Here is a 57,671-nt window from a genome sequence, read left to right as displayed (position 1 = left end):
CCGCACAAGTAGCGGCGACAACAACGGTCCAAGAATAGAGCCGGCGCCAAACGGGAAAATCGCGATGCCCGCGGCAAGCGGCGAAAAACGCAAACCATTCTGCAGATAGATACCGTAAGTCAGGAAAAAAACGCTGTCGCAATAGAAGAAAAAAGCCAGCACCAACCCGATCGAAAATACAGGATTCCTGAATAGATCGAGGTCGACAAGCGGGTCCCCGCCTTTCAGCTTCAACCGGTATTCCACCAACAGAAACGCGGCAAAAACCGGCACACTCGCCGCCAGCGCAAGGAGCGTCCACGCAGGCCATCCTGCCTCCCGGCCCTGCGTCAATGGATAGATCACCAGTGCCATGAACACCGACAAAAGCACCAGGCCCACCGCATCGATACCGGCCCCTCGTGCCGGACGATTTTCCGGCACGAAGCGCCACGCGCCGATCAGCGCCAGACATCCGACGGGCAAGTTGATCAGGAAGATCGATTGCCAACCGAGCCCGAACGGCCGGAGCGTGATCAACGCCCCGCCGCCTATCTGTCCCACGACCGAGGCAAAGCCATAGATGAATCCGTACAGGCTCATGACTTTCGTCTGCTGCTCCTTCGGGAATACGGTCCGGATAGTGGCAAGGATCTGCGGCACCATGACTGAAGCCGACGCGCCCTGAAGCATTCTTCCGATCACCAGCACGGTGCCATTCGGCGCCACTGCACACAACGCCGACGACACGACAAACCCCGCCATGCCGAGCATGAATATCCGCTTGCGTCCAAACATGTCGCCCAGCCGCCCGCCCGTCACCAGAAAGACAGCGAACGCAGCGGTGTACACGGACACGATCAGTTGCAGCTCCGCCGAACTCGCATGCAGCCCCGAGCGAATGGCCGGCAGCGCAAGATTCACGATGAAGTAATCGAGCGGTGACAGGAATGCGCCCGTGAGCAGCACGAGTAAAGCCAACGCGCCCGACCGGGTCGACGCCGAATGCATGCGTACGGACGGGTCCTGCAAAACTCGGTCTGATTTCATGACTACCCAGTCAATAAATAGAGAAAAAAATTCAGCTCAATGCCCGCATGGCGACATCGACAGCCGCGGTCAGCCGCTCCTCTTCATGCACGACCTTACCGAGAACCCTCAAGCCCTGCGTCATGCATAGCAGAAAATCACCCACTGCTTTTTCATTCAACCCCGGATTGAAGACCCCTTCCGCCTGTCCGCGAATAACCGCTGCGGCGAGCAAGGTTGATATGCGCCGCATGATTGACTCTATCCGCAATGCCACGTCCGGGTCGCTGGGCACCATCTCAAGCGCGGTATTCGTAATGAAACAGCCAGGTATGCCGGTCAGCGCGGAAACCACCCGCGTATGGTGAAGCAACGCTTCACGCAACGCTTCGTGTGGAGGAAGACCCGAATTCAGCCGCTCGGATAACTTCGCTACCGCTCCTTCGGCGTAGTGATCCAGCGCGACGAGCAGCATGCCGCGCTTGTCGCCAAAAGCGCCGTAAAGACTACCGCGCAGCAGACCCGTTGCCTCGGTAAGATCGTCCAGCGAGGTCGAGTGATAGCCACGCTCCCAAAACACGCGAGCTGCCGCCTCGGACACGGAGGCCACGTCGAACTCACGCGGTCTGCCGCGCTGCATGGCCGAAGCCGTCTTTTTCGGACTGGAATAGGAACTCATGGATTGAGTTTATGACTACGCAGTCAATAAATCAAGCATCCATTCTTTGCGCTACTCAATGCGGTTGGCACGAAACCGGATAGAACCACATGGTTTTGATAACCTCTGCCGGTCCTTGGCGCCCGATACTGCTTTCATCGTGCAGGGTGTTCGCTGTTACAGCTCTTTCAACCACACAACAATGAACCTCCGACACCTGCAGGCCTTTGTCGTCCTTGCGGAAGAACTCAACTTCAGCCGCGCGGCGGAGCGGCTGCACGTCGCGCAACCGGCGCTAAGCCAGCAGATCCGCGCACTCGAGGCACGCATGGGCACGCAGTTGGTGGACCGCGGCAGCCGGCCGCTGAGACTCACGGAGGCGGGGAGCTATCTGTGTATCGAGGCGCGCCAGATCCTCGCTTCCTTCGATCAGGCTGCGCTGGGTACCCGCGAGATCGGCCTGGGCATGCGTGGCTGGCTCGGCATCGGCTTTACCCGTTCAGCGATGTACAGCGTATTGCCGCCTGCACTGAAGTCGTTTCATCGGGATTACCCCAAGGTCGAGCTGAAGCTCTTCGAAATGCTCACTGAAGAGCAAGCTGATGCACTACATGAGACGCGCATTCACATCGGCATCGGACGGCAGGTTCCTCCCATAGCGGGATGCACCACGTTGCCGCTGCTGCGCGAACGCCTGATGGCCGTGCTCCCGTTGGACCATCCGCTTGCGGCCGAAAAGAAAGTACGGATCACGCAGCTTGGCAACACGCCCCTGGTGCTCTACCCAAAGCACCCAAATGCGCAGTTCTCGCGTTTCGTTGAATCGCTTTATCGCAATGCTGGGATCACGCCGCACATCGCGCATCAGGCTTACGAGATCCAGACCGCTATTGCGCTGGTTGCGGCGGGACTGGGTGTGACTTTCGTGGGCGAATCAGTCGCGCGGCACGGACGCTCCGACGTGGTGTACCGGCGCCTGAGCGGTCCGCTGGCATCACAGACCACGACGCTTTCGGCAAGCTTTCGCAGCGACGACAACTCGCCTCATCTGCGCGCCTTTCTTACCTGCTTATCGCCCATGGGGAAAGACTTGCCGCAAGATCCGGCAGAACTATAAGAAAATTATTATAAAAGGATAAAAACACGGTCTTGGACGTGCGGCACAGCGGTTCGTACCATGACTCGTCGAATCATGGGTTTGCAGGAACGCGGTCATCCCAAACGCACTTGCGCAGACGCTCGCCATTTTTTATAGCATGCGCCATCGCTATGTAATTCAACCGTAAGTACGTGCACCGCGCCAGATCGTCCGGCGTCGGAATAATGGCTTTCGGATAACACCGTCTATCACCCACTTTCGGTTTGCCGCCGTGAAATCGCTCCCTCGTTTCTTTGCTTGCGGGTTCCTGTCACTTTTTGATCGGCATCATCCCGGTCCGTTAGCGATGCTAAACGACCGTCGAATGATGGTATTGGGTGTATCGGCTGCCGTCTGAGAGTGATTCACGGCTGGTCGAACGCGTAAGCACACACCGCTGCTGATCGGCACCCGGATCATCGTGGAATCATCGTAGCAACAGCACACCACAACGACGCCCGACCCTACGGGCGCTCTACTGCAGGAGACATTGATGACCGATCCGATCGAAAGTGCAACCATGCGGCGAGTCTACGGCCGCCTGATGCCGTTGCTCTTCGCCATGATGTTCTTCAACTATCTTGACCGAATAAACATCGGTTTTGCCGCGCTCGACATGAACAAGCAGCTCGGCTTCAGCCCAGCTGTGTTCGGCTTCGCCGGAAGCATTTTCTTCTTCGGCTACATGCTTCTTGAAGTACCCAGCAACCTGCTGCTCCATCGCGTTGGCGCCCGGCGCTGGATCGCCCGCATCCTGCTGACGTGGGGGGCGGTTGCCGCCGCGACTGCCTTCGTGTCCAGCGAGTACAGCTTCTATGTACTGCGCTTCCTGCTGGGCGTAATGGAGGCCGGGTTTCTTCCCGGCGTGGCCGTATACCTGACAAAGTGGTTCCCGCAGCGTTATCGTGCGCGTGCGGTGGGGGGGTACATCATCGCCGGCTCGTTCTCCGCGGTGCTCGGCGGCCCGATCTCAACGGCGCTCATGACCTATGCTAATGGGCCGCTCGGTCTGCAGGGATGGCAATGGATGTTCATCATGGAAGGTGTCCCGGCCATGCTCCTTGGTCTCCTGACGCTGCGCCTGATGACCGAGCGCCCTGCTGACGCCGCGTGGCTTACCGACGCGCAAAAGCAGTGGCTCGAATCCACGCTGGCGAAAGAACGCGAGGCCCTGGGCGCCGACAAGCATTTTCCGATGCTGCGCGTAGCCAGCGACATCCGCGTATGGAGCCTCGCGTGTTTGTTCGGCTGCGCGCTCGTGGGTGTCTACGGCCTGTTCCTGTGGTTGCCGCAGATCGTCAAGAGCCTGGGCAACCTGAGCAACCTCGAGGTGGGTTTCTTGTCCGCCGCCCCGCCGCTTCTCGGTGTCCTCGGCACGCTGGTAATCAGCCGTAGTTCCGACCGGACCGGCGACCGGAAAAAGCATCTCGCGTTCGTGTACGGAATGAGCGCGCTCGCTATTGCGGGCAGCGCCTATGCGCCGAATCCGGTGATCGCCTATGCGCTCCTGTGCGTGACGGGGCTTTTCATCTATGCCGGCAACCCGCTGTTCTGGAGCCTCGCGTCTTCGTTCAGGACCGGCGCTGCCGGCGCCGCGACCATCGCGCTCATCAACACCGTCGCCCAGTTCGGCGGGCTCGTCGGCCCGTGGAGCATCGGGCTCGTGCGCAGCGCCACGGGCAACTTCAAGCTGGCGCTCCTGACCATAGCGGCCTTCCTGGTGGTGGCAACCATTATCGCGCTGGTCATGCGGGTCACACCTTCGGAAGACGAGATCGACGCACTGCCGGCCGGCGACTCCCGTGCCGGCCACCTTCACTGAACCTTGATCTGGAAACCGCAATGATCATCGACTGTCATGGTCACTACACGACCTCCCCGCGCGAGCATGAAGCCTGGCGCGCCGCCCAGATAGCGGCGCTAAAAGACGGTACATCCCCCCCGCCGCGTCCCGTCATTACGGACGAGCAGATTCGCGACAGCATCGAATCAGGGCAGTTGCGCATTCAACGGGAACGCGGCACGGATCTCACGATCTTTTCACCACGGGCTGCCGGCATGGGTCATCACCTGGCCGGCGCCGATGCCAACGCGCACTGGTCGCAGGAAAGCAATGACCTGGTTCATCGCGTTTGCCAGATGTTTCCGCGCAACTTCGTGGGTGTCTGCCAGTTGCCGCAAGCGCCTGGGGTATCGCCCGAGAATTGCATTCCCGAATTGCGCCGCTGTGTCGAGCAGCTTGGCTTCATAGGCTGCAATCTCAACCCGGACCCATCGGGTGGTTACTGGACCGGGCCGCCGCTGACGGATCGCTCGTGGTATCCGCTCTACGAAACCATGGTCGAGCTGAACGTGCCGGCCATGATCCACGTGTCATCGTCGTGCAACCCCAACTTCCATGCGACCGGCGCGCATTACATCAACGGCGACACCTCGGCGTTCATGCAATTGCTCACCGCTGACCTGTTCGCCGATTTCCCCGACTTGCGTTTCATCATTCCCCACGGCGGGGGCGCCGTGCCTTATCACTGGGGGCGTTATCGCGGGCTCGCTCAGGACATGAAGCGGCCTTTGCTCAAGGACTATCTGCTCAAGAACGTGTTCTTCGATACCTGCGTGTACCACCAGCCCGGCACTGACCTGCTGGCGAAAGTAATCCCCGTCGAGAACATCCTGTTTGCATCGGAGACCATAGGCGCGGTCCAGGGCATCGACCCCGAGACCGGTCACTACTACGACGATACCCGTCGTTATATTGACGCGATTCCCTGGCTCACGCCGGCCGATCGCCAGCGCATCTATGAAGACAACGCGCATGCGGTGTATGGACGTTTATCAAAGCAACTTAATAATCAGCTTTCCTAAAGGAGATGATCGTGACGAATCCACCCGGATGGCGCCGTTATGCGTCGGCCACGCAAGCCAGCCCCGACACACTGGAGACACTGCGCGGCCTCGCTGTCTCGCTGCTCAGCGACAACATGGCGCGTGTCAGCGGGACGGTCGGACTCGTGCCGTATCACCGCCCCAGACGCATGGCCGGAACAGCCGTGACCGTGCGCACCCGCCCCGGCGACAACCTCGCCATTCATCGCGCATTCGATTTTTGCAGGCCCGGCGACGTGCTGGTGATAGACGGAGGCGGTGACGTTACGCAGGCGCTGATGGGCGAAATCATGGCGACCTACGCCGAAAGCCTCGGCGTGCAGGGTCTGGTAATCGACGGCGCAATCCGTGACGTGGGCGCCATTCGCGAACACGACTTCCCGGTCTATGCACGTGGCGCCACGCATCGCGGCCCTTATAAGAACGGTCCGGGCGAGGTCAATGTGACGGTCACCGTCGGCGGCATGGTAGTGCAGCCCGGCGACATCGTAGTAGGCGATGAAGATGGCGTCCTCGCAATAGCGCCCGCAGACGTGGCGGCGGTCATCGAAGGGGCGAAGCGGCAAGCGGACAAGGAAGCGGCTGCGTTACGTTCCATTGCCGAGGGGCGCTTTGATCGCGAATGGATCGGTCCGCAGGAAACGAAGATGATGGGAGGCTAGAGTCGATTGGCTTCATTGCGACTGCGGCGGCAAGGTCTGGAGAAACTCCGCGAGATAGTTTTTCCAGACATCGGGATGCGCAATGGTCTCGTTCCCGTAAGAGTGTTCGCTCTCCGGCATCTCGACAAAGCGCCCATGCGGTACACGCGGCACAAGACGCTGCATGATGCCGAGATCGGTCGGGTTCAGCAGGTCGTCGGAGAAATTGAGGGCGAACAGCGGTGCCTTGATTGCCCCAAGCGCCGCTTCCGGGTTGTAGTCCCACGACGATTCGAACCAGTACATCACGTCGTTGGCGTCGTATTGGCGACCGCTGTAGACGGCGGCGTCATAGGACCATCGTGAAGTACCGGGCGTAGGCGATAACGCCTGCATGCGCGCGGGGTTCTTTGTGATCAGCGTAAAAACCGGCATGGCGCGTAACCATTGAATTGGCTGGCGCAAATAGTTGCCGTCGTTCCAGTCCGGGTCCCGCCGGATAGAGTCGATAATCATTTGCCGCCAGAAACCGTTGCGTCCGGTGAGCGCGACCGGCTGGCTCGCGATCGGCATGAGACCATCCATCATGTCCGGATAGCGTTCGCCCCATAGCCACGTCTGCATGCCGCCCATCGACGTACCGAGCACCAGGCGCAAATGGTCGATGCCCAGTCCTTTCGTGACGAGCAGGTACTGCGCCTGAACGATGTCGTTGTATCCGTACTCGGGGAACTTCGCCCGCAGACCGTCGCTGGGTTTGCTTGATCCGCCGCGTCCAAGCCCATCCGGAATGATGATGAAATAACGACTGGCATCGAGCGGCTGGCCGGGACCAAACAGTTCCTGGTGCATGGCCGCCGTGAGGAACGCGCGGCCGGTGTCGGTCGTACCGTGCAGCAGCAAGACAACGTTGGTGAAGTGTCCGTTGCCATCGCAGCGGGGTACGCCGAGCGTGACGTAGTGGAGCTTGACCTGGGGCAGCGAAGAGCCGTCTTCGAAGTGGAAGCCGGTGGCAACGAAGTCGCCGGATTGCTCGTATAACGGCGGCTGTTGCGCGCCGGCATGAGGAGCGAAACACGCCAGTGAGAGGGAGAGCGCGAGCAGGAGGGAGCGCATGGTCTCCTCGCTTGGTTGAGGTTTGACCTTTTAGTTTAGGCCGATCCTCGGCGGCTTATGCGTATTTCGCTGCCCGGACGCCAACCCGGACACGCGCTAAACCACTCAGGCGCGCCCCACCCCGTTACGCAGTCGCCGCAATGTCTCCGACGGTAATTCACCAAACTGCTCGCGATAGTCGTTGGAGAAATGGCCGAAGTGCCAGAAACCCCAACGGGTCGCCGCGTCGGTGACCGAACCGGCATGCAGCAGGTCCTTACGAACGCGATCGAGCCGGACAGCACGCAGGTACGACGCCGGATTGGTACCGAGAATTTCATCGAATGCATACTGAACCGTGCGCCGGCTGACACCCAGCCGCAAGCATAGGTCTGCAACTGACAGCGGGCAATCCGCCGACGCTTCCACCAACTCACGCACGGCGCCCACCAATTTCCAGTTGCGTGACGGTCCGGTACGCGTGTCGGCGTCGCCGACATCGAGCAGCAAGTCAGATAGCCCCACGATCACCGACCGTTCAAAGCTTGCGCACACGCTCGCGTCGGCGAGTGTCGAGGGTGTGGACGTGACCGTGTCCAGCAACCGCGCCAGCATGCTCCTGAACGCCTGCAACCGGGCAGGGTCGGCATTGAGCACCCCGGGCTGATTGCCGAGCGCCTGCTGGACGTTATCCATCGCCAGGCGAAGCAGCGGGTCGGACAGTTCCAGCGGTGCTATCTCCAGATTCACGACCACATGTTTGTCGGGCGATAAAAACTCGAACCCTCCGGGCCCGGAGAAGACATGCAGCCCGTCAAGATGACTCACCTGTCCGCATAACAACGCGTGGCCTTCGAGCTGGAACGGAATGCCGACGGCGATCCGTGATCCATCGACGCAACCGCGCTGGTACACCGTCCGGTTCATGCGCTCGACCAGGATGCGCACCGCGCCCGCGCGCACGGAACTGACCGAGCCGTCGAAAGCGCCCCGCGAGATCTGGCAGTAGGTCTGGTTCCAGCTTTCGAGCAGCCGGGCCTGCTCGTCAATGCTCCGGCAGCAATGGATATCGACGGCCGGACGCACCGGTTGGACCGTTTGCATAAAAACTCCTTGGCGGACGGTACGCGTCAAAAAAGTGTAAACGACCAAAAAGCGACCAAAAATCCCTGCCGCTCATTCTGCCCCTTCCGGCCCTCGCCGAGCGCCACGGTAAGCGCCGCGCGTGGCCGCGCCCATCGCTGAAAACCCTGCCCGATGGACCTTTGACCTCTTCATGACGTCATTTGCAATTTTTTTGGGGCCTATCCCGTTGCATTGCCAATTTCGGATAGTGCGTAAATTGTGTCGCGCCTAGCCTAAATAAAGGATAAACAACGAGAGGTCAGGAATGGGCAAATCCGAGTCTGTTGGCGGAAAACTCGCGGGCAAGATTGCGATCGTGTCGGGCGGGGCCACCGGCTGCGGTGGCGCCGCCTCCGTGCTGTTCGCGAGGGAGGGCGCGCAGGTCGCGGTCGTCGATATCAACGCGGATGCCGGCACGCAGGTCGTGGCGCAAATTCGCGAGAACGGCGGCGTGGCGCAGTTCTTCAAGGCGGATGTCGCGAAGACCGATCAGGTAGAAGCCGCCGTGGCACGGATCGCCGAGCGCTTCGGCACGATCGACGTGCTGTTCAATCACGCGGGCAGCATCGTCGTCAAACCGTTCCTCGATACCACCGACGAAGACTACCAGTGGCTCATGGATGTGAACGTCAAGAGCATGTTCACGATGACCCGCGCCGTGCTGCCGCATATGCTTGGGGCCGGCGGCGGATCGATTGTCTGCACGGCGTCGATCTCGTCGACGGCGGCCACGCCGCTCGAGGTGCTGTATTGCACGACCAAGGGCGCTTGCGCGATGTTCGCGCGGGCGATTGCCGTGGAGTATCGCGAACGTGGAATTCGCTGCAATGCGGTGTGCCCGGGGTTCATCGATACCCCGCACGGGCAGCGTGAAATCGCCGCGCTGGCGCAATACGGTTTCGACGCGAGCGAGGCGGCGCTCTCGCTTCAGCAGGGCCGTCTTTGTGCGCCCGAGGAAGTAGCCAAGGCGGCGCTTTTCCTCGCCAGCGACGACGCCAGTTTCATCAACGGCGCGCATCTCTATGTAGATAACTGCTTTACCGCTGCGTGATTACCGCCGCGTGAGTTCGTGGCTCCGACCAACGCCTACCCAGCAGCTTCAGCCATAAGGATCGACCATCATGGACATCAATACGGCAGTTCCGCCGCCAGAGAGCGCGGATAGCGACGTTTCATTGCTGCACAAAATGGGGTATGCGCAAGAGCTCTCCCGCCGCATGGGTGCGTTCTCCAACTTCGCCGTATCGTTCTCGCTCATCTGCATCCTGTCCGGCGGAATCACCTCGTTCCAGCTCGGACTCAGCGCGGCCGGCGGTGCATCGATCGGACTGGGCTGGCCGCTCGGCTCCGTCTTCGCGCTGGTGGTCGCGGCCGCGATGGCGCAGATCGCCTCGTCTTATCCGACGGCCGGTGGCCTGTATCACTGGAGCTCGATCCTGGGCGGCAAGACCTGGGGCTGGCTCACCGCGTGGTTCAATCTGCTGGGACTCGTGTTCGTGGTTGCCGCCATCAACTTCGGTACATGGGACCCGTTCTTTCGCACCCTCATCGCACCGTTGTTCGGCGTCAAGCCCGAGTCGCTCGGCTGGTGGGATCAGACCATATTTCTGACGTTGATCACCGCGTCACAGGCTTTCCTGAATCACCGTGGTATCCGCATAGCAAGCAAGATCACCGATGTGTCGGGCTATCTGATCTTTGTCGTGACGGTGATCCTGGTTGCTTCGCTAGTGATCTATTCCCCAGTCAAGGTGGATTTTTCGCGGCTCGTCACCTTCAAGAATTTCACCGGCGTGGACGGCGGACAATGGCCCGCGCAAACCATGGCGATGGCGTTCCTCTCGGGGCTGCTGCTGACCGCCTATACGATCACCGGTTTCGATGCTTCCGCGCACACGTCCGAGGAAACGCACGATGCAGCGCGCAACGTGCCGCGTGGGATCGTCAAGTCCGTGCTGTGGTCGACCTTGTTCGGGTATGTGCTGGTCTGCTCGTTCGTGCTCGTAATGCCGGACATTGGCGCGGCGATCAAGCAGGGCACCGGATTCTTTGAAGCAATCCTCGCGCCGATTCCAGGACCGCTGCGGATTGTGATCGAGTTGCTGCTGTTTTTTATCAACTACGTGTGCGGACTCGCCGCGGTGACATCGACATCGCGAATGATGTTTGCGTTCGCACGTGACGGTGGCCTGCCTGGGTCGAAGTTCCTGCGCAAGGTCAATGCGCACCGGACGCCGGGCATTGCGATCTGGGTATCGGCGGTGCTGGCCATTGTCATCACGTTATATGGCGATGCCTTCTCGGTGTTGAGCGCAGGCAGCGCGGTGTTTCTGTTCATCTCGTACGCCATGCCGGTAGCCGCCGGAATCTTCGCCGAAGGCAAGACGTGGACCGAGAAAGGACCCTTCCAGTTGGGAATGTGGTCGAAGCCTTTTGCTGTCGCGGCGGTTATCGGTGCGTTGATTCTGGCTTACGTCGGCATCCAGCCGCCGAATGAAAAAGTGATTTATGTGATTGTCGGTTTGCTCGCGGTGCTGATGCTGATCTGGTACGGCGCAGGCGTGCGCAAGAGTTTTGCCGGGCCGCCAGTAGGCAATCTGTCAAAGGAACGGCGGGAGAAAATTGTCGGGCTAGAAGCGCGGTTGGAGGAGAACGTGGAGTAGGTTGTCGCTTGGCGCCGGTGAACGGAGTGAGGTTCTACCGGTGCCAAGCGAATCACTTGCTCCGCCGCCGCTCGAACGAGTCGATAAACAAAGCGTTATCCGTGGTGCTGCCAACGCTCACTCGCATGCAGGTTTCATAACCTGGCTCGCGCCACGGCTTCACAATCACCCCATCCTCCAGCATCTTCCCAGCGAGTTTGGCCGCGTCCTCTCCGCAATCAAAGAACAGGAAATTCGCGCGCGAACGCGCCGGATTCACACCCAGCCCGATCAACGCAGCGCTCATCCATTCACGACCGGAGCGAGCATCCGCAACACTAGCCGCAACATGCGCCTGATCGCCAAACGCCACCGTCGCAGCCTGCTGCGCGATCTGGTTGATATTGAATGGCGTACGCACGCGGTTCATCAGCCCGGCGAGTTCCGGCGCCGACGCCACGCCGTATCCCACCCGCAACGCCGCCAATCCATAAGCCTTCGAAAAAGTGCGCAGCAAGAGCCACGGCAAACCTGATTCACACAGCACAGCAAGACTGTCCGGGTAACCGTCTTCATTGGACGCGTATTCGAAATAGGCCTCGTCCCACAGCACCAGCGTCTCCGGCGACACCGCGCTCAATAGCCGACGCATTTCAGCGGCGTCCATCGCGCATCCAACCGGATTACTAGGATTACTAATAATCAACATACGCGTACGCGGCGAAATGGCGGCAATCAGCGCATCGACATCGAATTCGAAGTCCGCACGCATCGGCACGGTGAACACCTTCGCGCCAACACTCTGGGGATAGATGATGTGCAAGCCGAACGACGGGATCACGGTAATCACTTCGTCACCGGGCGCAAGGAACGTGTGGGCTGCAATGGCAAGCAAGTCCTCGGATCCATTACCGAACAGCAATTGCTCCTGATCAACTGCGAGCCGTTCAGTAATCAGCGCGCGCAACGCGCTGCATGAAGGATCGGGATAAAGCGCGAGCGTGCCGGCCGTGGTGGACTGGGCAAGATGCGCAAGCACGGCCGCGCTTGCGCCACGTGGATTTTCATTGCTGCCGAGCTTCGCGACATGCGAGACGCCATAACGTGCCCGCACAAATTCCCCCGATAACCCCGCGTTGTATGCAGGCAGGCCGCGCACTTCTGCACGGAGGCTTTCTATAAAAGCAGTCACGCTCATTGAGTTCCTTGTTGGTTTCGAGCGTCTTGATCGCCCGCGGCAGGCAGCACCTTGCCGGGATTGAGAATGCCGTGCGGATCGAGGGCGTGCTTGATCGCCTGCATGCAAGCAAGCTCGGCGGGACTGCGCGAGTAGCCCAGGAATGGCCGCTTGAGCACACCAATGCCGTGTTCCGCCGATATAGACCCGCTATAGTCGCGAACCATGCCATATAGCGCATGGTCGACCTCTTCTACCGTCACGCCGGGAATCGAACGTGCATCAAGCGTGACATGCAGGTTCGAGTCACCGATATGGCCGAAGTACAAGCCGTAGTGCGTCGGCCAGCGTGCAGCGAAGTCCTTGCGGCAGGCATCGACGAAATGACCGATCTCGCCAATGGGCAAGCTCACATCGAAATTGATCGGCTCGATCTTCACCGGCAACTCAGCCGTCGCCTCGCGAATCGCCCACAACGCCTGAGTCTCCGCTTGCGACTGTGCGACAACCGCATCAATCACGACGCCCGCTTCAAGCTGTGCGTTAAGCGCCGCGGCAAAACGTTCGCCGTGATCGTCGGAGAAGCCAGCCTGTTCGATCAATGCATAGAGTGGATACGGCTGGCCAAGCGGCGATTGCCGCGAGCTTGTCAGCGCGACACCAAAGTCGTAGAACTCCGGCCACATGATTTCGAACGCGCCGATTTCATCGCCGAAAGTCGCTTGCAACGAGCGCAGCAACGCGACCGCACCGTCGTAATCATTCAGCGCACACAACGCTGTATTGCGCGCGGCGCGGCGTGGTTTCAAACGCAATACCGCGCGCGTGATCACCCCGAGCGTTCCCTCCGAACCGATGAACAGGTTGCGCAGGTCGTACCCCGTATTGTTCTTGACCATCTTGTTCATCGAACTGAGCACGCTGCCGTCGGCGAGCACGGCTTCGAGTCCGAGCACCTGGTCGCGGGCCGTGCCGGACTGCAGTACGCGCACGCCGCCCGCGTTCGTAGCAAGGTTGCCGCCGATCTGACACGAGCCCCGCGCACCAAGATCCAGCGCAAATTCAAAACCCGCTTCCTGCGCGGCGTCCTGCACGGTTTGCAATGTCGTGCCGGCCAGCACCGTCATGGTCGCGGCCGCACGATCAACCTCTTCGATGCCCACCAGCCGTTCGAGCGACAGGCAGATATCGGCGCCGGAAGGAATGGCACCGCCCGCGAGTCCAGTCATGCCACCCTGCGGGACAACGCTCTGACGTGCCTCGTTGCACAAGCGCAGAACGGTTGCGACTTCGTCGGTTGAACGCGGCAGGACGACCGCTAACGGTGGCACCGGCGAGCGGCCACTCCAGTCGCCGAGATAACGCGGTTCGATGGCATCACCGAACCGCACGGACCCTGCGCCAAGCGCATCAATCAACGTTTGTACTATTACTTTCATTGTTTGCTCAGCCATTCGCGCGCTTCTTTCTATAACCCATGGAATCGTTGATCCTCCCCAGGATGTAGTCGCCCGCAGCCACCGGTTCATACAATGGCTGCACGCCCTCAAGACCCAGATCGCGCGGGTCCACGCTTGCGCCATAAGTCGGATCGTAGAAGGTCGCGATCGAATACCGTTCTTGGCCGGAGCGATTGATCACGCGATGCAGCGTCGAACGAAAACGATCATTCGACCAGCGTGCCAGCAGGTCACCCACGTTCACCACCAGCGTTCCCGGAATGGGCGGCGCGTCAATCCAGCTATCGGTTGCAAGCTCCTTCACCTGCAAACCGCCCACGTTATCCTGCCATAGCAACGTGATGCACCCGTAGTCCGTATGCGGCGCCACACCGAACTGATCTGCGTCCGACTTGGGCGCTTGCGGCGGGTAATAGACCATCTGTGTGCGCTGCATGCGCTTCGTGTATTTGCTGACGAAAAACATTTCGTCGATATCCAGGCTCACCGCCACCGCGCGCAACAAATCCGCGCCGCATGCGCCGATCGCTTCGTAATACGTATAAAGTGCCGGTTGCAGCGACGGCATGAAGTCGGGCCAATTGTTCGGGCCGCGCAGTGCTTCGCCAGCAAGCACGCTCGGATCGTCTTCCGGCAACTCCAGGCCGATGCTGAAAAATTCCTTGTAGTCGGGCTTGGTGGCCTGATACATGACGGCATCGCCTAGCGCATTAAAGCCGCGATGCCGATGATTCACCGCAACACGCCGCTTCACCTCTACCGGATAAGCGAAGAATTCGCGCGCCGCTTTCACCGCGCCTTCGAGCACATCGGTCGGCACACCATGATTGCTGATGTAGAAGAACCCTATGCTCGTGCAGGCGTCGCGGATCGCGGCGGCAGCTTCGCGCAAGCCGGCGGGATCCAACACACGAACGGCCGCCAGATCGACGACGGGGATGTGAGAAGTCGAGGTCATCCAGGTTGCTCCGAAGTTTCATCGCCGTCTATACCGTGCGGCCCGAACGAGCCTCTGCACGTTTCCGACGGGCATCATGCCGGACCGGCACTAGACGCCCGGTCGACCCAAAAATGGTTTCACTGCGCGCCACCATGCAATGCCTGCATGGGACTCGTCATGACTGACGTTCCGTTGCCTCGACCCAGCCGCAAGCATCTGCGGATAAGCCATGAACACCTGCGGGAATCCAGATCAAGTGTCTGTATATACCGCCAATTAGCCGAGCGCAACCCTGCGTTTTCGCGAAGTCCGTCAGCCTTTAAATCTCGTGGTGCGAAGTATTTTTGACACGCTTGGCAACGTAAATTGACGGTATATACTGAATCGCACCATACGCAGGTCGGCGCACCGGTTCGCACCTTTGCCCAAGCCGGGTGCACTTTTAACCAGGGGAGTTCAACAATGAATTTTTTCTCGAAGTGGAAGGGTCGTCTGCTCGTGGCCGCGCTGGTCGCGACAGCGGTTTCGGCCCACGCGGAAGACCAGTTGGCGAAGGTCAAGAAGGCTGGCGAACTGGTGGTCGGAACCGAGATGCAGTTCGCACCGTTCGACTTCCTGGAAAACGGTCAGCAACAAGGCTTTAATAAAGACTTTTTCGCCGAGCTGTCGAAAGATCTGGGTGTGAAGGTGCGCTCCATTGACCTGCCTTGGCCGAGCGTGCTGCCGGGCCTGGAAGCCGGCAAGTTCGATATTGTCAGCGGTCCAGTGACCATCACCAAGGCTCGCATGGAACGCTATGAGTTCACCCTTCCTATTGCCGACGGCACGGTTGCGTTGCTCAAACGTGCCAACGACACCAGCATCAAGACGAACGCCGACGTCGCCGGCAAAGCAGTTGGCGGCGGCAAGGGTTCGGCGCAGCTCGATCAGTTGAAGCAGTACGTTGCCACGCTGCCGGGCAAGACGAGCGTGCGTGAATACATTGACAACAACCAGGCCTATGCGGACCTTGCCGCCGGGCGGATTGTTGCTGTGGGCAACTCGCTGCCGAACATCGCGTATGTAGCACGCCAGCGTCCAGATACCTTCGCGGTCGTTCAACCGCCGTTCGGCACGAAGGTGTACTTCGGTTATCTCGGCCGCAAGGACGCGGACAGCAAGCCGCTTATTGACGCGATCGATCAGGCAATCGTCAAGATGCACAACGATGGCCGTCTCGCGGCGCTGCAGAAAAAGTGGTTCGGCGTAACCATGGACACGCCCACCACCATGCCGTCGCCCAACTATTGAACCATTGATGCCCCGCAAGGCGCTTTAGCGCCTTGCTCCTTGCCGGACAGCCCATGTTCAGCCTTCACGCGTTGCTCGATGCCCTTCCCTATCTGATCAAGGCCGCGCAAGCCACGGTCCTGATTTCGCTCGTGGGCCTGGTGGTCGGCTTCATTGTTGCGATCGCCGTCTGCAGCGCCCGGCTCTCGAAGAACCCCTTCGTTTCGAAGCTGGGCGGCGCATATGTCGGCTTCTTTCGCGGTGTGCCGTTGCTTGTGCAGCTTCTGCTGACCTACTATTTCCTGCCCTTCATCGGCATCAACGTGCCGCCGCTCGTGGCCGCCGCTGCCGCTGTTTCGCTGTGTGAAGCCGCCTATCTCGCCGAGATCCTGCGGGGCGGATTTATTGGCATTCCGCATGGACAGCTCGAAGCGGCACAGTTGCTTGGTCTATCGCGGCTGCATGCCGTGTTGCGCATCCAGGTGCCTCAGGCGCTGCGCACAACAATGCCCTCGCTAGTCAATGAGATGGTGATGCTGGTGAAAGCGTCGTCGCTGATCTCAGTGGTTGGTGTTGCCGATATCACACGCACGGCGCAGAACATTGCCGCCAGCACGTATCGGCCGTTGGAGGCGTATGTTGCCGCCGGGCTGGTGTACCTGGTCATCAACGGGGCGTTGTCGCTGGCCGGGCATCGCGCAGAACGCCGCATGGAACGGGCATAAGCAGGCAACCTCATGGCCATTCAATTCGACCCCACGGTTCTTACCGACTCCCTGCCCGCCCTCGCCGAAGGGTTTGCGACGACCATTGGTGTGTGGATGGGCGGCGTGTTGATCGGCATGGCGATCGGTTTCGCCATCGCCCTGCTGCAAATTTTCTGCGGCAAATGGGTACGCGGATTCTTGCGCGCTTACATAGAGGTGTTCCGGGGAACGCCGTTTCTCGTGCAGCTTTTCGTGCTGTATTACGGTGGCCCTTCGCTTGGGCTTTCGCTTGAACCGCTGACGGCCGGCATTGTCGGACTGGGGCTTTATGGCAGCGCGTATTTTGCCGAGGCATTCCGCTCTGGTTTTACATCAGTGCCACGCGGCCACATAGAAGCCGCGGAATGCCTTGGCTTCACGCGGCTGCAAGTCATCATGCGAGTACAGTTGCCGCAGATGCTCGTCATCATCGTGCCGGCGCTGACCAACCTGATCATTGTGCTGAGCAAGGAAACCGCGGTGCTGTCGGTCGTCACCGTGCCGGAGCTGACGTTCGTGCTGACCGGTATCGGCTCGGAGCGGTTTGCGTTCGTCGAAACCTTGCTCGCGCTGTGCGTGTGTTATCTCGTGCTCGTGGAAGTGGCGTCGCGAGCCGGACAGTGGGTCGAGATCCGCGTAGGCCGCTTCCTCACGCGGTGAACGCGCGTTGGTTCCAATCAACCTGAGCGCTGGATAATGAGGAAAGCGTCATGAAGAAACCGAATGCTGGCAACACGCTTTCACCCACCGAATATCTTGTCGATGCCCGGCATGTCGGCAAGCATTTCGGCGCGCTGAAAGTGCTCGATGACGTCTCGCTAGCCGTGCGAAAGTCGGAGGTGACCTGCATCATCGGACCGTCGGGTTCGGGGAAAAGCACCTTGCTGCGCTCGCTTGCGTTCCTCGAGGAATACAGCGAAGGCGAGATCTATATCGAAGGCGAATTGATCGGGTATGTCACCGATCGCAACGGCCGGCGCGTACGGGCGCCGCAAGCCGAGATCAACCGCGTGCGGCGCAACGTGGGCATGGTGTTCCAGCAGTTCAACCTGTGGCCGCACATGACGGCCGTTGAAAACGTGGCCGAGGCGCTGGTGCGCGTGCGCAAGCTTCCCAAGGCCGAGGCTCGCAAGCGGGCGCTCGCCATGCTCGACAAGGTCGGCCTCGCCGACCGCGCGGAGAATCATCCGGCGCGGCTCTCTGGGGGCCAACAGCAACGCGTGGCCATTGCGCGCGCTCTAGCCATGGAGCCGCACATCATGCTGTTCGACGAACCCACTTCCGCACTCGATCCCGAGCTGGTTGGTGAAGTGCTACAAGTGATGAAGAACCTCGCGAACGACGGCATGACGATGGTGATCGTCACGCATGAAATGGGCTTCGCCGCGCAGGTCGCGGATACAGTCGTCTTCATCGATCATGGCAAAATTGAGGCGCGAGGATCGCCCGAGGACGTGTTTCACGACGCTCAGCAGCCAAGACTTAAACAGTTTCTGCAGAACTATCTCGACCGGAATGCGTTCTGGGCGCGACGTGAGGAACCCAAAGCCAGCGCGGTCCCGGTGGCGACCGAACCAGCGGGATATCACGGAACATGAGCGAAAACTGAGCCATACCTAAGCTATACCTGAGCGAGACATGAATACAACCAGCCTTTCGAACACGGCATCCACCACCGCGCCGCTCGCACGCTACGAGCGTGTGAAGGAACATATCCGCACACGCATTCTCTCCGGCGAATGGCGGCCAGGCGACCGGATTCCATCGGAGATGACTCTCGTCGGCGAGCTTGGCGTGTCGCGCATGACGATCAACCGCGCGCTGCGCGAACTCACGGAGCAAGGCGTGCTGACGCGCTTCTCGGGCGTGGGGACATTTATCGCGGAAGAAAAACCGCAGTCAACGCTGCTGATGATCGCGCATATAGGCGATGAAATTCGCGCGCGCGGGCACGAGTACGGTTATGCAATCGTGCACGCCGCACGCGAGGCGGCGGCCAGTGATGTATCAGCAGCACTTGGACTCGCGCCGGGCGCGTCGGTATTCCATGTGGTGTGCGTGCACCGCGAGAACGGCGTGCCGGTTCAACTTGAAGATCGTTATGTGAATCCCGATGTCGCGCCGCATTTTCTAGAGCAGGATTTCGCGACGGTGCGGCCCTCGGAGTATCTGTTCAATACGGTGCCGGCGCACGAGGTCGAGCACGTGGTTGACGCGGTGCTGCCCTCACGTGCGGATGCAAAACTGCTTGAGATCGGCCCGGATCAGCCGTGCCTCACGCTCGTACGGCGGACCTGGGCGAACAACGTGGCGGTGACGTTCGCGCGCTTCGTGCATCCGGGCACGCGGTATCGGCTGGGATGCAGGTTCAGCGCAGACAACATGCAGCGGCAAAGTTGATCGCCGCTGCTGTCGCACGCGTTTAAGCGTTTAAGGTTAAGCCACCCCCTCCGATGCGAAATGCAGCGGACAAAATGCAGCAATCGCTCCGCTCGTTACCTGCTTCGCCACTGCCACTATGTCCGGTGCGAAGTAATGATCGAGCGCGTAATGTTCAACATCCGCGCGAATCGATTGCATGACCGGCTGCAGGCGCGGACTGGTTTGATGCGGCGCGCGCAGGTCCACGCCTTGCGCCGCCGCCAGCAATTCGATAGCGAGAATATGCGCTACGTTCTCCGCAATATGCCCAAGCTTACGGGCGGCGAACGTCGCCATGGAGACGTGATCTTCCTGATTCGCCGATGTCGGCAATGAGTCAACCGATGCCGGATGCGCATAGGTCTTGTTCTCCGATGCCAGCGCCGCTGCAGTCACATGAGCGATCATGAAGCCCGAATTTACACCGCCATCGCGAACGAGAAACGGTGGCAAACCGGAGAGCGTTGCGTCGATCAGCAACGCGATCCGGCGCTCCGCCAACGCACCAATCTCCGCAGCGGCAATAGCGAGGTTATCGGCGGCGAACGCAACGGGTTCTGCGTGGAAATTGCCGCCTGATAGCACTTCGCCCGTGTCCGGGAAGATCAGCGGATTATCCGATACAGCATTCGCTTCGATCAGCAAGACCTCGGCTGCATGGCGCATCTGGTCCAGGCACGCGCCCATGACTTGCGGCTGGCAACGCAGGCTGTACGGGTCCTGAACCTTGTCGCAACCTGCGTGCGAAATGTTGATGCCGGAGCCTTCCAGCAAGGTGCGATACGCGGCAGCCGCATCGCTCTGTCCGGCGTGACCGCGCAGCGCGTGGATGCGGGCATCGAAGGGCTTCACGGACCCTTCAGCGGCATCCACCGAGAGCGCGCCCGACACCAGCCCCGTGCGGAACAGGTCTTCGATCGCGAACATGTTGTACAACGCGAGCGCCGTGGAAGCCTGCGTGCCGTTAAGCAGCGCGAGTCCTTCTTTAGCCTGCAGAGTGAGTGGCTCCAGACCGGCTGCTTTCAGTCCATGAAGTGCAGGAGCCTGCTTGCCTTCGATAAACACCTCCCCAATACCCAGCAACACGCCCGACATATGCGCGAGCGGCGCGAGGTCGCCCGATGCACCAACAGAACCCTTCACCGGAATGACCGGCAGGATATCCGCGTTGAACAACGTGATCATGGCGTCCATCACAACGCGCCTGATTCCCGAGTGGCCACGCCCAAGGCTAGATAGTTTTAGGGCCATTAGCAGGCGAACGACAGGCGGCGACATGGGCTCACCGACTCCCACCGCATGGGACAACACGAGATTGCGTTGCAGGAGTTCAAGCTGGTCGGCGGGAATGTGCGTGTTCGCCAGCCGCCCAAAACCCGTGTTAATGCCGTATGCCGGCAGACCTTTCGCAGCGATGTCTTCCACCGCTTTAGCGCAGGCGTCGATGGCTGCATGGCTTGCCGGATCCAGTGTCAGCTGGACGCGTTCCCGCGCAATGCGGCGCAGTTGGGGCAGTGTAAGTTTGCCGGGGGTGAGCTTGATCATCGGTCGTCCTTTTGTCTTTGGCTTTCGTCTTGTCTATACAAGAGAATAGCCTTGAGTCTAGGACAACAAAATCGGTATATACAAGAGGTTTTTTTGGGTCCGGATGAGAGAAGACATTTCGAGCGGCGGGCAGTGGCACGCCCAGAGGGAGACGAGAGGTATTGCGATAATCCAGCCGACAAGTCGGCTATATTTTGGTTAACCCTGAATTTTGAGGGCTATCGGTAGAAGCGGGTGCTTGGAAAAATGAGTCGCCGGCTCCTGTCTATACCGCATCAAGGTCTTGGCCCTTGCTCAACGCGATCACCGCTCGCCGCCTACAGCCGCGGACCGGCCAGTGGATGATCAGCCACTGGCCTCACTCGATTAAGACAGGGCCGCCAGCGGCTGTTGCATCGCCGTCAGATACCGGCTTTATGTGCGGTGAGGATCAACCGAAGGCCCAGCGCTGTAATGGCGCCTGCTGCAACACGATCGATCCATTTCTTGGCGCGCAGGTAAAGCTCGCGCGGACGGCGACTGGAGAAACACAAGGCAACGACGGTGTACCACCCTGCTTCGATCGTGAAGATCATGGGCGGCAGGATGAGGTAACACCAGAGCGGCGGATGTTGCGGCAACAAGGCGGCGAAGATACTGCCGTACCAGATGGCCGTCTTCGGGTTGCTGAGTTGCGTCGTGAGACCGATCCAGAACGATTTGCGCAGGTTATGGTTTTGCGCGTCGTGCCCGTCGTCCACGACCAGCGGACTGGACGCTCCACGCCAGATCTTCGAGGCGATGTAGATCAGGTAAAGCCCACCAGCCACTTTCAAGGCGACATAGAGCCATTCAACAGCAGACAGCACCGTATAAAGCCCCGCAAGCGCGACGCCGCTAAAGAAAACGCCGCCCACCCCCATGCCAAGTGCGGTCACCAATCCATCCGCACGAGACAAGCCGATCGCGTTGCGCGCGACCAGCACAAAGCTGGGACCCGGGCTCATCGCCCCCATTAATAACGCGGCCAGAATGGCGGCAACGGCGGCGAAGGCGGTCATTGGCATTCTCCTTGAGTCGACAATGGAATATAGACAGGAAAATACCACGAACTCCCGGCTGTCCGCCTGTGCTTTCTAATGTTCGGCCTCGCGCATTCTTAAGTAACCCTAAGCAGTTCGTCCTGGTTTTTTCCCGTGTGGACAAAGGAGCCCGCGCCGTCGCGTCAATAAGCGGTGAGGCACGGAAATACTATAGAACCACGGTTCTGTCAGTGAGACACTATGCGAAACTGAAGCCCAAAACGTCAAAAATGGATAACCCGCAACCATTCGTCTGGCTTTTTTTGCCTGAATCGGTTTGCTTATTGATGACTCAAAATGCCGTCTCGACCGTCACTTTCAGTGAGCCCCTTAATAGCATACTGTTCGAACGGGTATCGTTCACAGCAAGATACAGCGCTCCGACCTTCGGCATCTCGGGTGCCTGAATGACGCAGTAGCGTCCGACCGAAAACAAGAAGGTTCGATCCTGGTCTCCCGCACCATCGGCCGTGCTGCCACCAATGCGTCCAATAAGAGCGCCGACCGCGAGATCGGCCATGGGCAGAACGCCGACCCTGGTTAATTCGGGATCGCCATCCGCGGTACAACCCTCTGGGGGGCCTCCATCCGGAGCCCATAACTGCTCCTTTTGGTCCTTTGGCAATACCTGGATCCGATATAAACGGCCTATTGTCAGATAATCGACCGCCGGCACCCAGATGATTCCGGGCCGACTCGGCACGATCAGCTCGCAAACGGCTCTCCAACGTTGGGTCTGCATATCGACCTCACTTGTCGATCTCACTTGTCGATCTCACTAAAAGCGCGACGACAGTACTCTCAGATTTTCATGCTTCAAGACGGCGAGATCCTGTGCGTTGCACGCGGCATCGATTGCGGCATAGCATTTCGCCGATGTGCCGGAGGTGCAAAGTACTGCTTCCACCGGATGTACGGACGTACAAGCCCCTGACGAATCGCAAACCACAATATCCGAACCCGCGTTCAGGATGTCCTGGAGTTCACTTTGCTTCTCCAGCGAAATAAGCAGCGTCTCTTTGCTTGACAACTCCGGTCGTGAAGCAAGCATGGCCGGATCGATTTCTCCATGCGCAGGTATTGTCCGGGTTGTATATAAGTCCTTCATCTGCCTGTCGAAATCAGGAATTCGCCAGAACTGTCCGGGCAAGCTTGTATGAGGACGTTCCACATCCGGCGCGCGAATGCGAGTGTTCGGAGGTAATTCTCTTGTCGACCGATAAAATAACGCTCCCCGATTGGTGTCCGACGCCTCGCCGGATACCCCGCCGGATACCCCATCAGGCACACCAAACGCGGCCACCAAAACGACTACAACCAGGTAGGCAACAATAAGCGATGGTACAAATTCGCGTCGCAAGAATTGCGGCGAAGAGGCGACATGATCCTGCCATAACCAATCAAAGAAGGCGCGTATGGTACCGAGCCGCCGGCCGGTCGTCATGTTTTCGAATGCTCAAAACGGAAGTTATGCCGCTCGCCACCTTCTGTATCGGCCAGCCGATCCAATTGCCCCCAGACCAGTCGCTCTTCCTCTACGTCCGACGGCATGGGCATGTGAAGCGCTTTCAACAGATCAAAACGATAAATATCAAGTGAGGTTGAAAGCACGTCATTGAAAGCCCGATACTGCTCAGCGGCGGCGATATACCAGCCGTATGAAATCACGGGTCCAGCAAGCGCCACCAGCAAGAACCAACCGGCCGATGGAAATAAAATACCCAATATAAACAGCCAGATAAGAGTCCAGACGAGGGTAAGCCAAGAACATATGATCAGGAAATCAAGCTGCATCTTCGCATCCTGCAAGACGCTGTAACCTTTCGGGCTCTGCTGAATACACCATTGCAGGTTGGACACGACTGAATCGAGATTGCACCGGTAACGCCTTTCTGCATAAGCTTGAATACTATTTGCGATATTCCCCATTCGGGTCGGCGCCAAAAAGGTGCCGAAATTCGAATTGCGGACATTCTGCAAGCGGACGTACTCCAGCTCGGCCTGTTCTAACCCGAACGCCATTAGATCGTGAATCTGCATATGGCAAAGAGACAGAGATCGCTTGGCGGGCGGCAATGCGGACACATTATTCTCTTGCAGAAAGTACTCAAGCCTGCTGACAGCCTGAAACAGAGTCTGCGTGTCCAGCAGACGATTCTGCGAGCGCATTCGCTGGAGCTCGTCGATCATTTGCTCCAGCTTAGGATCGCCTTGATAGCAAGTCGACTTTTTTTCTCCCTCTTTTCTTGCCTTGATCAACCTGTCTTTCACCGTTTCGAAACGGCTTTCGATCTCTTCGTGAACGACTACCGCCTCAGCGATCCTGCCTTCGATGACGGAAAGGCGGCGTTCCTGCGCGGGGCTAAACAAATGCGCGATCCACTCGGGCCAGTTACCCTCCATGATCCGTCTGAGCGAGTTAGTAATACTCGAAACAAGATATGAAAGCACGATCAATGCAATGGCCAGAACGCCCGTGAGAAAGGCCACATCTCCAACGCCTTTAACCTGAATCACATGTTGATCACCCCATTGGTGCCACGGTTCGAATAGAACATAAAGCGCGGCACCATTCATGAAGGTAAAAGCAAGCACGGGCAAAAAACTGGCAATCAGAAAATTTTTTGAAAAGACCGAAACGATATTATTCAGAAGGGAACCAAACACCGTCGACTCCTAATTCATCGTTACACAATAAGATAACCGCAATAACATAGGTCGGGGTTTTTCGGGTCCCGATCGCGTGGTGGATAAAAATGAGGCTCACGCGGGTTCTGACAGCGGGAAAATTCGACGTTATGAAAATAGCGATCAAATTGACCATTGGCGACAATCCTTGTCGCTGCAATGGCGTCGGCGCCGAGCATCGCTACTCCGCTTGCATTGGATCGACCGACCAACATCCGGACACCGTCGGGGCCCGTGACCTGAACGCTTACCGCCTCGAACCTGTCGATGTCACCCACTCGCGGGAATTCTGCCTTCAGGCTGTCGGCAATATCTCTCGCATGGAGGAGCCGCGCGTTTTCGCCTTCGAGCATTAGCACTCCCGAGACGTCCGCGTCGAAAATCCGGTTAAGCGCATCGTGCGGCGAGGTCTCTGCTGACACGACGGGAAGTTTCGGCTCGTGCATGATGTGGCCTCCACAAGGCAGTTACCCGCGACGCTTCTTTGAACACCGGCAGGATTCAAAGGACCTAATCTATTAAAGTCGCTGTGTGCCTGTTACGCAAGCCTGTTGATCCTTGAGCAAAATCAAGCAGGAAGCAGTGCGGTTCCGCAGCACCTTGTCCGCGCGTCGGGGCTCCTCGGTTGTGACTTCAGGATAGGGAAATACGATAGGTATCCTTCATTATTTGCGCGTCTTCTCTTCTTCTGTGCGGCAGCGCACGGAGCGCGCGAGAACACAGGCGTCGTGAAACAGACGCAATGAACCACAGTGCTCCCCTGACGAGCCGGTGGCGATCACCCGCGCTCCGCGCCATGTGGCCGTTCGCGTAGTGCGCCGGCTTACCGTGATGTTTGCATCTAACCCGGTTTTCGCGCCGCAATGCCGTACATCAGCGGCATCCGCACGATCTCTTGCGGAGGCACCATGCGCCGACCACCGCTGTCGCGCATGCCGTCAAAGCCCTTCCACCCGTTTGCGTACGGGTACTCTCGAAGTTGCTCGATGACCAGACCGTTTTTGGCCAATGCCGAGACAATGTCCCCGATTCCCCAAAAGAACTCGACGCTCGGATGCGGATTCACGAAGGTCTCAAAGCCGGCCTCGTATCCATCGGGCACGAGTCCTTCGCCTGACAGCGCGACGTAATCGTTGACGCCGTCACTCGTGAGCGGCGATTTATCGAAATAGTCGTAGCGCATTTTCCATTGCTCGTCGAACATCATCGCGAAGGGATGGAATTCGACGAGGACAAAACGTCCACCGGGCTTCAGCGAGTGCGCGACGCCTTGCGCCCACGCGTCGATATCGGAGAGCCAGCAAAGGGTTCCATAGGAAGCAAACACGCAGTCAAACCGGCCCGGTGTGCTCGCCTGTTCGGCGAAATAGGTCAGCAAGTCGGCTCGGTGGAATGTCGCCGAAATGTTTGATTGCGCTGACAAGTCTCGCGCGAAGCGAATAGCTTCTTCCGAGATATCGACACCGGTAACGGTGGCTCCAAGACGTGCAAGGCTCAAGGTGTCCTGCCCTGAATTGCATTGCAGATGAAGCAGGTCCAGTCCGTCTATATTGCCAAGCAGCTCGACTTCGTCAGGGAACAGCGTTGAACCGCCATTGCGGAAGAATGCAGGCTGATCGCCCTTGTGACTGTTATGCGCTGCCGTGGCGGCATCCCAGGAAAGACGATTTTTCTCGTGAAACTCGTTTGTCATGATTTTTCCAAAGCCGTTCCCCACCGCGCCCACGACGCGCTAGCGCTACCGCGGTTATTGTGCGTAACCAGGTTCCTCGTCGTCAAGTATGGCCCTCAACTCGCTCAGGTGCTGGTCCGCGAAACCTTCGTAGTCCTCGACCCATTGCCGCATGGTCTTGTGCGCCACGCGATCCGATGCAATTCGCAGCGCCTGCCCGGTCATCAATGCAGTAATGTAGGTCTCACATGAGCGCTCGAAGTAATAGAGATCATCAAACGCCTGAGCCACGGTCGGACCGGCAACCAGCACGCCATGCTGTCCCATCAGCAGCACCGGCTTGCCGCCAAGCGCACGGCTTACGCGTTCGGCCTCATCGCCCAGACCCATGCCGTCGAACCCCGTGTCTATCGCCACACGCTCAAAGAAGCGCATGCAGTTCTGGTCAAGCGGCGGCAGCACCGGGTCTTGCAAGCAGGACAGCACGGTCGCGTATTTCGAGTGAACGTGCAGGATGCAACGCGCTTCGCGGTGACGCCTGTGGATCGCCGAATGCAATGCCCATGCGGTGATATCGGGTGCATCAGGGCGATCGATGGTTCGCGTGTCGTGCGCATCCACCAGCAGCAGGTCGCTCGCCTTGATGCGGGAAAAGTGCCTGCCACGCGGGTTGATCAGGAATTGTGCGCCGTCTTCCGAGACCGCGAAGCTGAAGTGATTGGCAATGGATTCGTGCATACCTAGACGTGCCGCCCAGCGAAAGACACACGCCAGATCCACGCGTTGCTGACGATGTTCCAGCATGAAGCATCTCCTTTCCAGATTGTCAAAACCAACCGATGGCCTTAGGTTCGAAGTTGATATAGGCATGCTTCAGTTCGGTGTATTCATCGAGTCCCGCACGCGAGAGCTCACGGCCAATTCCGCTCGCTTTATAACCGCCCCATGGTGCATGAGGCAGCGTGATATTGAAGTCATTGACCCAGACAGTAGCGGTACGCAAGCGGCGCAACACGCGATTCGCCCGAGCGAAGTCCTGCGTCCACAACGCACTCGCAAGACCGAATTCGGTGTTGTTGGCGAGCGCAACCGCCTCGTCTTCACCGTCGAAACATTCCACTGTTATCACCGGGCCGAAGATCTCTTCGCGGGCGATGCGCATGGAGGCTTGCACGTCAACAAGAAGGGTGGGCTCTACCCAGAAACCTTTATCGAACGGCACGCCGGACGGCGACTCGCCGCCGCACAACACGCGCGCGCCATCCTCGACCGCACCCTCGACCAACGCCAACACCCGGTCGCGTTGCTGAGCGGATATAACCGGGCCCATCTGTGTGCTCTTCAACGACCCATGTCCTAGCCGAATCGCGTTGACGCGTGCGCTCAGTGCTTCAATGAACACGTCATATATCGGCCGCTCCAGCAGCAGGCGCGAACCCGCCGAGCACATTTGCCCGGCGTTGAAAAACGCCGCGTTCAGCGCTTGATCCACGGCCGCCTCGAAGTTCGCATCGGCGAAGACGATGTTCGGATTCTTGCCGCCTAGTTCCAGCGAGATCCGTTTGAAGTTTGACGTGGCCGCCTTCATCACGCTCGCGCCTGCTGAGTTGCTGCCCGTAAGCGAAACCAGGTCGACGCGGGTACTGGAAGCCAATACTTCGCCCACCTCCGCCCCTCCTGTCACCAGGTTGAAAACACCTTTGGGGAAACCACAGGCATGAATCAATTCGGCTATGCAGTGCGTGGAAAGCGGCGTGAGGCTCGATGGTTTGATCACAACGGTATTACCCGCCGCAAGCGCCGGTGAAAGCTTCCATGCGGCCTGCAGGATCGGATAGTTCCATGGCGTAATAAGTCCGCATACGCCCACCGGTTCGCGCAAAGTCATGCTGATGACATTCGGCGCTGCGTCGTTTAGCGCGCCTGAGTCCGTGCCGATTGATCGCGCGAAATAGTCGAATGCGGCAATCGCGTCGCTCACATCGGACTGGCCCTCCGTGATGGTTTTGCCTGTGTTCAGCGCTTCTATCTTCGCGATCTCTTCAGCGTGATCCCTCAGCGCGCTGATCAATGAACGCAGGTGCGCCGCCCGTTCTCTGCTGGTTAGAGTAGGCCACGGACCGTGATCGAACGCGTGGCGTGCCGCGCTTATTGCCTGCTGCGCATCCTCCGCCGATGCATGCGCGACACTTGCTATCGCTTCACCCGTCGCCGGGTCGATGACGTCGCGGCAACGGCCGCCGCTAGCCTCGGTCCACTCGCCGTTTATATAAAGCAACTTGGGGTTCATGAAGTCTCCTTGAAGGGGCGGCGGTGTGGTCAACCGCTGCCAGGAATGCCGGTATTCCTAGCGGACTATAAGGCGGCCATTTTCCGGCTACATGATCTAAAGCGACTTAGCGGCGACGCATTTGATCAGTTTTCTTTAGCTCGATCGTTAAACAAATAAACGATTAAACACGTCATTTGAATGTCGCTTTAAATCAAGTCAATGTGAATTCGCCGCCCTACAGTTTCATCTAACGGCAACACGCAACTCGCCTCATCCCCCATAAACCGACAGGAAACCTGCACATGCAAACCATTCGTGTAGTGAAGAAAGCAGACATGGTCGCGCCGGAAAGCTGGCTGGAGCAAAACCCGGAAGAAGCGCTCACACTCCCCTCACGCTATTTCTTCGACGACACAATCTTTCGCTCGGAGCGCGACAGGATCTTCATGTCGGCATGGCACGTGATCGGTCATAAAAGCGAACTGAGCAAGCCCGGCCAGTTCGTGATGACCGATATCTTCGATCAAAGCGTCATTGCCACATGCGGCACCGACGGCGTTGTCCACGCGTTTCACAACGTGTGCCAGCATCGGGGCAATCGTCTGGTCGAAGAGCGTCGCGGCACGCAAAAAGGCGTGTTCCGTTGCGCGTACCACTCATGGTGCTACGGACTCGACGGCAATCTTCGCCACGCGCCCCGCAGCGACCGGGTGAAGGGTTTCGATGCAGGCAGTTACAACATCCCGACCGTGCGCGTCGAGGAACTGGGTGGCTTCTACTACTTCAACCTCGACCCGAACGCGCCGTCGATGAGCGAGCTGTTTCCCGGCGCCGACGCTGAAATGAAGCGCGTATTCCCGAAGCTCGACGACTACCGTCTGCTCGAAGAGAAGGACGTGATTGTTCCGGCAAACTGGAAGGTCATCATGGACAATTCCATCGAGGGTTATCACTTTTCGCTCTCGGGTCCGTGCCATGTCGACCTCGCCGACCTGATCGATTTCGACGGCTACAAGCTGACCCAACGCGACAAGTGGTGGACGTACGCCGCGCCGGCAAACAAGCAGGCAGCCAGCGCGTACGGCGTACCGCTGAGCGAAGATAAAAACCCGGACGAATGTTTCTTCAACATCGGTATCTGGCCGCACAACACGTTCTACACGTTCCCGTTTTCCGAGTTCCTCGCGACCTTCCTGATCATCCCGCTGGAAGCGGAAAAAACGCTGCTGCGCTTCGGCTACTACACGCCTCACGCGACCGTCCCCGAAGTCACAAAAGCCTGCATGGACTGGATGAATACAGACCTCGGCCCTGAGGACATCGCGTTGAACATATCGGTGCAAAAGGGCCTGCACTCGGTCGGTTATAACCAGGGCCGTTATGTGATCGACGCAGACCGCAGCAATGAAAGCGAGCACCTTGTGCATCACTTTCACACGCTGGTTCATAGCGGCATCCACGGTCAATGAACGCGTTGTCTTCGCCTTATCGAGGAATCAAATGAGCGCAAAGCCATCGATGTCCAAGCAAAGCGTCCTGCGAGGCTACGACTATGTCATTGTCGGCGCGGGCTCGGCCGGCTGTGTTTTGGCTAACCGCCTGAGCGCTGATCCGAAAGTGCGCGTGTTGCTGCTCGAGGCCGGCCCCGTGAACCGCAACTGGTCGATCGACATGCCGTCGGCAATGGGTATTGTGGTTGGCGGAGACCGTTATAACTGGCAGTATCAGTCGGAGCCGGAACCGTTCCTCAACCAGCGTCGTATAGGGACGCCTCGCGGCCGCGTGCTTGGCGGCTCATCGTCGATCAATGGCATGGTGTACATACGCGGTCACGCCCGCGACTACGACGCCTGGGAGGAACAAGGCTGCACGGGCTGGAGTTACCGCGAAGTGCTGCCATACTTCATCCGCTCGGAAAAGCATGAGCTCGGCGCGGATGCGTATCACGGTGACAGCGGCCACCTGCACGTCACAGCCGGCAATACGGACACCGTGCTCACGCGCGCGTTCATCAACGCGGGCATTGAAGCAGGCTACGGCCATACTGACGACGTCAACGGGTATCGCCAGGAAGGCTTCGGACGCGTCGATAGAACCACATGGAAAGGCGAGCGCTGGAGCACCGCGCGGGGTTATCTCGCCGAAGCATTGACACGGGGCAACGTGACCGTTGTAACGGGCGCGCTCGCGTTGCGTGTGCTGATGAGCGGCAACCGCGCGACCGGCATCGAGTATGCGTGCAATGGCGAGGTCGTCACGGTACATGCGGACGTGGAAGTCCTGCTATGCGGCGGCGCGATCAACACGCCGCAGTTATTGCAGCTCTCGGGTATCGGCCCGGCCGATGAACTCAGGCGTGCGGGTGTGCGCCCGATCCACGATCTGCCGGGTGTCGGAGAGCGCTTGTCGGATCACCCGGACACGGTGGTGCAGTACCTGTGCAAGAAGCCGGTATCGATCTTTCCGTGGACCGTCGCTCCCCGCAAATGGTGGGTCGGCGCGCAGTGGTTCATGAACCGCACGGGCTTTGCCGCCAGCAATCACTTCGAAGCGGGCGCGTTCATCCGCTCGCGCGCCGGGGTCGAACATCCCGACTTGCAACTCACCTTCATGCCGCTTGCCGTTCAACCGGGCAGCGTGTCAAGCGTGCCGGCCCATGCGTTCCAGGTTCATATCGATTTGATGCGGCCAACGAGTCTCGGCTCAGTAACCCTGGCGTCGAACGATCCGGGCCTTGCGCCAAGGATTCTTTTCAACTACCTGCAGACCGATCGCGATCGCGCGGACATGCGTGCCGGCGCGAGGCTTGTACGGGAGATCATTGCGCAAAGCGCGATGCGTGAACTCGCAGGCGATGAACTCACGCCGGGGCCGACCGCCTACGACGATGCATCGCTCGACGCCTGGGCGCGGCAAGTCACGGAGACCGGTTATCACGCGGCGGGCACCTGCAAGATGGGTCCGGCAAGCGACGCAGAAGCGGTCGTAGGACCGGATCTGCGCGTGCATGGTCTAGACCGCTTGCGCGTCATCGACGCGTCCATCATGCCAACTATTGTTAGCGGCAACACAAACGCACCGACTGTGATGATCGGCGAGAAAGGCAGCGATCTCGTGATGGGGCGCATGCCGCTGCGGCCTTCCGGCGCTGCGGTCTGGATGCCTGCTGACTGGCGCGCGCAACAGCGTGAGAGTGACAACGCGTTGGAGAAGTATGCATGCCAAAGCTGAACGATCCACCGGGCGGGATCGATGCAATCGTCAATGATGACGCCATGCTCACCTCCAACCTCAAAGGTTTCTGTCTTACCCTGCCCAATGATTCAGCGCGGCCTCTGGCAAAACCGGGCGCGAAGGCATCTTCGAAAACTGCTCGGTGACGCTACTGGCAGGAGATGCCGATCATCGCGATATGGTTCAAACTGATGCCGACAAAAATCAAAGTACGGTAACTTACGTCTGCGTATCCAGAGCATGATCTGCACGGCTCGTGCTCGACCTGCAGGTCTGACCACATACGCGGCAAATTATTGTCAGGCATTGCCCGTGCATTAGATCATCCAGCAAGAGACTCGGGGTTCCCATGAGCACGCTGAGCAAATCCGCTTCGCAAACACATCCCGCACCACGGCGCGTGGGCATCCTCGTGTTGCCGCAGTTTTCGAACCTCGGGCTTGCGCTCGTGATCGAGCCTATGGCTATTGCCAACTGGCTCAGTCAACGCACGCTCTACGAATGGACCGTGCTTTCAATCGATGGCGAACCGGTCCAGGCAACCAACGGCATGATCGCGCCCACACGGCCGGTGTCGAACGAGACAGGCGAGTTCTCGACCATCTTCGTGGTCGCGAGCTTCGAGCCCAAGAAACACGCGAAGAACCGCAAGGTCAAAGCGTGGCTTCGACGCGAAAGCGTCTTCGGCGCGCAAATTGGCGGGATTGAAACCGGCACTGAAATGCTCGCGGCTGCATCGCTTCTCGATGGCCGTCCGGCTGCTGTGCACTGGGACAACCTCGAAGGGTTTCAGGAGGCCTATCCCAACGTCAAGGCAACCACTCAGCTTTACACCATCGAGCCGCGCCTGATCACATGCGCGGGCGGCAGCGGGATCATCGACATGATGCTCGAGTGGATCGGGCAGCATGCGGGTGCGGAATTGTCGGCGGAGATATCGCAGCATCTGCTGCACGCGCGCATTCGCGGAACCAGTGAAGTCCAGCTTGCCCGAACTGACCTCGACGCCGCGCCAATGAACGAACAGGTCAGCGAGGCAATCCGCCTGATGCAGGAATCCGTCGCCACGCCCATCTCATGTGAGGATCTGGCGGCAGCGGTCGGCTTGTCGAAGAGACAACTCGAGCGGCAGTTCAAGCAGTACACCGCCACTGCTCCGCTTCGTTATTACGTCAGCTTACGGCTCGCCACCGCGCATAAGCTGTTGCAGCAGACCGAACTCAGCGTGTCGCAAGTCGCTGCCGCGACGGGCTTCGATTCACTCGAACATTTTTCGCGGGTCTATAAAACGAAGTTCGGCTGCCCGCCTAGCCGCGACCGGTCCCAATCGTGGGAGGCCCCAGTGATGCGGCAACGCGTAGCGGCGTCTTCGGCAGCCGGATGAATCACCGGCTGCGCATTCGGCCGTTACTGTGCGGCGAGGTAAGACTTCATCGCGGGCAGTGCATCCTTGCCATCGTACGTCTTCACGCCTGCTAGCCATTGCGTGAGCACGCCCGGATTTTTCTTCAGCCATTCTTTCGCCGCGACGTTTGGTTCCTTCTTGTCCGTCGTAATCGACTGCATGACCTGGCTCTCGATACCCGGCGTGAACTTCAGGTTCGTCACCACCTGTCCCGCGTTAGGACAGCGCGTGAGATAGTCCGGCGGCACCATTGTGTAGACCTTGGCCTCGCCGTAGTTGGGTCCGAATACATCGTCGCCGCCCGAGAGATAGGTCATCTTCAACTGGATGTTCATCGGGTGCGGATCCCAGCCGAGAAAGACCACCCACTCGTGACTCCTGACCGCGCGGTTCACCTCGACCAGCATGCCCGCTTCACTCGACTCGACCAGTTTGAAATCCTTCAGGTTGAACTGGTTGCTGTCGATCATCTTCTTCACCAGCGCGTTGCCGTCGTTGCCCGGTTCGATGCCGTAGATCTTGTGCTGCAACTTATCGCCGAACTTGGCGATGTCCGCGAAGGTCTTAAGGCCAGCATCGTATTCATAGGTCGGTACAGCCAGGGTGTATTTCGCGCCGGTCAGGTTTGGCGCGCTCAGCACCTTCACGGCACCCGCCTTGACGAACGGATCGGCGACCGCATCCATGGAAGGCTGCCAGTCTCCCAGGAATACATCGATCTGCTTCGACTTGATGCCGGTAAGCGCAATAGGAATGGATGCCACGGTCTTCACCGCCTTATAGCCAAGCCCGTCGAACACGGTCGATGCAAGCGCCGTGGTCGCCGCAATATCGGTCCAGCCGATGTCCGCGAAATGGACGGTCCGGCACACCTCCGGGTCTTGCGCGTGGGCATTCACGCTGCAACAGGCAGTCAATGTCAAACAGGCGAGGCGTGCGGGGACGTTCATCGTGTCTTCTCCAGGAAAATCGATGTTGGGGTGACCAGCGGGCAGGCTTTCAGGGCCGGTTCGTACAAGCGCGGCCAATTCAATTTACTGAGTCATAAATCGCGTACTTGATGTTTCGCGACACCAGCGCGTGGGTCTTGTCAGTAGCGGTGAATTAGCGCTTCGGGATGCGTCGCCGGAACGCAAGCAGGCGTCCCTTCGGCGTTGATGGTTGGGGATTTTCTTATTCACAATGGCATCTCGTTTAATTCCGACCAAGGATTGTTCGGACTTTATTTCGGGGAGGTTCCGCAGAGCGCAGGCGAGATGGTGCAGACGATCAATGCTACGGATAGCTAATCGAACATGCCGCGCCCCGATCACGCTTGAGCGAGTTACAAGGTGACGAGTTACAAGGTGACAAGTTACAACGCAACTACCAAGGAGTCGACTTCGCGAGATGCGTCCGGTACCGGCTCAATAGCACTGCCCTGGCCCCCGGGTACCGCTCGCCGGTTTCATCGGCTGACGTGATCCTGTCCGTGCGAAAACTACGAAAATCCTGGCGCTTTTCGCACCACGCGCCAAGAATTCGGACGTTGTCGAGGAAGCCCAGCACGACCGGCCAGATAACACGATCCGACGGCTCGCCTTGCGCGTCGAGATAAGCAATCCGCAGTTTGCACTGGCCGCGAATAGCCGCGCGCAGGCTAGTGAGCGGCACGGCATTGACGGGAAAGTCCGGCACCGGAGGGCCGGAATGGACGGTCGGGGCTCGCATGGCATCCTTGCCCGACGCGTTCAATACAGCATCAATCTTCGCTAGCGCCTGAGCGGCGGCCTTACGCAAAACATCATCGCCGCGCTGGTCGACGTAACGCAGGCCCAGCACCACGGCGTCGATCTCGTCTTCGCTCAACATCAGCGGTGGCAGAAACAACCCCGGCCTGAGCACGTACCCTATGCCTGCTTCGCCGTGTATCGGTGCGCCCTGTTCAATCAGCGTCGCGATGTCGCGATACAACGTGCGCTCGGACACGGCCAGGTCCAACGCGAGTTCGGACGCAGTCACCGGCACACGCTTCGCGCGAAGCTTCTCCAGCAAGGTCAATAAACGAGCGGTTCGGGACACGCTGACTCCTGACAGTATCTGACAGGAGCTAAACGTACCATGAACTTCACCCGGTCATTCGATGCCGCGCGCGCGTGGTACCAGGATGCGTCGATACACCCTGGTCGAAGGCATGTGATTACCTTGCCGCTAACGCGTTCAGCGTCACCTGCTTGACCGCGCTCGATTGCAGATTCCACTTGGCAACAATCGCCGCATAAGTCCCGTTCGCGATCAATTTATTCAACGCGCCAAGCACCGCATCGCGCAACTTCGGATTTGACTTCGCGAACGCGATCCCTTCAGGCGACGTCGCGAACGGCTCGCCGATCGGCTTGTAGGTATTCGGTTCGAGCTTCATTGCATACGGCAGCGTCTCACTGCCTTGCACGCCCGCCATAATCCGCCCCTGCTTCAATTGCATGCGAGCAGCGGACGTATCTTCGGTTCCCGACACCGTAATGGCGCCCTTGCCAGCCGCCTGGCAATTCTTGGCGCTCCACGCGGCCGTGTCAGCCGGGAAGGACGTGCTGCGGCTCGTACCAACTGACTTGCCGCAGAGATCCGTCGCTTGCTTGATTTCGTTCGCGCGCGACGCGAGGATGTAGAACTGCGCACCTGAATTCAGATAGTCGAGAAAATCGGCAGTATCACGGCGGCCCGGTACATCGCTCATTCCGCTCAGGATCATGTCGACACGGCCCGTTGCCAGCGACGGCAACAACTGCTCGAACGCCGACTCCTGCCAGTCCAGTTTCACGCCCAGTTCCTTGGCAATCGCGTTGCCCAGATCGATATCGAAACCGACCAGGTCGCCGCTTTCCGGGTCCTTGTATTCCATTGGCGGATAGATGGAGTTCACCGCGACCTTGATCACTTTCGACTTGGCGATAGCATCAGGCAAGGCCTGCGCATGCGCCCCGCTCGTGAAGAGAAACGTCGACAGGCAGAGTGCCATCAGGCTGGAAACGGCACGGATCGGGTTCAGCTTGTTCATGGAAGACGTACCTTTATAAAGGTCTTGTTGAAGGTCGGGGTCGAGGGTTGGAATGTCGATTAACGCACTACGGGTCGGGTGTCGGCGTCGCCTTGCAGCCATTGCGCGAGCGTCCGCGCATCGGCGAGATTGTCCAGATCGAGCACGGCGGTTTCAAGCGCATTGACTGACGCTTCCGGGATCGTCATGCCGGCCAGCACGCGATATTTATCGGCGAGGTCTGCATCGGAAACCGGATTGCGCGGATCGCCGAGCGGCACGTTAACCTGCTGCGAACGCGGTTCGGCATCGGACAGTGCGAGCGTGATGACGGGCTCGTCGAGGTCGGACATCGACGGATCAATGTCGAGCGTGACGCGTTTCATTGCGGCTGCGATGCGCGGGTCGTGACGCTGCGCGTCGAGATAGGCCCCGATTCCTGCATGGCCGTTCACCAGCACCGTGGCAATCGCGTAAGGCAAACTCATCTGCGCGGAAGCGAGCGTGCGGAGGTCACGGCCGCCGCACATCTGGTTCACGAAGGCGCTGAGGCTGACGTGCACGCCAACGAGCTTATCCAGGTCCACCGCGCGTCCCTGCAGCAGCTCGAGCGTGGCGTCCACGGCTGCGTGGGTGCTACGGCACGCCGCGTGCGGCTTGATCGAGCAGCGCATGAGTTTCCATACGACGCCCAGATCCGCGAGCAGCGCATCCGGCGTTTGCGTGTCTCGTGCAAACGCGTTGAAGAAACCTCCCCACACGTCTTCGAACACCTTCGTGGGGCCACTAACGCCCTGCTGGGCGAGCAGCGCAGCGAGCAAGCCGCCTTCCGCCGCGCGGCCCGTATGCATGCGCTTGGTCTGCGATGCGTCGTGGATAAAACCCCATAACCCGCCGCTGAAACTTGCTGCGTGGCCGAATGCTGCCGCAGTCTGCGCTGCATCGAGACCGAGCACGCGCGCGCTGGCGGCGGCAGCGCCAAACACGCCGCATGTCATGGTCGAATGCCAGCCATAGTTGTTATGAGGCGAATACCCCCCACACGCCTCCAGAACGCGGCGGCCGACGTCGTAGCCGAGCACGACCGCCATCAGGAACTCGCGGCCCGATACGGGTCTTTGTGTGCACGCGAGCGCTGCGAATGCTGCGGGCAGCACTACCGCACCGGAATGGTCGCAGCCGCCGGCGTCATCGAGTTCAAGCGCATGGGCAGCCACGCCATTCACGAACGCCGCATCGCGGGCGTTGAACGTCTGCGACGTGCCCCACGCGGTTACTTCGCCGCTTCTGGTGCTCATGCCCACACCCATTACCGCGCGAGCACTGCGCGCTTCCACGGCCGTCGCCCCGCCTAACGAAGCGCCGAGGGTATCGAGGATATGGCGCTTCGCCTTGTGCGCGACCGATGCGGGAAGCGTGTCGGCGGGGGTTTCGGCAACGAACGCAGCCAAGCGCTGGGATAGCGATAAAGACGACGCGCTCATGCCTCCTCCCTCCGATGCCGCGCATACACTTCGACCGGATGACCGGGCTCGTTGGCTTCAACGTTCTGACTCCACCATGCGGCCATCTCCGATCCGGTGGCGAACCAGACATCGTCGCGTGAGCGGATATCGGCGAGTAGTTCGCGCAGCACGTCAATACGCCCCGCCGTGCCGATGATCTCCGGATGCAGCCTCAGCACGAAGCACAATCCAAATCGATGAAACGCCGCGAAATCATGCTTCCAGTTTTGCAGCACTTCGCGATAGGAAGGAATGCGCGGCTGCCCGACGGGAACGGCGGGTGACAGGTTGTACGCGAAGTACGGCTCGTCTTCCAGCTCGTAGTGCAGCGGCAACTCAACCAGACGAGGCGCTGCGAGCGCTGCGTTCCTATCCGTATCCGGCAAATGAAAGTACGGCAGATCATCGCCGCGCCACGATGACGACCACGTCACGCCTTCTTCGCGCAGGAAGTCCGCGAAGCCCGGCGCCCAGTTGCCGGTGAATGATCGAAACCCTTGCGTACGGTGTCCGAGCACTTGAGCAAGCGCAGCTTGTCCTTTTCTGAACACATCCTTTTGCGCGTCGAGCGTGAGCGTGTCGAAGTCTTCGCAGACGTACCCGCTGTTGCCAATCTCATGCTTCTGCGCACAGATGCGCTTCACCAGATCCGCGTGCGTTTCAGCCACGCGACCGGGCACGAACCAGCTTGAACGCACATTGAATTCTTCGAGCGCATCCAGCACGCGGTCCACCCCGCGCTTCGCCCCATAGCGCCATACGGAAAGCGATTTCTCACGCCCCGCAATGCGAGGTTCCTGCGTCAGGATGCCATGTTCGTCGTTGAAGTCGACCGTGACAACGACCGCGCAACGCGCGTTCTGCGGCCAGCGTAAAGAGTTCATCAGCAAGCTTCCTACGAAGTCGGTGAGGCGTGTTTGTCGCGCCACCATTGCGCGACGTCGCGACATGTGGCGAACCACACGCCGCCCTGTGCATGCATGTGATCGATCAGGCTTTCCAGCAACGCGATCCTGCCGGGCTTGCCCGACACCTTCGGATGGAACAGCGTCGTCAGACAAAGCCCGTCGCGATGTGAACCGTCGAACTCACGCCGCCAGTTATCGAGCGTCGTGTCGTAGCTTGCGATGCGATCCAGGCTCGCCGGAAAATTCGGATTTCGGTGATACGCAAGCGACGCGTAATCGTCCATTTCCCAGCGGCCGGGAATCTCGACCATGGGTTCAGCGATGCCGGGCGCGTGCAGCAAATAGGGCCGGTCATCGCCACGCATGGAACTCGAATACCGCACGCCCGCTTCCATCAATACGCGGATCGTGTCCGGCCCCCAGTCACCGGAGGGCGTCCGGAAACCGACCGGGCGAATGCCGAGATACTTGTCGAACACTTGCGCCGAGCGCTCCATCACCGCGCGTTGGCCGTCGGCATCGAGCGTCCAGAATGCTTCGTGTTTGTAGCCGTGGTAACCAATCTCGTGACCGCGCTCAACGATAGCCGCGCACTGCTCCGGCCAGTTTTCGACCACCCACGCTGGCACGAAGAATGTGGCCGGCACGTGACGCTCGCCAAGCATGTCGAGCAACCGTCCTAGTGCACGCCAAGGGCCATAGCTGCCCAGCGTAAAGTATGCAGGGTTGCTCCAGATCGAGCCGTCGAGCATGGCGTCGCCGGTTGGACCATCGAGGTCGAAAGCCAGCGCGACGCATGAGCGCTTTCCCTCGGGCCAACACGGGGACGTCTGTTGAATGTCAGTTGCTGGCATCGATCAGCGCCTTTTGAACCGCGTGTTCTTGCAGACCCCACTTCACCAGGATCTTCTGATACGTGCCATCGGCAATAAGCTGGTTGAGGGCTTCCGTCAGTCCCGCATTCAACGCCGCGTTGCCCTTCGCCATGCCAATGCCGTTGTACTGCGACAGGAACGGCTTGCCGATCGGCACGTACGCGTTCTCCTCCACCGAGTTCTGATACGGCAGCGTTTCACCGCCCTGCACTGCGGCGTCAATACGGCCTTGACGCAACTGCACGCGTGCATCCGCCGAGCCGTTCGTGCCGCTCACGTTGATTGGCTTCTTGCCCGCCTTCACGCAATGCTCGTTGCTCCAGGTCGTGATGTCATCAGGCCATGACGTACGGCGGCTCGCGCCCACCGTCTTCCCGCACAACGCGTCCATGCTGGCGAATTCGCCGGCTCGTGCCTTGACGGTGTAGAACTGCGGACCGCCCGTGACATAGTCGAGGAAATTTACTGCATCACGGCGTGACGGCAAGTCGGTCATGCCAGACAAGATCACATCCACACGATGCGTGGTCAGTGCACTCATCATCTGGTCGAAGCCGGTCTCTTCCCACTGCAGCTTGACGCCGAGCTTCGCGGCAATAGCATCGCCCAAGTCAACGTCGAAACCCATCAGCTTGTCGGTGGCCGGGTCCTTGTATTCGAACGGCGGATAGTTCGGCACGATGGCCGCCACCAGCGTGCTCTTGCCGATGGACGGGGGTGTCCCGGCGTGTGCCAGAGGCATGTGCAACGCCATCGCGCCGGTTACGAGCGCGGCAAGCTGGCGAAAGCGAAGGGAAACATTCATGGAAACTCGCTGAAGATAAAAGTCAGACCGGGTTCCAGCTGCGCTGGAACCACGAATAAAAAATCAGGACAGCACGGCGGAAATAAAATCCTGCGTGCGTCGGTGCTGAGGATTCGACAGCACCTGTTCCGGCGTGCCGCTCTCCACCACTTGCCCCTGATCCATGAACACAATGCGATTGGCCACTTCGCGCGCGAATCCAAGCTCATGCGTGACCACGATCATCGTCATGCCGCTCTTGGCGAGATCGCGCATCACGGCCAGCACTTCGCCGACCAGTTCCGGATCTAGCGCGGAGGTGGGTTCATCGAAGAGCATGAGTTGCGGATGCATCGCAAGCGCCCGCGCAATCGCAACACGCTGCTGCTGCCCGCCCGACAGTTCCACCGGGAACGCGTCGCACTTGTGAGCAAGGCCAACGCGTTCGAGCAGCGCACGCGCTTCTTCAATCGCCTCCGACCGACGCCGCTTGAGCACCTGCACCGGCCCTTCAATCACGTTCTCCAGCACGGTCTTGTGCGGAAACAGGTTGAAGCGCTGGAACACCATGCCGGTCGCCAGCCGCTGACGCGCGACCTGCTTCTCCGACAACGCATGCAGCTTGTTGCCCACGCGCCGGTAACCTACTCGCTCGCCGTTGACCCACAACGCGCCGTCGTTGATCTCCTCGAGCTGGTTGATGCAGCGCAGGAACGTACTCTTGCCTGAACCTGAAGGTCCGATCACACACAGCACTTCGCCTTTCGGAATGTCGAGCGTGATGCCTTGCAGCGCCTTGAAATCGCCGTAGGACTTGCGCACGTCGACGGCGCGGACGATTGAACCGCTTGAACCGAGTGAACCGATTGAACTCATGGGAAGGTTTTCCTTTTCATTCGCCGGGTTCATTGCCGGCCGGACGGACGACCCGCGCCGCGTGCGTAAAACCGCTCCACGCGCGACTGCATGAACGACAGCACCGTCACCACCACGAGATACCAGATACCCGCGACCATCAGCAGTTCGATCACCCGGGCGTTGGCGTAGTAGATGTTCTCCGCGTTGTGCAGCATCTCCTCGTACTGGATCACGCTTGCGAGCGAAGTGAGCTTGACCATGCCCACCAGTTCGTTCCCAATAGGCGGCACGATCACACGCATGGCCTGCGGCAGGATCACGCGGCGCAGCGCCTGCAACCTTGGCATGCCGATGGATTTCGCCGCTTCATACTGGCCGGTGTCCACCGAAAGCAACCCGGCGCGCACCACTTCCGATGTATACGCGCCCTGGTTGATACCGAGCCCAAGCAATGCAGCGAGGAACGGCGTCATGATGTCGACGGTGCGCCACTCGAAGAAACCGGGTATGCCTATCGATGGAAACACCAGCGCGAGGTTGAACCACAGCAGCAATTGCAGGATCACCGGTGTGCCGCGAAACAGCCATACATAGGCTTGCGCCACCGTCTGCAGCACCGGATTGGTCGACAGCCGCATGATCGCCGTAATCACGCCCAGCGCGACGCCCAGTGCCATCGCGAGCACGGTCATGACGATGGTGTTGACGAGACCCGTGAGGATCGATTTAGCTGTGAAGAAGCGCGCGACATAACGCCATTCGATCTGTCCATGCGCGAACGCCAGCCCGATATAAACGACTATCGCCAGAATCACGGCTGACGCAATGTATCGCCCCCAATGGCGTCGACGCACGTATTCCAGTTGCATGGAATTGGCTTCCAACGCGTCGCCCGGTGTCATCTCATTGGAAGCGCTCAGCATGTCGGTCCACCGTATGAAGTGGCCCACGCCAGCTGCTTATCGAGCGCCGTCTGCAAACGCGTAATCTGCTCGGCCACACGCACCGGCGCGGTGCCACCGAAACCGCTGCGCGCCGCCACGGCTGCGTCGAGCGTCACGTGATCCAGCACTGCAGGTTCCAGCCGTGCGTCGACCTTTGCCAGCGTCGCGGCCGATACCTCGGAGAGTTCAATGCCCTGCTCCTCGCAGACTTGCACCAACGCGCCCGTGATCTCATGTGCTTCGCTGAACGGCACGCCGCGCAGCGCGAGCCAGTCCGCGACTTCGGTGGCGAGCGTGAACCCGAGGGGCGCCTGACGGCGCATTTCATCCACGTTCACGCGCATCGTGCGGATCATGCCGGCCATCGCGGGCAGCACAAGCTCGAGCGTATCGATGCAATCGAATGCCGCGATCTTGTCTTCCGCGAGATCGCGGTTATAGGCGAGCGGCAGCGACTTGAGCGTGGCAAGCAAGCCGCTCAGGTTGCCGATCAATCGGCCCGCCTTGCCACGCGTCAGCTCGGCAATATCCGAGTTCTTCTTCTGCGGCATGATCGAACTGCCGGTCGCATAACCGTCGTCGAGTACGACCCAGCCGAACTGGCGCGAGGTCCACAGGATCACTTCCTCCGAGAGCCGTGACAAGTTCACCGACAACATGCTCGCGATAAACACGAACTCGGCAACGTGGTCGCGAGACGCGACGGCATCGATGGAGTTTTCGCATGGGCCGTCATAACCGAGTTCCGCCGCCGACAACTCCGGCCGCCTGCATATAGCCGATCCCGCCAGCGCCGCTGCGCCCAGTGGCGAACGCGCGCTGCGGCGATCCCAGTCCCCCAGACGATCGAGATCGCGATAGATCGACTGCGCATGCGCGAGCAAGTGATGCGCGAACACAATCGGTTGCGCCGGCTGCAAATGCGTAAAGCCCGCGCTCACGCTGCGAACGTGTGCGTTTGCTTGCTCGATTAATGCATTCTGCAAATCGATGACCGCTTGGGCCAGCGTACGCGCTTTGTCACGCAGAAAGAGACGCAAGTCGTTCGCCGCCTGATCGTTGCGCGAACGGCCCGCGCGCAATTTGCCGCCGGTTGCGCCCAGGCGTTGCGTCAGTTCGCGTTCGAGGAAGGTATGCACGTCTTCATCGTCTAGCGTCGGGCCGACCTCGCCTGCCAGGAACTGCGCTTCCAGCCGGCCCATTTCGCTAAGCAGTTGCTGCAGTTCGTCGGCTGTCAGGATTTCGGCGCGCCTAAGCTCCTGCGCATGCGCGCGTGAGCCCGCGAGGTCATACGGCGCTAGCCGGAAGAAGCTCGGGTCGGAACGCGACAGCGCGGTCAGTGCGGGTGCCGGGCCGGTCTTGAAGCGTCCACCCCACAGCCGGTCTGAATGTTGTGCCATGCGAAAACTCCCTGGAAGTGGATGGTTTGAATGCGGGCTGGTTGATTCGGTATTGGCTCGGTATGGCGCAGTGAACCTCTAGCGCCAGGCTCCTTGCGCTTTTGGAGCGAACAAGAAGCCTTAACTCTTGAGGCGATTTTATGAACGCCAATTTTTAAGCGACAAACGGTAAAATCTCATGGTTACCATGCACAACTCGCATAAATGAAAATCGAGCGCTACCCGCCGTTCAACGTGCTGCAATCGCTGCTGGTTGTCGCCCGTTGCGGCAATTTCACGGCGGCATCGCAGCAGTTGTTCCTTAGCCAGAGCGCGGTGAGCCGGCATATCCAGCAGATCGAGGAGTATTTCGGCTGCGCATTGTTCGTGCGGCACACGCGGATGGTGGTGCCGACGGCAGAGTGTCAGCGGCTTGTGCCTATCGTGGAAGAGTTGCTTGCAACCGCTCGCCGGTCGATGCATATCATCAGCACGGGAGGCCAGACCGTCACGCTGCGGGTCACGCCTACGCTGGCCGCGCGCTGGCTGCTGCCGCGCCTTCCCGACTTCTACGCCGAGGTGCCGGGCACGCAGTTGAACATCGACACCGCGTGGTTCCTGCCGACCAATTTCGGCGAAGGCACGCTGGACGCGGCCATCCTTTTCGGTAATGGACGATGGGAAGGACTCGAAGCGACCAGTCTGATGCGCGAACGATTGACGCCCGTGTGTTCGCCGCAGACGGCGCATGGCCCGCATCCGTTGATCAAGCCGGCAGATCTGAAACATCACACGCTGCTGCATTCGAGCTTTGGCAGGCGCGGCTGGATGTTATGGCTGCAGCAGGAAAGCGATGAACTGGCGTCGCATACGTATCGCGAGCAGGTGTTCGACACGCTCGACCTCGCGTTTGGCGCGGCGGTGCGAGGTCATGGCGTGGCGCTGGGAGACTTGAATCTGGTGCAGGAGAACCTCGCGAGCGGCGCGCTTGTGGCGCCGTTTGAACGCGTGCTTGAAACGGGTTCGGGGTATTACCTCGTGCATCCGCCGCGCAATGAATATCGCGAGAAATTAAAACCGCTGCTCGCGTGGCTGCTGGGGATTGCGGCGGGTTGAGGCGGGTTGAGGCGGGTTGTTAGTGATGGACGCGACTGAACCCTTGTCACCGGTCGGCGGCTGGCAGGACCCGGCCATCAAGGGACACTGATCGGTTCCCGGCGAACGGCCGAAATCTGGCTCGTAGTCGTCATCGCGACTACTCCATGTTGGGGCCGATACCAGTATTGAATTGCGTTCCCAAGCAGTTACTACAAGACGGTACGGCATCGAACATACGTAAGCGCGCAATTTCGCACACCTAGCTTGCGTTGTTAAGAAGGCTCACGATTGCGTCCGCAACCCAACTTTGCGGACGCAATCCATGACAGAAGATGACCTCAGTTTTTTGCCCTTACGCGTGACGCGTGTTGGTGTCGGCGGCAAACGAAGCTTCGATCCGGCGGACAAACGACGGCTGGTCGAAGCCTGTATGCGGCCCGGTGCCTCGTTATCGGGCCTTGCCCTGAAGGCTGGGGTGAACGCCAACCAGTTGCATAAATGGGTTCGCGCGCGTGAACAGCCCCAGTCCCTAACCTCCCACGACGGACCGGTTGCAGCGTCAGCTTTTATTCCTGTGGTCGCAATCGACGAGCCGACAGCAGTCATGGCATCCGCGCCCGCGTCGCACCGTGCCACCCGAGCGGAATCATCCTGCGTTTCTCCACGCTCAACCCGACTGGCACGGCTGTCTGCCCACCTGCCCAACGGCGTGAAGCTCGAGCTCGAATGTTCAGCAGAGGACGTGGCAATCGTCAATGCGATGGTTACCGCATTGGGAGCGCGTTGATGTTTCGCTTCGAAGCAGACCTGACGGTCTTCCTGCATCGCGAACCGATCGACTTCCGGGCCGGCATCAATAGTCTCGTGACGCTTGTCGAGCAGTCCATGCAACTCGATCCGTTTGCACGCGCCGTGTTCGCCTTCCACAACCGCAAACGCAACCGGGTCAAACTGTTGTTCTACGATCGCAACGGTTTCTGGATGATGTTGAGGCGCCTCGAAGAAGACCACTTCGTCTGGCCACGACGGCAGCAGACCGTAGTCAAGCTGACAAGCGAGCAGTTGCACTGGCTCCTGGATGGCATCGACATTGATGCTGTGCGCCGCCACCCGGTACGGTCGTACCATCACGCCAGTTGAGCATTGCGCGTCACCTGTGAGCATCGGCTGGCCTGTTACAAATTCCCGTAAACCCATCGCGCGCGCGACTTCGTTATCGTGGAGGCATGAACGAGGACGACTTCTCCCGATTGCCGCCGGCCGCCCAGGCCTATATCCGTGAACTCGAGACACGCAACCGGCAATTGGGCGAACGGATCACTCAGCTCGAAGAGCAGTTTCGCCTCGCGCAAAGCAAGCGATTCGCCCCAAGCAGCGAGAAGCTCAAGGATCGCGTCTTCGACGAGGCCGAACAGATCGCCGGCTGCGAGTCCGACGACATGGACGCCGGCGTTACTGACGACGCGTTTGTGCTCCCCGACACGGGCCTGCCGGATCCGCCGGCACCCACGAGAAGCAAACCGGGACGTAAGCCTTTACCGGCGCACCTGCCACGCCAACGCATCGAATATGACCTGCCCGAGAGCGCGAAGGTATGTCCGTGCTGCGCGCACGCACTGCACCGCATGGGTGAAGAGCTTAGCGAACAGTTGCACATCGAAGTAAAGGCGTCGGTGCTCCAGCACGTGCGCTTCAAATATGCGTGTCGCCACTGCGAACGCCACGCCGAGCGCACGCCGGTCATCACGGCACCGATGCCGGCCCAGCCATTGCCGGGCAGCAACGCCAGTGCGGCGATGATCGCCACGGTCACCGCGGGCAAATACGTTGACGGAACACCGTTATACCGGATGGCCCATGCGCTGGCGCGCGCGGACATCGAAGTCGGACGCGCTACGCTGGCGAACTGGATCATCCGGCCTGCTGAGTTGCATTACAGCCGTGTGTACGAGGCGCTGCGCAAGACATTGCTGTCGCAACAGCTGATTCACGGCGACGAAACAACGGTACAGGTGCTCAAGGAACCGGGCAAAACCGCCCAGAGCACCTCGTATATGTGGGTGTACCGTAGCGCTGAAGACTGCTCCGAACCCGTCGTGCTGTTCGACTACCAGCCGGGGCGCGCACAGCAATATCCCCAAGCGTTCCTCGCGGGCTACAAGGGCCTGCTTATGACCGATGGATACGCCGCTTGGCGCACGCTCGAAGGTCCGACCCACTTCGGCTGCCTCGCCCACGCGCGCCGCACATTTGTTGATGCCTTCAAGAGCATGAAGAAACCAGGCGGGCGTGCAGCAGATGCACTGGAATACTTCAAGGCGCTCTACCAGGTCGAAACACTCGCAAAGGGGGATCTGCCCGAAAGCGAGACGCGCGTCGATTACACCTTCCGGCTGCGCCAGCAACACAGCGTGCCGCTGCTCGAATCCTTCAGGAAATGGCTTGACGAACTGGCACCCCAGATCCTTCCTGAGAGCCTGCTGGGCAAGGCGATCTCCTATACACGCAATCAGTGGACGTACCTGAGCCGCTACGTGAACGATGGGCGTGCCCCAATCGATAACAACGTGATCGAGCGCGACATCAGGCCATTCTGTACCGGCAGATCCTCATGGATGTTCAGTGACACGGTTGCTGGTGCGAAGGCCAGTGCCATGATCTACAGCTTGATGCTCACGTGCCGAGCGTGCAACGTCGAACCTTATGCATACCTCGTACGGGTACTCAGCGAATTGCCGCAACGGGCATTAGACGCCGATGTTAGCGACCTGCTGCCGTTTAACTTCTCGAAGCCTACGACTTGACCGCGTAACAACGCTTGGCCCAACCACCGTATTGACGCGACCGTTGCCACGCGGTCACGTTGGTCCCGTGTGCCAGATCGAGCGCTTACGAACATACAGACACGTCTGCTCGCAGAATGATTGCGTGGCGGCCATCACCAATGTCGGTTTTGGTGTTTTTGGCCGGCGTGCCATGGAGGCGGTCTATGAATGCGGTGAGAGTAACGGTACTTTGTTGCCTGCTTGGCATGTCGACCGTTTTGGCCGCCTAGGAGCAGTCTGTAATGACAAGAGAGGAACTGATGAAAGCCGTTCCGGGATCGGCAATGGACGTACGATCGAGAAAGGAAACATACGAAGATGGACCAACAACGAGGACGGGACCGCGACTGTAAGCCGTCTTCCTGGACCAAGTGGTAAGCAATCCGTCCGGAATACCACGGGTAGTTGGTCGATTTCCGAGGACGGGCGATATTGCCTCTCGGAGCGCTGGTCGACTCGGGATGGGGGGCTCTGCGCTGGTGCCGGCACGTCGTTGCCGCATCAGACGGATCAATGAAAATCGTTCTATAAAAATACAGTCGCCGTCCAGCTGGGATCAGGAATGCGACTTGGGTCAGATCCCTCCCGACGCGCGCTACGCAACAGCTAGGAAAGGAAAATGAAGCGAAACGTAAAAATAGGCTCGCTTGCAATCTGCGCGTTGCTCTTTCTGTTTGGCGTAGTTGCACTTTACACCAGCTTAAAGGGCGGGACCGATTCCGTCCAGTTTCCGAAAAATATCTTAAGCGTTGCAGACTGGGGAAACTGGGTCGTTGTCAAAAAGAACCAACTTGCGCTCCTGGGTGGGATTATTGGCGCTGTTGGCGCTGTTGGCGCTTTAGCGCCGATGCTCGCCCCCAAGGTGGCGAGCGAGGAGACCGCGATAAACATTCACACTTCCCTGCAGGGGGTCGAAAAGCGCCTCGGCTTGCACGTTCAAATCACCTCAACGTTCGCGCCACTCACCCCGGAGGTTCTCGGCCGTGCTCCATCAAACCTACTTGTTGCGGAGTACGGTGTCGTTCCATATACAGATGATCTAGGCCGAAAGGCAGACCTCTTAAGTTGGACATTAACTAGCAATGTTCAATGTCAAGGGCGACTCTACGTAGGGCCCGGGGGGGCCGGAAAAACGCGCTTGGCGTTAGAAGTGACATCTGAGTTATCAAGCCGTGGATGGTTTGCAGGAATTGTCAATCGAGCAACCCTTGACTCGCCATTTGACGTTGACCTCTTATTTGAGAATGCTCGCCAACGGCAGGCTGTGGGCGTATTTCTGGCTTTGGACTACACCGACGGGCGATGGGACCAAATCGAACGTATCGCAAATGCCGCGCTGGAAGCATCCAAGACGCTTCCGGTGCGCATCATGCTGCTCACGAGGAGCGCTTCCTTTTGGTGGGAGGAGATGATACGAGACGTCCGAGGTGTGGCGCTCACGTTTGCGCAAGCGCCGGTCGATTTGAGGCACACGTCATTTAGCGTCGAACAAGCTAGAACTCTGTTTCATCGTGCGGCGGAAGCATTCGCAACACGCCTGAATCACCCGGACGCGGCTCCTGAATTGGTATCAAAAAGCTGGCGGACGAAGGCAGCGCCGGTTGGTCGGATGCAAGATCGAGGCGATCGAAGTCCGCTCAATGTGGCGATAGAAGCTTATTTAAGTGTCCTAGGTGCCCGTATCGAAACGACACCCGTCAGTGAATTGGTGCGAGAGGAAAAGCGCCATTGGGCGCGCTGGCTGGGTCTCGCCCCACTTGATATTGTTCGTTTAGGGAACAGAAAGGTACTGATGATTCAAAACTGCGTCGCGGCATTAACGTTGATTCAAGGCACGCCGCAACGCGACAGTCGAGAGAAAATGGCGGCGGACCTTAATCTTATTATTACGTCGGCACGCGAGAAGTTCAGGGAATCTGCGTCTCAGGAAGAATTGGACGAAGAACTACAGGTCGTCCGGCGATGTGTCATTTTCCTCTACATGGAGGCAGTGAACGGACATGAGCGCTTGATTCCTGCGAAGCCCGATCTGATGGGGGAGCGAATATGCGCCGAAGCATTAGCTTACGACCCAAACCTGTTGCAGAAGGTGGCAAAGTTCGGGCCTCGCGAACAGCAAAACGCGTTCACGGTTGCGAACCGGATCGGCTCAAGCCGACATGACCGGCGCAGTCGATATGCTGCAATTCGTTCAATGTTGCTAGCGATAGAGTCCACGGATGAGGCGGATACCGCGAGACTTTTAAGGATCGCTGCCTTGGAGCGCGGTGGCTTAGTTCTTGCGCTCTCAGAGGCCGCCCCAAAAATATCGCTAAAAGTCTTAACTTCTAGCCTCCGAAATTTAGGATCGGCTACTCCGAATTTGATCGAGGTTTCGCGAGCGTGGACACGAGAAATTCTTGCGCGAAAATTAGAATTTCCCGACGACGTACGAGGGCTTCAAGGAATAATATGGACTCAAGACAGGGAATCTGAGCAACTATCGGTTGACTTTGAGCTTAATGAAAGCAATATGGCCCTTTGTAAACTAGCGACCGCGTACGCCGACGCCGCGTTTTTCGTCGAAGATTTAACCACCTCACGGGAGTGGTTTGAATCAGGTTATAACATTCTGCAAACGCTGGTTACGGACGATCCCAACGTCGCGTGGTTAATGAGCGGTAACAGAATTGGTCTGGCGACCCGCGAGGCTAGGGCAGATCGTTACAGAGAATCTCATACATTACTTGTCCAAGCAGAGCGGGATTTATCGATTTTCCAGAAAAAAAATAGTGACGCTTATCTTTACCGCTATACCAGGCTTTTGAGCCAGTGGATATACACGTCAATTAGACTATCTCCCGAAGAATTCGAGAGTGCGTGGATACTCAGTGATTCGCTACTAACTCAAATCCGGCAAGCATCAGCGGTCACGCTGAAAAATATCATCGAGCCATTATTCGAATTTCTTGCAAATGCTACAAATGCTGCCACTCGCCGAGGCGATGCGATGCGAGCCATTCAGATCGCGGAGATTGCTCAATCTGCTACAAGTGTGGTTGACGACTCTGACTTACTTCAATTTCGTCGCATAGTACCTTTCATGCAACAAGTGCTCGTAAATGTATCTGCTGCTTTTAGTGCCGTTGGCCTTCCCGATGACGCGTATGACGCCTCAGTTAAGGCAGTAGACTATGCTCGCGAGTCGTATGATTTTTCCCCTGACGCGAATCGTTTCCCACTGGCAAAAGCGTTGGACAGCCTTGCCTGCGACGAGTGCGGCCGTGGTGATTTCAAAAAGGCGATCATCCTGGAGCGTGAGGCCGACACTCTATTTATTGCCAGTCCACCGGAAAACATTGCCAAAGAGCGTGAGGATCATGCTGCCGCATTGATAAATCAAGCAAACAATTTGGTAAAAATGAGAGAGTTCGCGGAGGCGGATAAGCCTTTGCGTCGAGCGTCACTGCTGTATGTGTTGATCCTGAGAGAAGGCACGTTGCGCTTCCCACATATCTACAAGAATCTTAAGGATCTTGAGATGCAACTTATCGGACACAATTTCGGTGGTTTGCGTAAGTAGCCGATATCGCATAGCGCTCAGACACGCCACGCACGCCGACATCTGCCTCAGGTCTCTACATGCGGCACGCAGTCGGGAGGAGCAACAGCCGCTTTTCGGCGAGGTTGGGACATTTGGAGAAGCTCGCTGAAGGGCCACAACGGGTCGACTTCTGACCGAGGCGGACCGATCATCACACTGCAACTGGATACCTCCGACGCCAGCGCAATTCGATTGCGCCCGATGTCCGTCCGGGCTACTGCTATGCTGTTTTTCTATACGGTGTTTTGGCGCGTGCCACGAATTGCCACCGGACAAAGGTCATGATCTGCAAACTTGTACGGACTTTGTGGGCAGCTGTAGGGGTGACGGCGGCTTTGTCGGCTTGCGTGCAGACGGGTCCAACGTACACCGGGCCGGCGCCGCCGCATTTGATCAGCGGCGATGCGGAGGCGCAGTCCGACAGCGGTCTGTCGAGGGCAGTCCGGCAAGCGCTGGCTCAGGCGCCTGGTTTCAACGTAGCAGGCGTGTTTGTCCGTGCGCGCGACGGCGCGGTGTTCCTGAGCGGGACAGTGCATAGCGGCGATGAGATTCGCCAGGCTGAGCAGATTGCGCGGACTGTCCCGGGGGTACTTGTCATCTCGAACAAACTGACGCTGTGGCACGGCGGGAATGGATAGGCGCCAGGTCGCGTTGCGCAGTTGTCGCGCGGCGGGTAGCGCGTCGTCCGAGAGCGCAAGGTTCAAGTCCGACCGTTCTGGCATGTGTGCTGCTCGCCTTCGTGACATTGCGGCCCAGCTCGGTCAGGCCGCCTTTGTGCGTTGAGGCGGCCTGCTTCTCGCATGACGTACTGCTTCTCGGACTGGACGCAGTTGTGGTCGTTTGCAAGGACCGGTGAGAGTGCCGTATCCACATCGTCTCGGCCGATTTATGCCTCAGCTTTTGGGCAGCCGACAATGAGCGCCGTGGAGGCTCGGGAACGGCCGCTTTGGAGTGAACTGAAAGGCTGCTTCGGGTCGATCAGCGACAGTCGCGAACGGCCGAATCCTCGCAGAAAAGCGTTGGCCGCCCAGCTTATCTTGGTGGGGAACGCACAATATCGCTGGTATGAACTCAAGCCGTAGCGGGAAATTCCGTCACCGTCCCTGCGTAGTGACTGGGACAGTGCGACGTGCGGCCAGATTCTGCTGACGCAGCGCTTCGGTTGTTTGGCCGCAACCGTCCACGCGCCAGCCCGGCGGCAGCATCACGTAGCTGATCGCAGTCCACACGCTCCCCGCCGACACGACATCACGGGCGAGGCTGACCCAGTGTTCGAATTCGACGACTAGCGGATTGTGAGAGCACGTTGGTGTAGTGAGACCATAGCGGCACGGCTCATCAGCGCGTTCTTCGACATACGTACCGAACAAGCGGTCGAATATGACGAGTACGCCGCCAAAGTTCGCATCGAGATAGTCGGCATTCGATGCGTGGTGTACGCGATGCGCGGATGGCGTATTGAACACATATTCAAGCCAGCCGAGTTTCGGGGTCCATGTGTTATGCAGCCAAAATTGATAAAGCAGATTAAAACTTAGCGTCGCCAGCACGATTTCCGGACGCACGCCAAGCCACGCGAGGGGTGCGAAAAACATCGCTGAGCCAGTCAGCTTGCCGGTCAGGCCAAGCCGGTAAGCAGACGAAAGCGTCAGTTGATTCGGCGAGTGGTGAACCGCATGCGTTGCCCAGAAAAAGCGAATGCGGTGCGACGCGCGGTGGTACCAGTAGTAGCAGAACTCCTGGCCGATAAAGAGCAGGAACACCATCAGCGCGCTGTTGAGCGTGACGGTGAAGATTCGGTGATCCCAGGCAAGCGCGAAAATCGGGGTCGCGAGCGAAAGCGGCAGCAGTGCGAGCAGCTTGCGACCGGCCACATCGGCCAGTGAAATCCACACTTCATGCCAGTCAAAAGGCGTTGCGCTATTGCGCTGTCTGCGGGTGAGCACGCATGCCTCGATCAGCGAGACGGCGATGACGAACAACGTAGCGCAAAGAGCGATTTTTCCAGTGGTAACCATGATGGGCAGATAACCGGTTGAGATTGGACGCGTCGTTTGCGGGAAAAGGCTGCTATCACGTCGGATGAAGCTAATGTAGTGTTCGGTCTGGTTAAAAACCATGCGCAAACTATGTCGCCAGATGTCGCGGAATTCCGCCCGTGAGGGCAAGCCGCAGTGCAGAGTCGGCGCTGGCGGCAAACTGCGGCGATGGACTGCGACAGACTCACGTTTAGTGAGCGGTTTCCAATTGCTTGCTCCACTGACCGGCAAGGTCCGGCCATCAAGAGGCATTCGCGCAACGCAACGCAACGACCGAAGTTCGGCACATGGCCGCCATACACAGCTCGGCTGTTCTTATGCGGACATCGATGCGATTTATTCGCGCGGGCCTGCTTTTGACAATGGATGTTGTATTACCGCTCGGAGGGGATCGACGACCAGTCCTCAGCTATCGCGAGAGCCGTCCTTAGCGTGTCGCGGTTTTCCGGCTAGGCGCACGCTTCGTTCACCTGTAGCGAAGGCTGGAGTGAAATATGCTTACATTGCGTATGAGCATGGTCTAAGCAGGAGGAAGAATGCAAACCGCAACTCAAACCTTGGTCCAAATTCCGCCGCAACCCCTGCGCGAACCAATCCGCCTGAAGGTAGACGCCTTGTTCGAGCGGTGCCTGTCCTCGCTGGAGTGCGACACCCGAACAGTTTTGCCAATTCGCGTAACGGTGCAATATTACGATGGTCGCCCAGTTGTTGGCTTGGCGTCAGAGAATTTCAGCATGGTTAATGCGGAAGACTCTTCCGATTTGACGCATTTATTCTGCGTTTCCGGATTTGTGTCGCTACCCGAGGCGGGAGTGTATGAAATAACGATGCACGGTGCGACATGGAGCGGCTGCGAAATTAAGAACCACTGTTGCCTTGTCCACGTAACACGAATTGCGCGGCTTAGTCATGCAGTCGAAATCGGACGGACGCACTGTTGCATGTCCTGAACCGCCGCGCCGGATTGAAGAGCAGCCACACCTCAATGGTAGTCCAAACTGGTTTGTCCCTTGTCCGCAAGCTAGCCAGCCTGCGATCAGGCCGCCGGCATCGAATAACGGGGTAGGCTGACCGTGAAGACGCAGCCGATACCAGGGACGTCCGAGACGCTCAACGTTCCACCGTAAGATTCCACGCTCTTTCTCGCGATTGACAAACCGAGGCCAAGGCCGCTCTTGTCGGCAGAGTGCTGCGTGAAGGGTCGAAACATGTGTTCCACGCTGCCAACCGGCAGTCCGCCGCAATGATCTTTCACATCTATCAAGACGCGGTCGGCCATGGCGTACACGTTCAACGTCACTTCGGTGTGCGCGCGCGTAAATTTGAAGGCGTTTTGCAGGAGGTTTCCGACCGCGGCATATAAAAGGTCTCGATCGCCGACCACTGCGAGATGTGGGTCCACGAAGGAAACCGAGAGCTTGCAGTCTCTCACACGAGCCGCGAGTTCCGCTGCGTGTTTGACCTCAGCGATGAAATCGGCAAGCGAAAACAGCAGTGCCAATTCACTCCTGTCGGTTGATTCCCTAACGTCATCCAGCGATCGATCAATTAGGGTGCGCAACCCCATCAAGCCGCGCTGCAGCACAGCCCCGGTGGCACCAGACAAGGTCAAATTCCCGGCCTTTGCCGCTTCAAACGCGAGCGTTGCAACCGAGAGAGCATTACGCAATTCATGTGCGAAAAAACCCGCTTGCTCGTGAGCCTCGTGCGTCCGTTGTTTATCGGCAAGATGGTCCCGTTGATAGCTGAATTCCGTGACTGCATCAGCAATCGCGTTATCAAGACAACGGTTCAGTGTCCTGAACTCGTCAATCTGAAACGGAGCATCGCGGTCGTGAGCCAGATCTGTAATCGCCTGGCAGAGATCACCGTAGTCGTGCACCACTTGATCGACCGTGAATCCTAGCCGAAGAAGTTCATGTCCGTGTTGGGCAGCCGACGTTCCTATTTCCGACATAGCGGCAATGCCGCTGGCCGGTCCTGAGACTTCTCGGCTCTCGAACGGGCTGCCCGTCTGCTCGATCCGGAGCGTTTTTATAAGCTGGTCCAAGAAGAGCGGCACACCATTCTTAAGCTGCTCCACAGAAGCCGCCCGGGCCGGCCTGCTGCCAACCTTTAGGCGACACCTTTGAATAAGCTCGGCGCGATTGTTCGACAGGAAATCGTGCATCATCGGAACCTCCTTCCGGTATCAGAGTGGCCGCTCAGTGGCGAGATACTCGCCCGTGAGCCCGACAACCGGTGGCGGCGTCGCATGAAGCGTGTCAGACCACGCCAAGAAGACGTGTGTTAAGTATGAGCCTTTTGCCTGCTAAACGCCGCCGACAAAAAATATGTCAGGCGCTCGAAGTCGGCCGCTTCGGGCGAATGGTTGGACATTCAGTGGAGCAACCTGAACGACAACAACGGGTCGACAGGCGACGCGACGGGCGGTCGGAGATCGACGGGGGTCGTCCACACCTCCGACCGCGTCTCGGCTTATCGTGATACTTTTCACTTTCCGTTCGATCGTAAATGCCTGCGCACTAGCGGTTTTGACCGCCGCGCGTAGTAGTCGAAACCAAAAACATACAAAGGCGATTCTTTACTGTTTTTATTTTTACGATCAGCGCCGCACCGCGACCGCGTTGCCAAGGGCGACGCCCCCGTGCGCGCCACCCTCCGAGACTGTTTTCTTCAGGCTTCTGTCCGCTTGGCTCCTTGTGCCGACGTCTCGCCGAGGGCCGACGCGCTCGCCTGTTCGGTCTTCTCGGCCTGCCAGCGGCGACGCGAGCGGTACATCGTCTTGAGCGCGAGCCGCGCCATCTTGACCCAGCCGAGCGGCCTCGGATCGGCGAGCATGCTGAGCGCGCGAGCATAGTCGAGGGTCAGGCCGGGCGTCCATGCCATCGTTGCCGCGCGTTTGCGCACCTGAGCGGCGACCCACAATTCGGGCGTCGACATCACCCGCACCAGCGGTTTCCAGCCGCCGGACTTTGCCCACACCCGCGCCGACGCACCTTCGATCGCCGCTTCGAGCGCGCGCGCCACTGTGCTCGAGCAATTGCGATACGTCAGGTTATAGGTCGTGTCCTGTCGATACGCGTCCCAAAACCGTTGCAAGCGTTGCGGATCATAGTTGCGGATACGCACCTTGACGGTCGACTCGCACCACGCATTGGCCTCGGTCCCGTAGTCTGGTTGGAAGACGCCCGGAATGTCGTTTTCCCGCGTCGCACGCAGGATGCGCCCGAATTCCTCAGGCGAACGATCGATTTCCGTGCCCGGATACAGGCTGATATATATGCCTTCAGGCGACTCCAGCGCCGCGTGGCCGGTGGATATCGCGCCGTTCCGGTCGACGGCCGCGATATAGCGGTTCACGATCACACGTGGCTGCGCCTCGGCCTTGGCGGTGGCGGCCGGCGTCCAGACGTGAATGGTGAGGGCGCGTTCGTCGTCGGATGGCGGGCCGTCCCATTCCGTTACGCTCGAACTGGCCCGTTCCGTTTCGGGCGCAACAGCAGGCGGCGGCACGGAATCCGCCACCGCGGGGTTGTGCTCCATCCGGCGCACGCGCATGGCGAGCAGGATCATGTTCCAGCCGCCGAACAGCAGGCCGAGCGACACGCAGTATGGAATCGTCCCCGCATACGGCACGGGATAGGGCAAGTAGAAGATGAACGCCACCACCATCTCGAACACGCCACCCGCAATGGCAAGACGCCAGCGCCGGAACCGCACGATTCGGGCGGAAATGATCTGCAGTACGCCGTCGGCGAAGAAAAGCGTGCCGAAGATCATCGCGAGAATAAAGTTGGCGTGCAGCGTGCCGATCAGGATCAATGTGGCCGCCAGCGTGGAGGCCGAGCCCTTCACGTAGCGCAATTTGCGCTGGCCGCCCATGCCGGTCCACGCGACGGCCAGCGTCGAGAGACCTTCCAGAAGCAGCAGGAAAGCGAACGGCTTGAGCGGAAAGTAGAGCGAGCCGTCCATCATGTCGATGAACACTTCAACGCCCAGCGCGACGCTGAGCCATCCCACAACCATCAGCGCCTTCCAGCGCGTGCGCAGATAGTCGACGCCGAGAAGGATCATGACCAGTCGAACCATGAAGGACCTCCGTGGGCTGTAGCACCGGGCGGCGTGGATTGTCTAAATATAGCAGCGCGGTTCCAGGCGCGGCGTTGCACGATGGCGTGCTTCAAGAAGGCAATTTTGCGTAGCGAGGTATTTAGTGGCCTATATACCCGCGACTATTATGGCCGCCCACGCTCGCGCTGACTTATGCTCGGGAATCGTTACCGCGCCGTAGTGCTGCGATCTGGGAGCGCACATAACTGATGTGCTCGCGCAGCGCGTAAAAGTGATCAGCGTAGGCGATCGGCATCTGAAGTTTGTTGAGACCTTTTTCGATCGCATTGAGCTTCTCGGTGAACTCGACATAATTCTGTTCGGAAGGGTCGTCGAGCACGCTGCGCTCAAGTGCGATCAGCTCGCCGTAGCGCCGGTGGAAGCGCGACTTGACGCGCCACGCGTACAGGGGCGGCACGAAGCGCAACACAGGTATCAGCACGACGACGATAGGCACGACCAACACCAGGAGGCGGTCTACGAGGCTCGCGAGCCAGAATGGCATCGTCCGGTAGAAGAAGCTCTTGCCGGACTTGTAGTAGCGCGCGGCATCCGGACTCAACGGGAAATCGTGGGCAACGGGCGCCGGGAACTCGCCGGCGGCCTGCAGCAGGCTTGCGCCGCCGTGAACCTCGCCGGCGGCCTCAACGACCAGATCCGA

Annotated in this window: 51 protein-coding genes (2 of these 51 cut by a window edge); 21 read left to right on the top strand and 30 right to left on the bottom strand. The window is 59.1% G+C overall.

Annotated features, from left to right (window positions below):
- Together SBC1_RS30000 and SBC1_RS29995 are read right to left on the bottom strand one after the other, a co-directional pair.
- Positions 1–1,029: the 5' portion of an MFS transporter gene (locus SBC1_RS30000; RefSeq protein ID WP_165103498.1), read on the bottom strand. The gene continues 429 nt to the left of window position 1, outside the view; only the first 1,029 of its 1,458 coding nucleotides appear in the window; it begins with the start codon at positions 1,027–1,029; its stop codon lies off the left edge, out of view.
- 31 nt (positions 1,030–1,060) lie between these two features.
- On the bottom strand, positions 1,061–1,687 hold the full coding sequence (locus SBC1_RS29995) for a TetR/AcrR family transcriptional regulator (protein ID WP_165103494.1): 627 nt from the start codon (positions 1,685–1,687) through the stop codon (positions 1,061–1,063).
- Between the two features lie 181 nt (positions 1,688–1,868).
- Between SBC1_RS29995 and SBC1_RS29990 the strand changes: the two genes are divergently transcribed.
- The 4 genes from SBC1_RS29990 (at position 1,869) to SBC1_RS29975 (ending at position 6,352) form a co-directional block, all read left to right on the top strand.
- The gene (locus SBC1_RS29990; protein WP_165103490.1) at positions 1,869–2,783 is read left to right on the top strand and encodes a LysR family transcriptional regulator; all 915 of its coding nucleotides are present in this window, start codon (positions 1,869–1,871) and stop codon (positions 2,781–2,783) included.
- Between the two features lie 514 nt (positions 2,784–3,297).
- Positions 3,298–4,626, top strand: coding sequence for an MFS transporter (locus SBC1_RS29985; protein WP_165103486.1), 1,329 nt, complete (start codon positions 3,298–3,300; stop codon positions 4,624–4,626).
- Positions 4,627–4,646: 20 nt separating this feature from the next.
- Complete coding sequence (locus SBC1_RS29980) at positions 4,647–5,669, top strand: amidohydrolase family protein (protein WP_165103482.1); 1,023 nt, start codon at positions 4,647–4,649, stop codon at positions 5,667–5,669.
- 11 nt (positions 5,670–5,680) lie between these two features.
- Positions 5,681–6,352 carry an RraA family protein gene (locus SBC1_RS29975; protein ID WP_241202368.1) on the top strand — a complete coding sequence of 224 codons (672 nt, stop codon included), beginning with the start codon at positions 5,681–5,683 and terminating at the stop codon, positions 6,350–6,352.
- Positions 6,353–6,364: 12 nt separating this feature from the next.
- Here the strand turns inward: SBC1_RS29975 and SBC1_RS29970 are convergent, their stop codons facing one another.
- Together SBC1_RS29970 and SBC1_RS29965 are read right to left on the bottom strand one after the other, a co-directional pair.
- Entirely contained in the window at positions 6,365–7,447 is a 1,083-nt protein-coding gene (locus SBC1_RS29970; RefSeq protein WP_165103474.1) for an alpha/beta fold hydrolase, read from the bottom strand.
- Positions 7,448–7,552: 105 nt separating this feature from the next.
- Positions 7,553–8,530 carry a helix-turn-helix domain-containing protein gene (locus SBC1_RS29965; protein ID WP_165103471.1) on the bottom strand — a complete coding sequence of 326 codons (978 nt, stop codon included), beginning with the start codon at positions 8,528–8,530 and terminating at the stop codon, positions 7,553–7,555.
- A 286-nt stretch (positions 8,531–8,816) separates the two neighbouring features.
- On the opposite strand from SBC1_RS29965, the gene SBC1_RS29960 reads away from it, so the two are divergent.
- Positions 8,817–9,602, top strand: coding sequence for an SDR family NAD(P)-dependent oxidoreductase (locus SBC1_RS29960; protein WP_165103468.1), 786 nt, complete (start codon positions 8,817–8,819; stop codon positions 9,600–9,602).
- A gap of 70 nt (positions 9,603–9,672) precedes the next feature.
- Entirely contained in the window at positions 9,673–11,214 is a 1,542-nt protein-coding gene (locus tag SBC1_RS29955; protein ID WP_165103465.1) for an amino acid permease, read from the top strand.
- 52 nt (positions 11,215–11,266) lie between these two features.
- Here the strand turns inward: SBC1_RS29955 and SBC1_RS29950 are convergent, their stop codons facing one another.
- Genes SBC1_RS29950 through SBC1_RS29940 form a run of 3 tightly spaced genes read right to left on the bottom strand, consistent with a single transcriptional unit; the run spans position 11,267 to position 14,788 of the window.
- Complete coding sequence (locus tag SBC1_RS29950) at positions 11,267–12,391, bottom strand: aminotransferase class I/II-fold pyridoxal phosphate-dependent enzyme (protein WP_165103460.1); 1,125 nt, start codon at positions 12,389–12,391, stop codon at positions 11,267–11,269.
- A complete protein-coding gene (locus SBC1_RS29945) occupies positions 12,388–13,809 on the bottom strand; it encodes an FAD-binding oxidoreductase (protein WP_241202367.1) in 1,422 nt (473 codons plus the stop codon). Before SBC1_RS29945 ends, SBC1_RS29950 begins: the two co-directional genes overlap by 4 nt.
- Positions 13,810–13,816: 7 nt before the next feature.
- Positions 13,817–14,788, bottom strand: a complete 972-nt coding sequence (locus tag SBC1_RS29940; RefSeq protein ID WP_165103454.1) for an isopenicillin N synthase family oxygenase — start codon at positions 14,786–14,788, stop codon at positions 13,817–13,819.
- Between the two features lie 444 nt (positions 14,789–15,232).
- Between SBC1_RS29940 and SBC1_RS29935 the strand changes: the two genes are divergently transcribed.
- From SBC1_RS29935 to hutC, 5 genes are read left to right on the top strand one after another with little or no spacing between them, the layout of a single operon-like run.
- Complete coding sequence (locus tag SBC1_RS29935) at positions 15,233–16,060, top strand: transporter substrate-binding domain-containing protein (RefSeq protein WP_165103453.1); 828 nt, start codon at positions 15,233–15,235, stop codon at positions 16,058–16,060.
- 53 nt (positions 16,061–16,113) lie between these two features.
- On the top strand, positions 16,114–16,764 hold the full coding sequence (locus SBC1_RS29930) for an amino acid ABC transporter permease (RefSeq protein ID WP_165103452.1): 651 nt from the start codon (positions 16,114–16,116) through the stop codon (positions 16,762–16,764).
- Positions 16,765–16,776: 12 nt separating this feature from the next.
- Positions 16,777–17,445: an amino acid ABC transporter permease gene (locus tag SBC1_RS29925; RefSeq protein ID WP_165103451.1), complete on the top strand. Its 669-nt coding sequence runs from the start codon at positions 16,777–16,779 to the stop codon at positions 17,443–17,445.
- A 50-nt stretch (positions 17,446–17,495) separates the two neighbouring features.
- Positions 17,496–18,383, top strand: coding sequence for an amino acid ABC transporter ATP-binding protein (locus SBC1_RS29920; protein ID WP_165103450.1), 888 nt, complete (start codon positions 17,496–17,498; stop codon positions 18,381–18,383).
- Between the two features lie 40 nt (positions 18,384–18,423).
- Positions 18,424–19,185 (top strand): histidine utilization repressor, encoded by a 762-nt coding sequence (hutC, locus tag SBC1_RS29915; RefSeq protein WP_165103449.1) that lies wholly within the window; start codon positions 18,424–18,426, stop codon positions 19,183–19,185.
- Positions 19,186–19,221: 36 nt separating this feature from the next.
- Here the strand turns inward: hutC and hutH are convergent, their stop codons facing one another.
- The 9 genes from hutH to SBC1_RS29870 form a co-directional block, all read right to left on the bottom strand.
- Positions 19,222–20,751, bottom strand: coding sequence for a histidine ammonia-lyase (gene hutH, locus SBC1_RS29910; protein WP_165103448.1), 1,530 nt, complete (start codon positions 20,749–20,751; stop codon positions 19,222–19,224).
- Between the two features lie 401 nt (positions 20,752–21,152).
- Positions 21,153–21,791, bottom strand: coding sequence for a LysE family translocator (locus SBC1_RS29905; RefSeq protein WP_165103447.1), 639 nt, complete (start codon positions 21,789–21,791; stop codon positions 21,153–21,155).
- A 313-nt stretch (positions 21,792–22,104) separates the two neighbouring features.
- Positions 22,105–22,332: a hypothetical protein gene (locus SBC1_RS29900; protein ID WP_165103445.1), complete on the bottom strand. Its 228-nt coding sequence runs from the start codon at positions 22,330–22,332 to the stop codon at positions 22,105–22,107.
- A 258-nt stretch (positions 22,333–22,590) separates the two neighbouring features.
- Positions 22,591–23,256, bottom strand: a complete 666-nt coding sequence (locus SBC1_RS29895) for a hypothetical protein (RefSeq protein ID WP_165103444.1) — start codon at positions 23,254–23,256, stop codon at positions 22,591–22,593.
- Positions 23,253–24,479, bottom strand: a complete 1,227-nt coding sequence (locus SBC1_RS29890; RefSeq protein ID WP_165103441.1) for a hypothetical protein — start codon at positions 24,477–24,479, stop codon at positions 23,253–23,255. The genes SBC1_RS29895 and SBC1_RS29890 overlap by 4 nt, the downstream gene beginning before the upstream one ends.
- Before the next feature lie 20 nt (positions 24,480–24,499).
- A complete protein-coding gene (locus tag SBC1_RS29885) occupies positions 24,500–24,946 on the bottom strand; it encodes a hypothetical protein (protein WP_165103439.1) in 447 nt (148 codons plus the stop codon).
- Between the two features lie 395 nt (positions 24,947–25,341).
- A complete protein-coding gene (locus tag SBC1_RS29880) occupies positions 25,342–26,193 on the bottom strand; it encodes a bifunctional 2-polyprenyl-6-hydroxyphenol methylase/3-demethylubiquinol 3-O-methyltransferase UbiG (RefSeq protein WP_165103437.1) in 852 nt (283 codons plus the stop codon).
- 54 nt (positions 26,194–26,247) lie between these two features.
- Entirely contained in the window at positions 26,248–26,976 is a 729-nt protein-coding gene (locus tag SBC1_RS29875; RefSeq protein WP_165103435.1) for a class II aldolase and adducin N-terminal domain-containing protein, read from the bottom strand.
- A gap of 22 nt (positions 26,977–26,998) precedes the next feature.
- The gene (locus SBC1_RS29870) at positions 26,999–28,462 is read right to left on the bottom strand and encodes an aldehyde dehydrogenase family protein (RefSeq protein ID WP_165103433.1); all 1,464 of its coding nucleotides are present in this window, start codon (positions 28,460–28,462) and stop codon (positions 26,999–27,001) included.
- A gap of 284 nt (positions 28,463–28,746) precedes the next feature.
- Between SBC1_RS29870 and SBC1_RS29865 the strand changes: the two genes are divergently transcribed.
- From SBC1_RS29865 to SBC1_RS29850, 4 genes are all read left to right on the top strand, one after another.
- Complete coding sequence (locus SBC1_RS29865) at positions 28,747–29,913, top strand: aromatic ring-hydroxylating dioxygenase subunit alpha (RefSeq protein ID WP_165103431.1); 1,167 nt, start codon at positions 28,747–28,749, stop codon at positions 29,911–29,913.
- Positions 29,914–29,962: 49 nt separating this feature from the next.
- A complete protein-coding gene (locus SBC1_RS29860) occupies positions 29,963–31,675 on the top strand; it encodes a choline dehydrogenase (protein ID WP_165103429.1) in 1,713 nt (570 codons plus the stop codon).
- Positions 31,663–31,824, top strand: a complete 162-nt coding sequence (locus tag SBC1_RS29855; RefSeq protein WP_165103427.1) for a hypothetical protein — start codon at positions 31,663–31,665, stop codon at positions 31,822–31,824. The genes SBC1_RS29860 and SBC1_RS29855 overlap by 13 nt, the downstream gene beginning before the upstream one ends.
- Positions 31,825–32,027: 203 nt before the next feature.
- Positions 32,028–33,062: a GlxA family transcriptional regulator gene (locus SBC1_RS29850; RefSeq protein WP_241202365.1), complete on the top strand. Its 1,035-nt coding sequence runs from the start codon at positions 32,028–32,030 to the stop codon at positions 33,060–33,062.
- Between the two features lie 23 nt (positions 33,063–33,085).
- Here the strand turns inward: SBC1_RS29850 and SBC1_RS29845 are convergent, their stop codons facing one another.
- The 10 genes from SBC1_RS29845 to argH form a co-directional block, all read right to left on the bottom strand.
- Positions 33,086–34,033, bottom strand: a complete 948-nt coding sequence (locus SBC1_RS29845) for a choline ABC transporter substrate-binding protein (protein WP_165103425.1) — start codon at positions 34,031–34,033, stop codon at positions 33,086–33,088.
- Positions 34,034–34,448: 415 nt separating this feature from the next.
- Positions 34,449–35,144, bottom strand: coding sequence for a YafY family protein (locus SBC1_RS29840; RefSeq protein WP_165103423.1), 696 nt, complete (start codon positions 35,142–35,144; stop codon positions 34,449–34,451).
- A 118-nt stretch (positions 35,145–35,262) separates the two neighbouring features.
- Positions 35,263–36,120 (bottom strand): ABC transporter substrate-binding protein, encoded by an 858-nt coding sequence (locus SBC1_RS29835; RefSeq protein ID WP_165103421.1) that lies wholly within the window; start codon positions 36,118–36,120, stop codon positions 35,263–35,265.
- Between the two features lie 59 nt (positions 36,121–36,179).
- Positions 36,180–37,583: an MmgE/PrpD family protein gene (locus tag SBC1_RS29830; protein WP_165103419.1), complete on the bottom strand. Its 1,404-nt coding sequence runs from the start codon at positions 37,581–37,583 to the stop codon at positions 36,180–36,182.
- Positions 37,580–38,491 carry a polysaccharide deacetylase gene (locus tag SBC1_RS29825; RefSeq protein WP_370469712.1) on the bottom strand — a complete coding sequence of 304 codons (912 nt, stop codon included), beginning with the start codon at positions 38,489–38,491 and terminating at the stop codon, positions 37,580–37,582. The genes SBC1_RS29830 and SBC1_RS29825 overlap by 4 nt, the downstream gene beginning before the upstream one ends.
- A gap of 8 nt (positions 38,492–38,499) precedes the next feature.
- Complete coding sequence (locus tag SBC1_RS29820) at positions 38,500–39,366, bottom strand: polysaccharide deacetylase (protein ID WP_165103415.1); 867 nt, start codon at positions 39,364–39,366, stop codon at positions 38,500–38,502.
- Complete coding sequence (locus tag SBC1_RS29815) at positions 39,353–40,192, bottom strand: ABC transporter substrate-binding protein (protein WP_165103413.1); 840 nt, start codon at positions 40,190–40,192, stop codon at positions 39,353–39,355. Before SBC1_RS29815 ends, SBC1_RS29820 begins: the two co-directional genes overlap by 14 nt.
- Positions 40,193–40,255: 63 nt before the next feature.
- Positions 40,256–41,047, bottom strand: a complete 792-nt coding sequence (locus SBC1_RS29810; RefSeq protein ID WP_241202364.1) for an amino acid ABC transporter ATP-binding protein — start codon at positions 41,045–41,047, stop codon at positions 40,256–40,258.
- A gap of 29 nt (positions 41,048–41,076) precedes the next feature.
- Positions 41,077–41,952 carry an amino acid ABC transporter permease gene (locus tag SBC1_RS29805; protein ID WP_165103409.1) on the bottom strand — a complete coding sequence of 292 codons (876 nt, stop codon included), beginning with the start codon at positions 41,950–41,952 and terminating at the stop codon, positions 41,077–41,079.
- Positions 41,946–43,373 (bottom strand): argininosuccinate lyase, encoded by a 1,428-nt coding sequence (argH, locus tag SBC1_RS29800; protein WP_165103407.1) that lies wholly within the window; start codon positions 43,371–43,373, stop codon positions 41,946–41,948. Before argH ends, SBC1_RS29805 begins: the two co-directional genes overlap by 7 nt.
- A gap of 204 nt (positions 43,374–43,577) precedes the next feature.
- On the opposite strand from argH, the gene SBC1_RS29795 reads away from it, so the two are divergent.
- The 6 genes from SBC1_RS29795 (at position 43,578) to SBC1_RS29770 (ending at position 51,496) form a co-directional block, all read left to right on the top strand.
- Positions 43,578–44,468, top strand: a complete 891-nt coding sequence (locus tag SBC1_RS29795) for a LysR substrate-binding domain-containing protein (protein WP_165103405.1) — start codon at positions 43,578–43,580, stop codon at positions 44,466–44,468.
- Between the two features lie 304 nt (positions 44,469–44,772).
- On the top strand, positions 44,773–45,237 hold the full coding sequence (locus SBC1_RS29790; RefSeq protein ID WP_165102103.1) for a transposase: 465 nt from the start codon (positions 44,773–44,775) through the stop codon (positions 45,235–45,237).
- Positions 45,237–45,590, top strand: a complete 354-nt coding sequence (gene tnpB / locus SBC1_RS29785; RefSeq protein ID WP_062093253.1) for an IS66 family insertion sequence element accessory protein TnpB — start codon at positions 45,237–45,239, stop codon at positions 45,588–45,590. Before SBC1_RS29790 ends, tnpB begins: the two co-directional genes overlap by 1 nt.
- An 86-nt stretch (positions 45,591–45,676) precedes the next feature.
- A complete protein-coding gene (locus SBC1_RS29780; protein ID WP_165102099.1) occupies positions 45,677–47,254 on the top strand; it encodes an IS66 family transposase in 1,578 nt (525 codons plus the stop codon).
- A gap of 640 nt (positions 47,255–47,894) precedes the next feature.
- Positions 47,895–50,837: a hypothetical protein gene (locus SBC1_RS29775; RefSeq protein ID WP_165103403.1), complete on the top strand. Its 2,943-nt coding sequence runs from the start codon at positions 47,895–47,897 to the stop codon at positions 50,835–50,837.
- Positions 50,838–51,139: 302 nt separating this feature from the next.
- Positions 51,140–51,496: a BON domain-containing protein gene (locus SBC1_RS29770; protein WP_165103400.1), complete on the top strand. Its 357-nt coding sequence runs from the start codon at positions 51,140–51,142 to the stop codon at positions 51,494–51,496.
- A 456-nt stretch (positions 51,497–51,952) separates the two neighbouring features.
- On the opposite strand, the gene SBC1_RS29765 is transcribed toward SBC1_RS29770, so the two are convergent.
- From SBC1_RS29765 to SBC1_RS29750, 4 genes are all read right to left on the bottom strand, one after another.
- Entirely contained in the window at positions 51,953–52,876 is a 924-nt protein-coding gene (locus SBC1_RS29765) for a sterol desaturase family protein (protein ID WP_165103397.1), read from the bottom strand.
- Between the two features lie 1,057 nt (positions 52,877–53,933).
- The gene (locus tag SBC1_RS29760; RefSeq protein WP_206366143.1) at positions 53,934–55,070 is read right to left on the bottom strand and encodes a sensor histidine kinase KdpD; all 1,137 of its coding nucleotides are present in this window, start codon (positions 55,068–55,070) and stop codon (positions 53,934–53,936) included.
- A 503-nt stretch (positions 55,071–55,573) separates the two neighbouring features.
- The gene (locus tag SBC1_RS29755) at positions 55,574–56,989 is read right to left on the bottom strand and encodes an HdeD family acid-resistance protein (protein ID WP_165103394.1); all 1,416 of its coding nucleotides are present in this window, start codon (positions 56,987–56,989) and stop codon (positions 55,574–55,576) included.
- Positions 56,990–57,161: 172 nt separating this feature from the next.
- Positions 57,162–57,671, bottom strand: the end of a protein-coding gene (locus SBC1_RS29750; RefSeq protein ID WP_165103391.1) for a TAXI family TRAP transporter solute-binding subunit. 912 nt of this gene lie beyond the right edge of the window; the window shows 510 of its 1,422 coding nt (coding positions 913–1,422); the start codon falls outside the window, past its right edge; it ends in the stop codon at positions 57,162–57,164.

The sequence above is a fragment of the Caballeronia sp. SBC1 genome (assembly GCF_011493005.1).
In the GTDB taxonomy this organism is placed as follows: Bacteria; Pseudomonadota; Gammaproteobacteria; order Burkholderiales; family Burkholderiaceae; genus Caballeronia.
Note: the sequence above shows the minus strand (reverse complement) of the source record. Positions and strands in the feature narration are given on the sequence as shown.

Bases quoted from the DNA above. Each gene is read 5' to 3' on its own strand.
- SBC1_RS29995 (WP_165103494.1), bottom strand. From the start codon at position 1,687: ATGAGTTCCTATTCCAGTCCGAAAAAGACGGCTTCGGCCATGCAGCGC.
- SBC1_RS29990 (WP_165103490.1), top strand. From the start codon at position 1,869: ATGAACCTCCGACACCTGCAGGCCTTTGTCGTCCTTGCGGAAGAACTC.
- SBC1_RS29985 (WP_165103486.1), top strand. From the start codon at position 3,298: ATGACCGATCCGATCGAAAGTGCAACCATGCGGCGAGTCTACGGCCGC.
- SBC1_RS29980 (WP_165103482.1), top strand. From the start codon at position 4,647: ATGATCATCGACTGTCATGGTCACTACACGACCTCCCCGCGCGAGCAT.
- SBC1_RS29970 (WP_165103474.1), bottom strand. From the start codon at position 7,447: ATGCGCTCCCTCCTGCTCGCGCTCTCCCTCTCACTGGCGTGTTTCGCT.
- SBC1_RS29965 (WP_165103471.1), bottom strand. From the start codon at position 8,530: ATGCAAACGGTCCAACCGGTGCGTCCGGCCGTCGATATCCATTGCTGC.
- SBC1_RS29960 (WP_165103468.1), top strand. From the start codon at position 8,817: ATGGGCAAATCCGAGTCTGTTGGCGGAAAACTCGCGGGCAAGATTGCG.
- SBC1_RS29955 (WP_165103465.1), top strand. From the start codon at position 9,673: ATGGACATCAATACGGCAGTTCCGCCGCCAGAGAGCGCGGATAGCGAC.
- SBC1_RS29950 (WP_165103460.1), bottom strand. From the start codon at position 12,391: ATGAGCGTGACTGCTTTTATAGAAAGCCTCCGTGCAGAAGTGCGCGGC.
- SBC1_RS29945 (WP_241202367.1), bottom strand. From the start codon at position 13,809: ATGAAAGTAATAGTACAAACGTTGATTGATGCGCTTGGCGCAGGGTCC.
- SBC1_RS29940 (WP_165103454.1), bottom strand. From the start codon at position 14,788: ATGACCTCGACTTCTCACATCCCCGTCGTCGATCTGGCGGCCGTTCGT.
- SBC1_RS29935 (WP_165103453.1), top strand. From the start codon at position 15,233: ATGAATTTTTTCTCGAAGTGGAAGGGTCGTCTGCTCGTGGCCGCGCTG.
- SBC1_RS29930 (WP_165103452.1), top strand. From the start codon at position 16,114: ATGTTCAGCCTTCACGCGTTGCTCGATGCCCTTCCCTATCTGATCAAG.
- SBC1_RS29925 (WP_165103451.1), top strand. From the start codon at position 16,777: ATGGCCATTCAATTCGACCCCACGGTTCTTACCGACTCCCTGCCCGCC.
- SBC1_RS29920 (WP_165103450.1), top strand. From the start codon at position 17,496: ATGAAGAAACCGAATGCTGGCAACACGCTTTCACCCACCGAATATCTT.
- hutC (WP_165103449.1), top strand. From the start codon at position 18,424: ATGAATACAACCAGCCTTTCGAACACGGCATCCACCACCGCGCCGCTC.
- hutH (WP_165103448.1), bottom strand. From the start codon at position 20,751: ATGATCAAGCTCACCCCCGGCAAACTTACACTGCCCCAACTGCGCCGC.
- SBC1_RS29905 (WP_165103447.1), bottom strand. From the start codon at position 21,791: ATGACCGCCTTCGCCGCCGTTGCCGCCATTCTGGCCGCGTTATTAATG.
- SBC1_RS29900 (WP_165103445.1), bottom strand. From the start codon at position 22,332: ATGGCCGATCTCGCGGTCGGCGCTCTTATTGGACGCATTGGTGGCAGC.
- SBC1_RS29895 (WP_165103444.1), bottom strand. From the start codon at position 23,256: ATGACGACCGGCCGGCGGCTCGGTACCATACGCGCCTTCTTTGATTGG.
- SBC1_RS29885 (WP_165103439.1), bottom strand. From the start codon at position 24,946: ATGCACGAGCCGAAACTTCCCGTCGTGTCAGCAGAGACCTCGCCGCAC.
- SBC1_RS29880 (WP_165103437.1), bottom strand. From the start codon at position 26,193: ATGACAAACGAGTTTCACGAGAAAAATCGTCTTTCCTGGGATGCCGCC.
- SBC1_RS29875 (WP_165103435.1), bottom strand. From the start codon at position 26,976: ATGCTGGAACATCGTCAGCAACGCGTGGATCTGGCGTGTGTCTTTCGC.
- SBC1_RS29870 (WP_165103433.1), bottom strand. From the start codon at position 28,462: ATGAACCCCAAGTTGCTTTATATAAACGGCGAGTGGACCGAGGCTAGC.
- SBC1_RS29865 (WP_165103431.1), top strand. From the start codon at position 28,747: ATGCAAACCATTCGTGTAGTGAAGAAAGCAGACATGGTCGCGCCGGAA.
- SBC1_RS29860 (WP_165103429.1), top strand. From the start codon at position 29,963: ATGTCCAAGCAAAGCGTCCTGCGAGGCTACGACTATGTCATTGTCGGC.
- SBC1_RS29855 (WP_165103427.1), top strand. From the start codon at position 31,663: ATGCCAAAGCTGAACGATCCACCGGGCGGGATCGATGCAATCGTCAAT.
- SBC1_RS29850 (WP_241202365.1), top strand. From the start codon at position 32,028: ATGAGCACGCTGAGCAAATCCGCTTCGCAAACACATCCCGCACCACGG.
- SBC1_RS29845 (WP_165103425.1), bottom strand. From the start codon at position 34,033: ATGAACGTCCCCGCACGCCTCGCCTGTTTGACATTGACTGCCTGTTGC.
- SBC1_RS29835 (WP_165103421.1), bottom strand. From the start codon at position 36,120: ATGAACAAGCTGAACCCGATCCGTGCCGTTTCCAGCCTGATGGCACTC.
- SBC1_RS29830 (WP_165103419.1), bottom strand. From the start codon at position 37,583: ATGAGCGCGTCGTCTTTATCGCTATCCCAGCGCTTGGCTGCGTTCGTT.
- SBC1_RS29820 (WP_165103415.1), bottom strand. From the start codon at position 39,366: ATGCCAGCAACTGACATTCAACAGACGTCCCCGTGTTGGCCCGAGGGA.
- SBC1_RS29815 (WP_165103413.1), bottom strand. From the start codon at position 40,192: ATGAATGTTTCCCTTCGCTTTCGCCAGCTTGCCGCGCTCGTAACCGGC.
- SBC1_RS29810 (WP_241202364.1), bottom strand. From the start codon at position 41,047: ATGAGTTCAATCGGTTCACTCGGTTCAAGCGGTTCAATCGTCCGCGCC.
- SBC1_RS29805 (WP_165103409.1), bottom strand. From the start codon at position 41,952: ATGCTGAGCGCTTCCAATGAGATGACACCGGGCGACGCGTTGGAAGCC.
- argH (WP_165103407.1), bottom strand. From the start codon at position 43,373: ATGGCACAACATTCAGACCGGCTGTGGGGTGGACGCTTCAAGACCGGC.
- SBC1_RS29795 (WP_165103405.1), top strand. From the start codon at position 43,578: ATGAAAATCGAGCGCTACCCGCCGTTCAACGTGCTGCAATCGCTGCTG.
- SBC1_RS29790 (WP_165102103.1), top strand. From the start codon at position 44,773: ATGACAGAAGATGACCTCAGTTTTTTGCCCTTACGCGTGACGCGTGTT.
- tnpB (WP_062093253.1), top strand. From the start codon at position 45,237: ATGTTTCGCTTCGAAGCAGACCTGACGGTCTTCCTGCATCGCGAACCG.
- SBC1_RS29780 (WP_165102099.1), top strand. From the start codon at position 45,677: ATGAACGAGGACGACTTCTCCCGATTGCCGCCGGCCGCCCAGGCCTAT.
- SBC1_RS29775 (WP_165103403.1), top strand. From the start codon at position 47,895: ATGAAGCGAAACGTAAAAATAGGCTCGCTTGCAATCTGCGCGTTGCTC.
- SBC1_RS29770 (WP_165103400.1), top strand. From the start codon at position 51,140: ATGATCTGCAAACTTGTACGGACTTTGTGGGCAGCTGTAGGGGTGACG.
- SBC1_RS29765 (WP_165103397.1), bottom strand. From the start codon at position 52,876: ATGGTTACCACTGGAAAAATCGCTCTTTGCGCTACGTTGTTCGTCATC.
- SBC1_RS29760 (WP_206366143.1), bottom strand. From the start codon at position 55,070: ATGATGCACGATTTCCTGTCGAACAATCGCGCCGAGCTTATTCAAAGG.
- SBC1_RS29755 (WP_165103394.1), bottom strand. From the start codon at position 56,989: ATGGTTCGACTGGTCATGATCCTTCTCGGCGTCGACTATCTGCGCACG.